This is a genomic window from Marinimicrobium locisalis, assembly GCF_039822625.1.
GTDB lineage: Bacteria > Pseudomonadota > Gammaproteobacteria > Pseudomonadales > Cellvibrionaceae > Marinimicrobium > Marinimicrobium locisalis.
On record NZ_JBDLLG010000016.1, the window covers coordinates 1 to 57,671 of the forward strand.

A 57,671-nucleotide genomic window follows, 5' to 3' on the forward strand; every position below is an offset into this window, starting at 1 on the left:
TTCCCTATCTTGGCACATCGCGATGCCGGTTAAAGAGGGGAGGAGACCATCTCATCGCCCTACGTCGCTTACAGTAGGGCGACGCGGCATACACCGCGCCCGCCGCAACCAATCTATGAAACGTTGGGATCTGCGTCGGCCAGAGCCGTATCCTGCAGGCTGTCCCGCTTCATTTCCTCGTAGTACTTATCGGTGATTTTGTACTTGAACATCAGCCCGCCCATGATGGCGTGGAACACGCCGGGGATGACGGACAACATCAGTGCAATACCGGTCAGGGTGAACGGGCTCTGCTCAACGTTGGCTTCATAGTTGAAGTAGGTCAGCAGCAGGCCGACGATAAAACCGGCCGCGCCCATGCCCGCTTTCTGGAAAAAGCTGATACCGCCGAATGCCAGGCCGGAGACGCGCTTGCCGGTCTTGGCCTGTCCGTAGTCCACGGACTCGGCAATGGCACTCCAGAAGACGGGCGCGTGCAAGTCCACCACGAAGGAAATCAGGAAATAAAGAACAAATGCCAACCAGACATCACCGGGCTGAACGGCAAAGAACATGATCACGCTCAGAACGCCAACGGCGAGCTGAGTCCAGCGGAAGAGCTGAATCTTACAGAAGCGCTTCGTGATCCAGGTCGAGGCGATCATCGCCAGAAGCGCCCCGGTCACCCCGGTGGTCATAAAAGCGGACAGCATTGTGGCGTCGGCGCCCAAGTAATACTTGGCGTAGTACGCGGCGACGGAGCTTCGGACGACGTATCCGAGCGTTCCGGTGAAACAGACGGCGCATAGAATCAACCATTGGTCATTTTTAATCAGAATTTTGAACTGCTCGCCCAGGGTTTTATCTTGCACCTGGTGTTTCACCCGCTCGGTGGTGGTGAAAAAGCAGAACAGCAGCAACGCCGTGCCCAGAATCCCCATCAGCCCCATAGACGCCTGGTAACCGACCGCCAGATCGCCATCGCCCCAGTTCTCGGCCATGATGGGCACAATGATGGTGACCAGAAAGGCCGCCACCTTGGCGAAAAACAATCGGTAGCCGTTGGCCGACAATCGCTCTTTCGGGTCCGGCGTCAGTACACCGATTAGGGAGATATAGGGAATGGTCACGGAGGTGAACATCACCGTTACCAGGATGTAAGTGGCGTAGGCCCAGACCAGCTTGGCGTTGTAGCTCCAGTCCGGTGTGGAAAACATCAGGAAGATGGACAGGCCGAAGGGAATCGACATGAACAGGAAGTAAGGACGGTAGCGCCCCCAACGGGTGTTAACCTTATCGGTAATCAAGCCCATCAGCGGGTCGGTCACCGCATCCACCAGCCGGGCCACCAAAAATAGGATACCCATATGGCTGGGCTTTAGACCAAAAATGTCGGTATAGAAATACGAGACGATCAGGAACATCGAGGAGATCACGAGGTTCACGGCGGTATCGCCGCTACCAAAGCCCACTTTCTCCAGAAGCGTCAGTTTATTCGTTTTCATAATCGGGCAGCCTTTTGGGTGATTTTATAGTGGAGTGGCCCAGATAGAAAAAACCGGCGAGTGCCCGAAGACACTCGCCGGCTGTTCAGCCTTACACGCCTTGCTTCAAGTGGTAGTAAGCGGCGTTTTGACGCAGTTCGTCTTTGAATTTGCGAACCTTGGTGTCCTCGTCGATCACCACGGCCTCGACACCCGCCATTTCAGCGAAGTCGATGATCTGCTCGGTGGTGACACCCTGACTGTAAACGCTGTGGTGCGCACCACCGGCGTGAATCCAGGCGGCGCCGGCAATACCCAGGTTCGGACGCGGCTCCCACAAGGCGGAGGCCACCGGCAGGTTCGGCAGGTCGGCCGGAGGCGCAACGGTATCGAGCTCGTTCACCACGATGCGGAACCGGGTACCCAGGTCCACGGTGGTGATGTTCATGGCCGGTCCGGGCTTACCGGTAAACTTCAGACGGGCGATGTCTTTGCGAATGCCGATGGTATGCAAAGCCACCTCCAGACGCGGTTTTTCCGCCGCAATGCTCGGGCAGATTTCCAGCATGTGGGCGCCGAGCACCTGATCGCGAGTGCCCAGATTGTAGGTGTAGTCTTCCATAAAGGAAGTGCCACCCTCTTTGCCCTGGCTGATCACTTTCACGATGCGGGTCATGGCCGCGGTTTTCCAGTCGCCTTCACCACCGTAACCGTAGCCCTTGGCCATCAGGCGCTGAGTGGCTAAACCGGGCAGGCCGGTCAGGCCCGTGAGATTTTCAAAGTTGTTGGTGAAGGCTTTGAAGCCGCCCTTTTCCAGGAAGCGCTGCATGCCAAGTTCCAGACGGGCTTCATTCTTGATCATCGCCATCTGGTGCTCGTCTTTCAGCACCTCATCGGCCACTTCGTAGGTTTTCAGGTATTCGTCCACCAGAGCGTTGGCATCATCCTCGCTCACCGCATCCACGATTTCAGCCAGATCGCCCAAACCAAAAGCATGCACTTCATAGCCGAAGTGAATCTGAGCGGCAACTTTGTCACCTTCGGTAACCGCCACTTGACGCATGTTGTCGCCAAAGCGAGCCACTTTCAGGCCCTGTGACTCGTTCCAGCCCATGGCCACGCGCAGCCAGTCGTCGATTTCCTGCTGAACGCGATCCTGCTTCCAGTGCCCGACCACAACGCGACGCTCCTGACGCAGGCGGGTACCGATATAGCCGAACTCGCGGTCACCGTGGGCGCTCTGGTGCAGGTTCATGTAGTCCATGTTGATGTCGGCCCAGGGCAACTCGGCATTGAACTGGGTGTGCAGGTGCATGTAGGGCTTGTTCAAGGCTTTCAGGCCGGCGATCCACATTTTCGCCGGAGAGAAGGTGTGCATCCACAGAATCAGACCAACACAGTTGCTGTCGTTGTTGGCCCGCAAGCAAACATCCAGAATTTCATCCGGGGTTTTCACCGTCGGTTGGGCGACGATTTTGGCGGAGATTTTGTCCGAGCCGGTCAGGCCGTCGGCAATCTCCTGGCTGTTGGCCGCTACTTGTTCCAGGACTTTGGGGCCGTAAAGATGCTGAGAGCCGGTGACGAACCAAATTTCTTTATTACCGTAAGTTTTCATGTCTGTATCCCGCAAAATATCAAGTTAAATCAGTTCTGCCCGTAGTAAGCGTTTTTGCCATGCTTACGCAGGTAGTGTTTGTCCGCTATGGCTTGCTTGAGCGGTTGCACGTTGGGCTTCAAGGTGCGGGTCAAGTAGGCCATTTTTGCCATTTCTTCCAGTACCACCGCGTGGTAAACCGATTGCGCCGCGTTTTTGCCCCAGGTAAAGGGGGCATGGCCGGCAATGATTACCATGGGCGTTTCCACCGGGTTTCTGTCTTTAAAGCAATCGGTAATCTGAACGCCGGTTTCCTCTTCGTAATCCCGCTCAATTTGCGCGTCGCTCATCACTGCGGTGCAGGGCACATCGCCGTAAGCGTAATCCGCGTGGGTGGTGCCCAGGCAGGGAATCGGCTCCTGAGCTTGGGCCCAGGCCGTGGCGTAGGTGGAATGGGTGTGGGTCACGCCGCCGATGTCTGCAAAGTGACGATACAGGTGGGTATGGGTCTTGGTGTCCGAGGAGGGGCGCAGCTTACCCTCCACTACATTGTTGTCCAGGTCGACGACCACAATGTCGTCCACCTTCATGTCTTCATAGGCCACACCGCTGGGTTTGATGGCGACGACGCCCTTCTCGCGGTCGATCTGGGATACGTTGCCCCAGGTGTAGACCACCAGGTTGCGGTGGTGCAACTGCATGTTGGCTTCGTACACCTGCTCTTTGAGTTCACGGTAACTCATGCGCGATCTCCTTCTACAAAGGCTCCCAGAGCCTGATACTTCTGATACAGCTCGTCGTACTGCTTGGCATTGCCGGCATCCGGGGTGTAGGTTTTGCAAACCGGCGAGGCCATGACCTTTTGCGCTTCTTCCACAGAGCCGTGAACACCAGCGATGGTGGAGGCGAAAATTGCCGCGCCCAGGGCACAGCTCTGTTCACTTTCCAGTACGTCGATCTGGCAGTTCCAAACGTCCGCACAGACCTGCATGACAAAGTCGGACTTTTTAGAAATACCGCCGATCACCACCACGGCACTGATATCCACACCCTCGTTTTTGAAACGCTCAATAATAGCGCGGGCACCAAAGGCAGTGGCTTCCACCAGTGAGCGGAATACCTGTGGTGCTTGGCTGCCCATTTTCAGGCCACTGATGGCCATGCTCAGGGTCTGGTCGGCATCCGGCGTGCGGCGGCCGTTGACCCAATCCAGGGCGGTAATGCCATTGGCACCCACGGGCACTTGATCGGCTTCCGCGCCCAGAGCGGCCAACGTCTTATCTTCAATCTCTTCCACCAGTGCCTGGCGGGTGGACTCATCCAGCTTGTCGGTGGTAGCCAGCAGGTTGTTAACCGGCCAGTTGATCAGGTTGCGGAACCAAGCGTAGAGGTCGCCGAAGGCCGACTGACCGGCTTCCAGACCCACCATGCCCGGAATGACCGAACCGTCCACCTGGCCGCAGATACCGCGAATGCACTTCTCGCCAATGTCTTCATAGCTGGCCACGGTGATGTCGCAGGTGGAGGTGCCCATCACTTTGGTGAGTACCCCCGGTTTTACGTTCGCGGCTACGGCACCCATATGGCAGTCAAAAGCCCCGAAGCCCACGGGAATGCCCGCGGGCAGGCCCAGTTTATCGGCCCACTCGTCGCTCAACGGACCCACGCTTTCGGCGGAGGTAAAGGTGTCGGCGGGCAGGCGATCTCGCAGACCGTCCAGTACCGGATCCAGGCCGGTGAAGAAATCGTTGGGCGGGTAGCCGCCCCAGCTTTCGTGCCACATAACTTTGTGGCCGGCGGCGCAACGGCCAGCGCGGAATTTGCTCGGGTGGGTAGTGCCGGTCAACACGGCGGGCATCCAGTCACAGTGCTCGACCCAGCTGTAGGCGGCCTGGTGAACGGAGGCATCTTCACGCATGACGTGCATCGCCTTGGCCCAGAACCACTCGGAGGAATAAATACCCCCTTCATATTTAAGGTAGTTGACCTCAGCGGCCTCGGCGGCAGCGGTAATCTGTTGGGCTTCTTTAATCGCGGTGTGGTCTTTCCACAGCACGAACATCGCGTTAGGGTTCTCGGCAAATTCGGGTTTCAGTGCCAGCGCGGTGCCTTCGCTGTCCACCGGCACCGGAGTGGAACCGGTGGTATCAAAACTGATGCCGACCACCTGCCGGGCCGCCCCCTCGGGCGCTTCCTTCCACAGACCCTGGACGGCCTGCTCCAGGCCCTCGAGGTAATCAAGCGGATGCTGACGGAACTGATCTTTGGCCGGATCGGAGTAGAGGCCTTGGTTCCAGCGCTTGTAGGGAACCACGGTGGTGGCGACTTCCTCGCCGTTTGCGGTGTCGACCAACAGGGCTCGAACCGAGTCAGACCCGTAATCCAGGCCCAGTGCGTAAGACGTCATACATTCACCTTATTCTTGAGGCCTGCGAGCAGGCGCATCGTTGCCGATATTTATTGTATTATAATATGCGTAACCGCCTGGTTGTCAACGAGTTTCGGCGGTTGGGAGTGGAAACGGCGGGGGCCGCTCGATTGCGAATCAGTGGGAGTGCGCGGGTACCTTGGCGCCGCGACAGCCGACCAGAAAATCGAAATCACAGCCCTCGTCGGCTTGCAGCACATGTTCCAAATAGAGCTGCATGTAACCCCCGACCCGAGCGATGGGTAGCTTTTGGCGCACAAGCTCGAGACGACGGGCCAACTCTTCTTCGGACAACTCCACCCGCAGCTCACCGCCTTCGGCGTCCAGCACGATCCAGTCGCCATCCTCGACCGCCGCCAACGGGCCCAGTTCGCGGGCTTCCGGGGTGACGTGCAGCACGACGGTGCCAAAAGCTGTGCCGCTCATACGGGCGTCGGAAATACGCACCATATCGGTCACGCCCTGCTTTAGCAGTTTGGGCGGCAAGCCCATGTTGCCGACCTCCGCCATACCGGGGTAACCCTTGGGGCCGCAGTTTTTCAACACCATAACGGAGTTACGGTCTACATCGAGGTCCGGGTCCATAATGCGCGCCTTGTAATGCTCGAAATCTTCAAACACCACCGCCCGTCCTCGGTGCTTCATCAGCTCCGGGGAGGCGGAGGAGGGTTTGAGCACAGCCCCCCGGGGAGCCAGATTGCCGCGCACAATGCAGATCCCCCCACTGGCGCAAAGCGGATTATCCAGCGGGCGAATCACCTCATCATTAAAGCACTCGGCGCTGCGATTGTTGTCCCAGAGCGTTTTACCGGTCACCGTCATAGCGCCCTTCTCCAGCAGTTCCGCCTCGCCCAGGCGGCGCAGCACCGGTGGCAAACCGCCAGCGTAGTAAAACTCTTCCATCAGATACCGCCCCGAGGGCAGCAGATCGACAATGGTGGGCACCGGTTGGCCATAGGTTTGCCAGTCATCCAGCGACAGCGGTACCCCCACCCGCTGAGCGAGCGCCTTCATGTGAATGGTCGTGTTGGTCGAGCCGCCCACCGCCGCGATGGTGCGAATGGCATTGATAAAGGAGGCGCGAGTCATAATGTCGGACGGTTTGAGGTCCTCCTTAATCATTTCCACGATCCGCATACCGCTGACGTAGGCGTTGGCATAACGGCGCGAGTCCACCGCCGGGATGGCGGCACTGCCGGGCAGCGACATGCCCATGGCCTCGGCCACACAGGCCATGGTGGAGGCCGTACCCATGGTATTGCAGGTGCCGGTCGAGCGAGACATGCCCGCTTCGGCGTCCATAAATTCGTCCAGCGTAATACGCCCGGCCTTGTAATCCTCGTGCAGGTTCCAAACCAGCGTGCCCGAACCCACGTCCTGCCCGCGATGCTTGCCATTGAGCATGGGGCCGCCGGTCACCACCAGTGCCGGCAAATCACAGCTGGCCGCGCCCATCATCAACGCCGGCGTGGTTTTGTCGCAGCCGGTCATGAGCACAACGCCATCAATGGGGTTCCCGCGAATGGATTCCTCCACATCCATGGCCGCCAGGTTACGGGTCAGCATGGCCGTGGGGCGCAGGTTGGACTCACCATTGGAGAAAACCGGAAATTCGACCGGCACACCACCGGCCTCGAGAATGCCACGGCGAACCCGGTCGGCGAGGTCGCGAAAATGGGCATTACAGGGGGTGAGCTCGGACCAGGTGTTACAGATTCCAATCACAGGTTTGCCCTGGAAGTGGTGCTCGGGGATGCCCTGGTTCTTCATCCAGCTACGGTACATAAAACCGTTTTTGTCGCGCTCACCAAACCACTGGGTGGAACGGAGGGGTCGCTTGCCTTGTTTATTATCGGTCATGGCAGACAGCTCGAGTTCTAGGCCCTTATTAGTATTATAATATATTCGCCGCCACAAAGAACTTCAAGCAATTCGGCGCCTATCAGGCGCCGAAAATCGTGTAAAAAACATTTTTATTGGCAAAATCAGCCGATCGAGCATCGAAACTTCACGAACCGGCGCTCAAAAATCGCCTTATGGTCATCAAAATCATAAGATGATTAAAGACCTCCCATAGAGAATCTTTTGAAAGCAAATGGGCGAACAGTCGTTCAAAAGAGGGCAAAATACGCCAAACGGTGGTTTTACAACCGCTGCCGAACGGCCTCAAATAAACAGACCCCGGTGGCGACCGACACATTCAAGCTACTGACGGTGCCCGCCATGGGAATTTTGATCAAGTAGTCGCAGGTCTCGCGGGTGAGCCGGCGAAGCCCTTCGCCTTCCGCCCCCATCACCAGCCCGAGGGGGCCCTTCAGGTCACTCTGGTACAAGGTGGCCTCGGCCTCACCGGCCGCCCCCACCAGCCATACGCCCTGTTCCTGAAGCTTTTTCAGGGTGCGGGCGAGATTGGTTACCGGCACAAAAGGGAGCACCTCCGCCGCGCCGCAGGCCACCTTGCGAGCCACGGGACTAAGGCCGGCGGATTTGTCCTTGGGCGCGATCACCGCGTCCACCCCCGCCGCCTCGGCACTGCGCAGGCAAGCGCCCAGGTTATGGGGGTCGGTGACGCCATCGAGCACCAACAGAAACGGAGGATGGTCCAGCCCCTCGATGTGACGAAGTAAAAAAGCCTCATCATGCACGGGGCCCGGGCGGCAAACCGCTACCACCCCCTGGTGACTTTCCCCCTGTACCATGGCATCGAGTTTGGCACGGGCCATGGACTGCACAGAAATGCCTTGCCCTTGGGCCAGCTTTAGCACCTTTCCCAAGCGCTGGTCGGCGCGCCCCTGCAAGCAGTACAGTTCCAGCACTCGCTCTGGCGAGCTTTTTAGCAGCGCCTGCACCGAGTGCAGGCCAAAGACCCATTCTTTCTTACTCACCCACTAATCCTGTTCCTGTTGGCGGACGGCGTTGACCGGCCCCAAGTTCTCAAACCAGCCTTTATCTCTTCTTTTTAAATTTAGCCAACGCTTTTTTGACACCAGCTGCCGCCGCCGCAAATACAGAGCGGCTCTGAGGCGCCACATCCTTTTCCTGCGGTCGAACTGTTCCAGCTTTCGGCGACTGCGAAGTTTTCGAGCCTTGTGTTTGATCATAACGCTTAGCGCCTGCCTCCTGTTGATCTCCACGGCCTCTACCGCGGCCTCGGCCTCGACCTTTACGGGCTTGGCCCGGCTTGCCGCCGCCTTTTTTGTCCTGATTTTTGGCCTGAGCTTTACCTTGCCCCTTGCCCTGCCCTTTGGCGTCGGCGGGTGGCTTGGCGTTGGCCTTGCCCTTCCCGCGCCGGGTGGCCGTTACGGATTCCAGCTCAAAATCAATTTTGCGGCTGTCCAAGTCCACCTGCACCACCCGCACGCGCAACTCATCTCCGAGCCCGAACACCTTCCGGGTGCGGTCGCCCACCAGCCGGTGCTGCGCGGGGTCGAAGCGGTAGTAGTCGTGGGGCAGCGCGGTGATGTGTACCAGGCCTTCGACGTAGAGGTCCTTGAGCTCCACAAACAGCCCAAAACCCACGGCGGAAGCCACCACGCCATCGAATACTTCGCCCACATGGTCCTGCAAGTACTCACACTTGAGCCAGCTGACCACATCCCGGGTGGCGTCGTCGGCGCGCCGCTCGGTCATGGAGCAGTGCTCGCCAAGGGCGACCATATCGCTGGTCTCGTAGGGGTAGATTTCCTTCACGGACAACGGCTTGGCCCCCTCCACACGGGCCACGTGGCTTGAGGTCCGCTCGCTGCGGACGACCGAGCGAATGGCCCGGTGAACCAGCAGATCCGGGTAGCGGCGAATGGGCGAGGTGAAGTGAGTGTAGGCATCAAAGCCAAGGCCGAAGTGGCCCTCGTTCTCCACCTGGTAAACGGCTTGCTTCAAGGTACGCAGCATGACCATTTGAATCAGGTGGCTGTCCGAGCGGTCTTGCACCTGTTGCATGAGCGCCTGGAAATCCGCCGAGGTCGGCTCCGACCCACCGCCCAGGCCGAGCCCGAGCTCACCCAGAAACTCCCGCAGGTTGGCCAGTTTTTCTTCCGTGGGCCCCTGGTGCACCCGATACAGACAGGTGAGGTTGTGCTTTTCCAGGAAGCGGGCGGTACAGACGTTGGCGCAAAGCATGCACTCTTCAATCATCTTGTGAGCGTCATTGCGCTTAACCGGCACAATGCGGTCAATTTTCCGGTCTTCATTGAAGACGATCTGAGTTTCGGTGGTTTCAAAGTCGATCGCGCCGCGATCGTCCCGCGCCTGGCGCAGCACTTTGTAGAGCTTGTGCAGGTTGTGTATCTGCGGAAGGACGCCGGAGAACTCCTTGCGCAAGGGGTGTTCGTCGTCCCCTTCGGCCTGGAGAATATCCCAAACTTGGTTGTAGGTCAGGCGCGCGTGGGAGTGCATGACCCCTTCGTAAAACTTGTAGCCGGTGACGGTGCCTTCCGCGCTCAGGTTCATTTCGCAGACCATGCACAGCCGATCGACCTTGGGGTTCAGTGAACACAGCCCGTTGGACAGGGCCTCCGGCAGCATGGGTACCACGTAGTCGGGGAAGTACACGGAATTACCGCGCTTGCTCGCCTCGGTGTCCAGCGCGCTGTGGCAAGACACGTAATGGGAGACATCGGCAATGGCCACAAACAAGCGCCAGCCGCCACCTCGGCGTTTCTCGCACAGTACCGCGTCGTCGAAATCTCGAGCATCGGCACCGTCAATGGTCACGAAGGGCCGATCCCGCAAATCGATACGGTGGACCTTATCCTCCTCCCGGACGGTGTCCGACAGGGCATTGGCTTCCTGGGTCACTGCATCGGGCCAACTGCTGGGAATGTCGTGTGACTGGATCGCCAGCTCAATTTCCATTCCCGGCGCCATGTGATCGCCCAGCACCTGAATCACCCGGCCTGTCGGTGGGCGCTTTTTCTCGGGCTGCTGGGTAATTTCCACCACCACGATCTGGCCCGGTTTCGCGTCACCTTCCGCACCGGGTGGCAGCATCACATCCTGGGTAATTCGAGCGTTTTCGGGGGAGACGAATTGAACCCCGTCTTCCCTAAAGAAGCGACCCGCGATCTGTTGGGTGTTGCGGGCCAGAACCTCAACGATGGCGGCTTCGTCCTTACCGCGATAGGAACCTGTGACCCGAACCAGCACTTCATCACCATCAAACACCCGGCGCATCTGACGGTTGTGCAAATAGAGGTCATTACCGCCCTTGGCGGGAATAACGAAGCCGTAGCCGTCCCGGTGGCCCTGAACACGGCCGCGGATGACATCAATTTTGTCCAGGCGGGCGAAGGCGCCGCGCCGGTTGCTGACCAGTTGGCCATCGCGCGCCATGGCGATCAGGCGCCGGCGCACGGCCTCCACTTGGTCTTCATCCTGAATGTTCAGCATATCGCAGACTTCAGGGTGGGTGACAGGGCCCGGGGCGCTTTCGAGCAAGTCTAGGATAAACTCTCGGCTCGGAACCGGATTGTCGTATTTTTGCGCCTCGCGCTCGGCGTGGGGGTCCTGTTGGGGATGTTTCTCTTTACTCAAAACGTATCTGTCCTGTAACGGAAAATGTGAGCCCCTGGTAAGGGCTTCGTGTTCGCCTACCGCGAATATTAAGGGACATCGGAATAAGAGGGGTAGGCGTTGAAGGGGCCCATTTAGGGGCCGTTAGTTGATCTTTCGAGGCCATTATAGGCCAGTTAAACCAATAAACCCATGGATGGCCCGGAATTCCCTTAAAAAATTCTAAAAATCCGACAACCGAACCGTTGACAAGGTTCCCATCTGACATTATAGTGCGCGGCCTCAGCTGACGACAGCCGAGAAAAGCCAAGACGCCCAGGTGGTGAAATTGGTAGACGACGTACAGGAAGTACTAGTGTCGCGGGAGGCAGGAAGCCGGGAGCGACCACGCGGAGCGTGTCGGGAATTCGGCACAGACTGCGTTAAAAACTCAGCGACAACAGCTGACCGCTATATGCCCAGGTGGTGAAATTGGTAGACACGCTAGCTTCAGGTGCTAGTGGCCGCAAGGCCGTGGAGGTTCAAGTCCTCTCCTGGGCACCATATTTAAGAAGGCAGAGCCTAACGGCTCTGCTTTTTTTATGCCCACTCGAGGACCAAGGTCCTTTACCGCTTCGCGCCCTCCCATCCTTAGTGAAGGTTGTAATACAGCGTCGGGGCCCACTCGGGGCTGTCTCCTTGGCTGTCGTAAAAGGTGGCTTCCAGAGCCCCCAGAGGGCGAATCAGCAAGCCTCGTGTAGTGCCGTCAAGCAGGCGCTGGATCACCGGACGGGATAGTGTAATGCGGGTTTTTCCTCCTTGCTCCAGAGCCGGGGCCACATCAAAAACCATTTGGCCGTTGACCAACGCCTCAAGCGGCTGCCCCTGAGTAAAGCTATCGAAAGTGATGGCTTTTTGGTCCCACCGCTCCGGGCCACCTATGACCTCAAACACCCGAATTTTGCCGAACTCTACGCCCAGGTCTTGCCCGTAGGCGGCGACATAGTTTCCTCCCTGTTGCACCGATTGGGTGGTGAGTTCCAGCACGGCGGCCCCCTTGGCTTGCGCGTTTTCCCAGTCAGGGAAGTTCCAACGAAACAGCAGCCACTGGTCATGACTAACGGTAAGAACGGGCGTGGGCTTTCCATCCTCCTTCGTGTGCCAGCCATCGAAGTTCACCGCCGGGTAGGCGCGGTTGAGCACCACATCCTGATCGACGGGCGAGCGATGCGCATAGTGCTCCAACGGCGCGATGGGCGGATGATAGACCAATGGCTCCCCCACATCAGGCTTGGCACCTTCCACCGGCACCACCTCCGCGCGATAGTAATCCACATCCACGTGGTATTGCCCCGGCCCCCAGTCGGTGGCACTGAGCTGGACGTTGAGCTCATCCCCCGGCTTCGCATCCAACTCGTTCGTGGTCATGCTGATGGTGTGCCACTCGGTGGTGTTCGGGATGTCGTATTCGCGCAGGTGTTGGTGGTAGTCGGTTGTGCGTTGGGTGTTAATCATAAAATTTACCCGCCGCGGTGCGTGACTGACGCGAATACGAGCCTCAATTCGCAACTCATAGTCGGGCCGAGCCAGCTGCTCCATGTCCAAGTGCGGCGCCACATTGCGCTTGATGATGGACCACCAGACGTTATGGGCATCCTCCGTGGCATCAATTTGCATCCGGGCGTAGCCGTCTCGAGGAACGAAGGCCACGCTGGCCTTGCCATCACCGGTGAAGGCCTGCCAGTCCGGGTGAATGGCCTGACCGTCAAACTCGTCCAAAAACTGCGCCTGGGCAAGGGGGGCCGCGCAAAGAAATAGCCCTAGGGATAGCACATAGCGGGCGGTCACAAAAAACAATTTCATTTGGCTTCCTCAGGCGCTCATAGTGGCTCGGCGGGGCAATGGCGAGCGATAAAGTCGGCGTGCGAGGGCATGTACTCTACCGAACGGTGGATCACTTGGCGGATGTTCTCCAGGCGGTGGGCGATTTCTTCCTTCGGCAGGGTATCCACCAACGGGTGGTAGGCGCGGGGACGTAGCCCCTGGCCGTGCATGACCTCAAGCCAGCTCAAGTCGTTGAACAGCTCCTCGTTGAAGCGGAAAATGCGGCCGTTTTTCTGGTACTGGTCGATTTTCTGCTGCAAGGTCTCTGGAATAGCCATGGTGCGACAATAATTCCAGAACTCGGAATCGTCCCGCTGAGTAATATTGTAGTGCGCGATCAGAAAATCCCGGATACGGTCGTATTCGAAATTGACTTGCCGATTGTACTCATCAATGTCTTCCCGGTCGAAGTATCGGTTGGGGAACAGGCTCATCAATTTGGCGATGCCCGACTGCACCAAGTGGATACTGGTGGACTCCAGCGGCTCCATAAACCCGCTCGCCAGCCCCAGAGCCACGCAGTTTTTGTTCCAGAAACGCTTGCGTTTGCCGGTCGTAAACCGCAACAGCTTCGGCTCTGCCAGGGGCTCGCCGTCCAGGTTGTTCAGCAGCACGTCGGTGGCTTCATCGTCGCTGATGTACTGGCTGCAGTATACGTGGCCATTGCCGGTGCGATGTTGCAGGGGGATGCGCCACTGCCAGCCGGCTCGGTGCGCCGTGGAGCGGGTGTAGGGCGTGGGCTCGGCGACTTTGGTACAGGGCACCGCCACGGCCCGGTCACAGGGCAGCCAGTGGCTCCAGTCTTCGTAGCCGGTTTTCAGGGCCCGTTCAATCAACAGGCCTTTGAAGCCGGAGCAGTCAATAAACAGGTCGGCGTCCACGGTGTCGCCATCTTCCAGAGTGACCGATTCGATAAAACCGTCATCCGAGTTCAACTGTACGTCCACGATTTTACCTTCACGCCGGCGCACGCCGCGCTCCATGGCGTAATCTCGCAAAAACATGGCATAGCGCGTGGCGTCAAAGTGAAACGCGTAGGCAATATCCGATAAGGGCGAGTTGCCCGCATCCACGGGCCGCATAAAGCGCCCCTGCTCGGCCGCCAGGCAGTTGAGTGTGTACTGGTCAATATCCGACGCTTCGCCGGCCTGGTGCATTTTTAGCCAGTAGTGGTAGAAGGAAATCCCCTCCATATCCTTACCGACCCCGCCGAAGGCATGGAGGTACTTTTCGCCAATATGGCCCCAGTTGACGAACTGGATACCAAGCTTGAAGGTCCCTTGGGTTTTGCGGATAAACTCGTTCTCATCCAACCCGAGCATTTGGTTGAACAGCTGGATTTGTGGGATGGTCGCCTCACCCACGCCCACGGTGCCAATGGCATCGGACTCAATTAACTGAATGTCGCAATACTGGTTTTTCAGCACGCGGGCCAAGGCGGCGGCAGCCATCCAACCCGCGGTGCCCCCGCCGACGATCAATACTTTTCGAATACGGTTATCCGTCATCACAGCCTTTTAACCTCGTTGCCTAAACCCTTGTCAGGGCTCTTTGTCAGAGCTCCTTCTCGGAGCTTTTTAAAACCGCCGTCAGTGTCGGCATACCCTCGGCCACCTTCACCAGCGTCCGATAAATTGTGTCGTGTTTTTGTTGCAAGCGCTCCGCGTCCATTTCCGCCAGGGCGACGTCATAGCCCTGCGGGTGCCAGCCCAGGCCCAACGCCAAAGCAACCCAGGCTTCGTCGCCAAGCACCTCATCGTCGCGCCGCCAGAGGCGACCGAAGTGGCGAAATACCGACAGGCGCCACTGTAGCGACTCGGGCAGAGCTGCCTGGTCGCACTCAATGTTCGCGGCGTGCATCCAGTGCAATTCATTCAGAATGTCATAAAGCCCTTGCCGGCGACGGTTGTACTCGGCCCTCAGCGAGGGGCGGCCGGCCGTATCCGGCAACAGTTCCAACCACAGCAGAAGGCAGCGGGAGGCCCAAAACCATTCGGACAGCACCAGCTCACCGGGTTGCGCATCGGCACGTCCCAACGCCAGGCAGTTATTAACCCAACCATGGGAGCGAGCGCCGGTTTCGAGAGTCTGGAGGGCGTACGTGATACCGTTGGTACTCAATTCCCGCTCAAGGGTCCTCAAGCCCGCCTCGTCCCGCACCCAGCAATCCACCACGACACCGTCCTGCAAGCCAGCGCGACGACGCCAGCCCCAAGGCTCGCGCACCATTTGCGCGCGGGGCTGCCAGGGGGTTTCCGGTGGTTCGCGGTAAGTCAGCCGGTAGGGCCAGGGGGCAGACTCGCTCCGCTCGAAGGGCGTACCGAGCGTTGCGCCCATTAACCGCGCCGGGGCGCCCGTGGCGTCCACAAAGAAGTCGCCGGTGACTTGTCTGCCGTCATCCAGACTCAGGTATTCGATACCGCGTTTACCGTCCCCATGGGCTTGCAGCGTTTTGCACGGCACATACTCTACCCCAAGGGACCGAGCGTATTCGCCGAGGCACTGTGCCAATGCCGAGCGCTCCAGGTGCAAACCATAGCGCAGGGTGGACTTTGCCGAGCGTGGGTCGTCCACCGGGAAATCAAATCGGCCTCTAAGCGCCGCTTGGGTGGCCAAAAAATGATTGGAAAAAGCCCGCTGCTCCGCTCCGTCAAACCGTTTGAAAAACTCCTGCTCGAACGGCGCGGGCGAAGGGCGAATGCCGTGGGTGCCGTAGGGCAGAAAAAAGTGTCCATCGTCGGTTCGGTATTCCGTCCCCAAAGAGTAGAGCCCCTGACAGGCCCGAACCAGTTCGGCTTCCGAGTAGCCCACCATGGACAGCCAACGGCCAAGGGCGGGATCAGCCACTTCGACGCCCTCACTTTCAGGTTCGTCTCCGCTCTCGGGACACACCCAGATCACTTGGCAGGCGTAGGGCCCCAAAAAACGGGCCAGGGTGACAGCGGCACCAGCGGCGACAAGGCCGTGGCCCGCGACCACAATTCGTTGAAGCGCAGAGGACGGCTTACCCATGGCGTTCTCCGTACAGGCTCATTGCGGCGGCAGGCTCTCGGGTCAATCCACCACGGCGGATGATCTCCCGGTGGGAGGGGGCCCCTTGGGCCAGCTGGTGCAGGCGCGTCGCCATGGCTTCGAGCGTTTGAACGACGGACGCTTGCGGCGCCGCCAAGGCCCGCGGGTCTACGCCGGTGGGTAGCTCTCCCTGGCCGAGATACACCGCTAACCAGCTCGGCTGCGCGAACAGCCCCTGTTCATAATGTTCGATGGTGGCGGACTCTTGAAACAGTTCGATTTTTTGTTTCAAACTCTCTGGAATGTCCATCGACGCGCAGTGCCGCCAGAAAGCGGAGTCGGTGCGCCGGTTTAGGTGGTAGTGCAGGATCAGGAAATCCCGCACCCGCCGATACTCCAACCCCATCCAGCGGTTAAACGCGTCCCGACTCATCGTTTGATCGTCTCCCGCCGGGAAAAACTCCAGGCATTTAACAATCGCCATTTGGATCAAGTAGATACTGGTGGACTCCAACGGCTCCAGAAAGCCACTGGACAAACCAATGGCGAGGCAGTTTTTCTCCCAACTGTGAGCCCGGCACCCCGCTTCAAAACGAATCAGGTTCGGGTCCGAGAGGGGCTCGCTGTTGAGCGAGTGGCGCAGCTGGTCACAGGCTTCATCGTCGCTGAGGCAATCACTGGCGTACACTTGACCGTTACCGGTGCGATGCTGCAACGGAATACGCCACTGCCAACCGGTGGCCGTGGCCGTCGAACGGGTATACGAAGGCAGTACGGACAGGGGGTCACTGGCCATTGCCACCGCCCGATCACAGGGTAACCAGTGCTTCCAGCTTTCAAATGGAACCCCAAGCGTTTGGCCCAGAAGGAGTGAACGAAAGCCGGAGCAGTCAATAAACAGGTCGCCCTCAACCCGCTGCCCCGACTCGAGTACCACCGCCTCAATTCGCCCATCCTCGGGGGTTTGGTCCACCTGACTCACCTTGCCTTCGCGCCGCGTTACATGCCGCTTTTCCGCGTAGCGACGTAAAAACATCGCGTAGCGCGAGGCATCCAGGTGAAACGCATAGCCGTAGCCCAAATCGGGATCGGGGGGTGGCGGAGCGAAGCGGTCAGCTTGCGCCAACTGAGCCGCCAGGGAAAACGCGTCCAGGTTCCGGTCGGGCAGCGCCTTGCGGGCGGCGAGCCAATGGTGATGAAAATCGATACCTCCCAGGTCCGAGCCAAAGGCACTGAAAGGGTGCATGTATCGGCTCGAGGCATCACCCCAGCCGACAAACTCAATCGCCAGCTTGTAAGTCGCCTGCGTCGCCTCAATAAATTCCCGCTCGTCAATGCCCAGCAGCTGGTTGAAGTAGCGGATATGAGGAATGGTCGCCTCCCCCACGCCGACGGTGCCGATTTGCTCGGATTCCACCAGCGTGACCGAGCAACCCGAGGGAAGCAGGCGCGAAAAAGCGGCCGCCGTCATCCACCCAGCGGTGCCACCTCCGACAATGACGATGCGCTTATCGAACGGGGTCGCCATGGGCGCCTCTGCGTGTGTGAGGGCTGCGCTTTTTATTGATTACAGCGTTATTGATCATGAGCTTTATTGTCCTACGGCCGTTCTACAAGATTAGAACACTAAAGCGCGCATAAAAAAAAGGCGCAACCCGAAGGTTGCGCCTTTCTTGGCTCCAGATCAATCCGCCTTAGTAGACGTATTTCACTGTGAAGGCCAGGCGACGGTCACTAACGAACCAGGAGCGACCGGTCTCGCGACCGTGTTCGTCCAGTGTCATCAGCGTTTTCGTCTCAGTGTTGAGCAAGTTAGTGGCCTGCAACCCGAGAGTGACCTCGTCGGTCAGGTTGTAGGACACGGAACCGTCCAGGAAGCCTGCATCGTCGTTCCAAATCGGCTGGCCACTGATCACATCACGCGTGGTCACCAGGTACTTGGAGCGCCAGTTGTAGGCCAGACGGGCCGCCCAGTCGTTTTTCTCGTACATCAACACCAGGTTGGCGGTGTGCTCGGACTGCCCACGCAGCGGCAAGCCTTCGAGCAGACTCAGGTCAACCACTTCCAGACCGGGCTGCGGCGTTTCTTGCGGATCCTCACCTTCGGCTTCGGTGGCGATGCCGCTACCGGAGAAGTTCGGTACGCCCTCGGAGTCAATAAAGGTGTAGTTCGCCTGTACACCGAAGCCGTCCCAGGGCTCAGGCAGCATATCGTAGAATTGCTGGTAGGCAATCTCGAAACCCTGCATCTTGCCTTCTTCACCGTTACGGGTGGTGGTGAAGTCCACTGTCTGGCTCACCTGGCTTTCCGGGTTGGTGAAGGTTCTGGGCAGCGCCCCTTCAATAAAGAAGTTGCTCAAGTCTTTGTAGAACAAGCTCGCCGTCAGGGAGCCGACCGGCGCAAAGTACCATTCCAGGGACACATCGTACTGAATGGACTCCATCGGCTGCAGAGCCGGATTACCGCCATTGCCTGTCCAAATCACGTCGTTGACGTCGACAATATTGGTGCCGCCGTCGACCGGACCGGGCTCAACCACTTCGCTGGTGTCGGTTTCCCGGGTCACCACCAGCTGGCGATTACCGAGTACGGCCTGGTTACGCACTTCCGACATATCCGGCAGCGCAATGGCCTTGGCCACCGCGAAGCGAGAAATCAGGTCATCGGTTAGCTCGACCTTCAAGTTCAAGCTCGGCAGAACGCCGTCCCAACTCGCGGAACTCTCTTGCTCTTGATCCACGTTGTTACCAAATGCCTTCTCCGTGTCCGACAGCCAGTTGTTGGCATCCCGCGAGTAAGACATCAGTTGGTTCACTTCGTCCAACCAATCCTGCTCGCTCGGGAACAGCGCCGGATCAAACGGGCCTACTTCCTCTTCCGCCCACTTGCGGATCGCGCCGCTGTCCGACAAATCTTCGGGGGCCCCAGCGGGAGGTTCTTGACCAATCAAATCGGGGTATTGGATGGAGCCCTTAGCATCGCGAGTCAGCTCAACGTAACGCAGACCCACGTTACCGGAGAACCGGTAGGCCGTGGCATCAGAACCGAAGTCCAAACGAACATAAGCCGCTTTGTTGGTTTCGGTAGTGTCGTAAATTTCCGCTTCCGAAAAGTAAGTGCCATTGACCGCTTCAGGGCGCTCGTCCGCCGGATCCCAAATACCTTCCGCCCCGGGGTTGTTCTGCGGCACGGTACGACCGGCAATCACTTCCTTCAGGAAGTCTTCGGTCGGGAAGATGAAACCGTCACCGGGGATATTTACCACATCGCCACGGTGAAAGTCTGACCAGTCAACGTACTCGTAGGCATCCCGCAACTCTTCGGTTTCAGACAGCCACATGGCGCCATCACCTCCGTTGGGGCCCCATTCCGCACCGATACTGCCCCAGTTGTAGGGGGTGGTACGAACAATCTGGTTGCGGTCAGCAAAGCGCACACCGGCTTTCACGGAACGGAAGAAATCCATATCGTCCATGTAGTGAGTCATGTCAAAACGCACGGCTTTTGACTCACCCTCTGAACGCTCGTAATGGTCCATCGCCGAACGCCACCAGTAGGAGTCCAGGTCCTGGAAGTAGTTACTATCTCCAGCGGGATCATTGGAGAAGCCCGGGAAGTCTTCACTGTAGTACTCGGGATTGGCGTCCCGACGACCGTCCCAAGGCTCAATTACCGTCAAGCGAGGCGTGTCGTTGCCCGACATATCGAAATTCTGCAGGGCGTAGAAACCGTTGGCAACCTGAAGGTCGTCATCTTCGGTGGTTGCTTCCACCAACTGGAAGTCACCTTCGAATTCCCAGGCATCGCTCGGGACCCACTTCACGTTGAGACTTAGGTCATCAACAATGGTATGGGTATCTTTGTAGCGGGTATCCGCCTGATACTTCTGACCGAAGTAGTCATTCTGAGTGACATAATCTTCCGGCACATCGCCTTCGCCGTCCCAACCGCGGGGCACTCGGCCTTCGCCGCCGCGCCAGCCGCCGCCATCGGTAATGTAGCCGGATTCGAAGATGCCCATATCATCGAAGGCAAACTCGGTGCCCGGGTAGGGGCGCGCACGACGGGTTGTGCTTACCGAGCCGTCGTCATTCTCTTCGCCGTAACCACCTTGATATTTGATGGCATTCTCTTTCCAGCTCAGACGGGCGTCAGAGCGGATAAATTCGGCGGTGGCTTCCCATTCTTCGTTGGGGCTGGACCACTGGAAAGCAGTTGCCAGGCCCTTGCGGACGCGGTCATCTTCTTTGGTAAAGAAGTTGGAGCCGTTGGTCATCCACACCTGGTTGTCGGCGTCGGCTACGCTGGAGGGCGCGCCCAGAGTGTCGGCGTTGTATTTAACAAAGGCGTCACTCTGAATACCGTTGGATTCGCCGATCAGCTCGGAGTAAGAGGCGTTAATTAACCAACCGAACTCACCCAGGTCGTCGGTCAGCCAGCGGTTGCTGTATAGCGCGGAAACGGTCGGAGACCCTTCTTCAGCCAAATCGCCATAGGAAACATCGCCGGTGAAGGCGATCATCTGGCCGTCTTGATCGAATGGCTTGCGGGTACGCAGGCTTACGGTACCACCAATACCGCCTTCAATCATGTCGGCCGTTTGGTTCTTATAGAGGTCCACGCCGGCCATCAACTCGGGCGGCACGTCCTGGAAGTTCAGGCCCCGACCAGAGTTGGCGGTGAAGGAGTCGCGGCCGTTGAATTCGCTTCGCGTGGCACTCATGCCACGGATAACCGCGCCGCTGCCCTCAACCCCGAAGTGGTCCGGGTCTTCGGGCGCCTGGAAGCGCTCGATGGACACACCTGGCATACGCTGCATGGCTTCGAGCACACTGCGGTCCGGCAGGGAACCAATGTCCTCGGCGGAAATCGCATCCACAAAGGTGTCTGCATTACGCTTGATGTCCTGGGCATTCTCCAGGTTCTGGCGCACGCCGCTTACGACGATTTCTTCCAGAAGCGGTTGTTGTTCAGACGCATCCTGCGCAAGGGAAGGGGATCCCATTGCCATAACACACATGGCAAGCATCGACTTTTTAAAAGTGACACCTTTCTTAACGTTGTCGCGATAAACCATAGCGCTTTACCCCGTTGTTATTATGTAACACAGCATCGACCGGTAGCTTCCCAAACGTCTCACGCAGGGAGACTACCTGTTAACACTCACCTAATTATTGGTATTACCTGACCAGGGGCCAGGATAGTACCTGAATACCATTACGGCAGACATTTATCAGCGTAGACCATAACTGCCACTAGTGACGGCTCGACCCCCGTAATAGTCATTCAGACCACTAATTTGATAGTGCATCATGTTCAACTAATAGTCAAATAGTAAATTAGACGAAAATATGGCGTCTTGCATAACATCTATTCCACAATTTATTGTAGACCAACTTGGCGGCACGCAAGAGCAGCCGGCACTCACACGGATATATCATACAAATATCGCCCAAGGCTCGACCTTTATGGTCAGCATCGCTATAATCGCCGCTTCCATTAGCGCGCCGGGTTCTGAGAGAATCACGGCTGTTTTCGGAAGATCGCCAACTTTTACAACTCAAACAGTGGGATGTGCGCCGTGGCCACCAATAAATCGCCCTCCAAGCGACCACACAGTCGGGTCGAGCCGCTGAACCAGCCCGAAGACGTGCTTCCGGGGCTGTCCATCGACAACGTGATATTCGGCCTGGATCATGGCCAACTCAAGATCCTTCTGGTCAAACACAAAGTTGGCCCCGGCAAGGGGCACTGGGCACTGCCGGGCGGCTTTATCCACCGCGAAGAGAACCTGCGCGACGCCGCCGCCCGCCTGCTGGAAGAGCTGACCGGCATGCGCGACCTCTTCCTGGAGCAGCTGAAAAGCTTCGGCCGGGTGGACCGCTTCCCCAACGAGCGAGTGGTAACCATTGCCTACTACGCGCTGATCAGCGCCGAGGACTACACCGTCGTGGCCGGGCACAACACTACCGAAGCCGTCTGGTTCGATGCTCAGGACTTGCCTGACCTGATTTACGACCACTCCGAAATTGTAGATCATGGGCTGCACTTTCTCCGCCACAAAGTCTGCCACGAGCCCATCGGCTTCAACCTTCTGCCGGAGAAGTTCACTCTGCTGCAACTGCAGGAGCTCTATGAGGCCATCCTGGATGTGAAGCTGGACAAGCCTAACTTCCGCCGCAAAATGATGAAAATGAACCTGCTCGCCCCCTGCAACGAAAAGCAGAAAGGCGTACCGCACCGGGCGGCCAACCTCTACCGGTTCGACTCCGCCGCCTATGAGCGCCTAACCGAGAAGGGCTTTTCCTTCGAGTTCTGAGCCTGAACGCTGTCCAGGCCGGCGCTCAACTGTCGTCGGTCAGCCTCCCGAAGACTCCCTCAACCCATTATCTGACGCGCAATACCGTCTGATGTAGTCCTGATGAGCGGGCAAGGCGGCGGCCGTCTTGCCAACGGCCTCTCTGAGCAGACCCATGTTGTGAATAAGCGTACTCTCGGGCACGCGATCCACCAAGGCATCATAAGTCCGAGGGCCAACCCCCTGCCCCAGCATAACCGCCAACCAACTATGAGGGGTGAACAAGTCTTCCGGCGAGGGAATAACCCTTCCACTACCCCGGAAAATCTCCAGCTTTTCGGCCAAAGTATCGGGGATCTCCATATTACCCACGTAGCGCCAGAACGCCGTATCGTCTCGCTCGGTGGCGCTGTAGTGCAACACGATAAAGTCCCGAACCCGCTCGTAGTCAGAGGTCATCACCCGATTGTAATGGGCAATCTCCGCGGGGTTACAGCCGCGGCCCGGCCACAAATTGATCAGCCGCTGAATGCCCATTTGTGTCAGATGGATACTGGTGGACTCCAACGGCTCGATAAAACCACCGGCCAGGCCGATGGCGACGCAGTTTTTCTTCCAGAAGGCGCGGCGGTGACCGGTGCGAAAGCGCAGCGGTCGGGGGTCAGCCAGAGCCTCTCCCTCGGCTCCCTCGACGAGCCGCCGGTGCACTTCACCCTCATCGACAAAAGCGCTTGAGTACACGTAACCGTTGCCCGTTCGCGCCTGAAGGGGGATGCGCCAGCGCCAGCCGGCCCGATCCGCCGTGGCGCGGGTGAACGGATCCGGCGCCCCCGAACCTGTCGTGGGCAATGCGATCGCCCGATCGCAGGGCAGGTAGTGGCTCCAGTCCACGAAGTCGCTGCCCATGGCGCCCTCGATCAGCAGCGATCTGAAGCCACTGCAGTCGATAAACAGGTCGCCCGCGAGCACTTCGCCGCAGCGCAGAGTGACCGATTGAATCGTGCCATGATCCGGGTGCTGCTCGACACGCTCTACCAGGCCCTCGACACGGCGAACACCCCTCTGCTCGGCGTAGCGGCGGAGCATCCGGCCGTACCGCATGGCGTCAAAGTGGTAGGCGTGACGCATGGTAGACAAAATGGCGTCCCCACCGCCTTGCGGTGGCGAGAACCGACCAAGGCGGGCGGCCACCGCACAGAGGTTGTACTGGCTGATCTCCCCTGGAAGGTCAGCGGGCGCCTCACCCTCGTCAGACAAGGCTTTCAGGCGAAGCCACAACTGATGAAAGGCAAACTCCGGTGTGTCGCGCCCATAAAACCCGAACGGGTGGAAATAGCGATCGCCGAGCTTGAACCAGTCCACAAACTCAATCCCGAGCTTAAAGGTCCCCTGGCACTCGCGTAGAAAGTCGTTCTCGTCCAAACCGAGAAACTCATTGAATTCGATCAGCGGCGGGATGGTAGCCTCACCGACGCCGATGACCCCCACTTCCTCGGATTCCACCAGCGTGATGGACGTATCGGGCGGTGCCATGCGGGCAATGGCCGCCGCGCACATCCAGCCGGAGGTGCCACCGCCGACGATAACAACGCTGTTCACCCCGGCCCCGAGCTGGGTCGAACCGGTGTCCGACGGAGCGCTCATCGCCGCCCGCCCGGCGCCTTGCGGAAACCGCTCGCCACCACTTCATTGACTAGGTCGCGATGCGTCGGCACCGCGCTCAGGGCGTTTTTACTCTGTTGACGAATGCTTTCGAATTCCTGCTTGGCGCCGTCATAAAAGCGCAAAGCGCCGGCGCGAGCCGATATGTCGGTTTTAAACCCCATGCCGTAGAGGATGTACTGCCAGCTGTTTTCATCAAAGATGTCATGGCTGGCGTCAATATCGAGAAACGAAGGGGGCCGGTGCCGCCACTGCTCCAGCTTGTCCTTCAGGTAATCAGAAGCTGATGAAGGATCCCGGTTGTCCCGCCAGAAATCGGTGTCCGTTCGCCCGCTCACGAAATAATGAAGCTTGATAAAGTCGATGACATGCTCGAAGCGTTTGGTCATGGCGTCGTTGAACTGCTTGGCCGAGCGCTCGGTATCACCCGACCAGGGGAAAAGGTTACAGAGCATAAGGGCGGCAACTTCGGCGAAGCTGATGCCGGTCGCCTCCAGCGGCTCAATAAACCCGACCGACAGGCCAATGCCCACACAGTTCTTGTGCCACTGAATCTTTCGAAACCCCGCCTCGAACGACAGCTGCCGAGGCTTCAATTCCTCCGCAGCGGGCCCTATATAACGCTTTAACGCTTCCAGCGCCGCCTCGTCACTGCAGTGATCGGAGGAATAGACATAGCCCACGCCGCGGCGGTTATGCAGGCCGATATCCCAGGTCCACCCCGCGTCCTGGGCAGTGGCATAGGTACAGGAGGGAATCGGCTCATCGGGCCGATCGTAAGGCACCTGCATGGCCACGGCCCGGTCACAGAAGAGCTGATGCTTGTACGAGGTAAACTCCGACCCCAGAGCTTTTCCGATCAACCGCGACCGGAAACCGGTGCAGTCGATGTAGAGGTCGGCCTTGAGCTCGCCATGCGCTCGGCCCTGCACAGAAGCGATAGCGCCGTTTTCGTCGAGTTTGACATCATCGATGGTGTCGACCAGCCGTTTCACTCCCATCTCCACCGCCCGGCGACGCACGACCTGAGCCAGCTTCCCGGCATCGAAGTGATAGGCGTAGTTTAAAGGCGCATTGTAGTTGGGGTGGGTAATGAGTTTCGGTGCAAGCTTCGCGTCCACGACCCGCTCCTGCACCGTACACGCCTCCGCCCAAGGCACATCCCCGGCAACGCCGAGTAACCAATAGGGCAAAAGGTCCATGTCTGTGTGCTGAGAGCAGACCTGAAAAGGATGAAAATAGGTGTCATCCGGCGCGTCTGCCGGGTTCTGTTTCCAATTATTGAACCGGATGCCCTGCTTGAACGTGGCATCCGCCTCCCGGATCAGCTCGCTTTCATCAAGCCCAATCCGGCCCATTGTCTTGCGGATAATGGGGAAGGTACCCTCGCCCACGCCGAGGATACCGATCTCCTCGGATTCGACCAGCGTAATGGACACCCCTCCCGGGGTATCCGCCGCCAGCATACGCGCCATGTAGGCGGCGGTGATCCAGCCCGCGGTTCCTCCGCCGACAATCAGGACGCTCTTGCTCATCTTGGCACCTCTTACTCAATACAGGTCAGGCAAGTCTGTTCAAGAGCGTCCCTCATGGCCCACTTAGAAGTCAACGCCCAAGTGCAAGCTGATGCGCCGGTCCGTCACAAAGACCGCGCGATCAACAAACCGCCCGTCCAGGATTTCCATCTCGGTTCGTTGGTCCTCGTCGGTGATATTTTGCACATTCAGCTTGACATTGACCGAATCGGTTAACTGATAAGAGATGCTGCCATCGAGCCGTCCGGACGCCGCCGCGTAGACGGGCAACGCCATCCGAACCTCTTCACCAGTTAGCGGATCAGTGTAGGGGTCGTTGTTGTTGGTCGTGCCCGAATCGTTCGTGGTCGTCAGGTAGCGATCACGCCAGTTCCAGGCCAGGCGCGCACTGAACTTATCCCAATCGTACAGCAGGGTCGTTGAGTAGGACCACTCCGACAACCCGATGACCGGCACATTGAGTTCGTTGCCGTGGACGTCCAGGGCAAACGCGTCCGGCGAATCATTGTCGATGTAAGTCACGTTCGCATCGACACCAAACCCGCTCAACCAGCCCGGCAGCGTATCGAAATAGGTCCGCCCGCCGAGTTCAAAGCCGCTGATAATCGTGTCCTCTTCGGCATTAACGCTGGAGCGACTGGCGACGGTTCCCGGTAGGAAAGTATTACCGCCTCCGTCGACCGGTGTCGTTTGCGGGTAGTTCTCTTCGGCGAAGAAGTCACTCGCGGGCGCCGAGAAGTTGTTGAAGGTGATGTAGTTGTCGATGGTCTTGTGAAACAACGACAGGTGCACCGACGCTCCCTTGCGTGGATACCACTCGAGCGAAATGTCGTGGTTCAACGAGATTTCCGGCTCCAGGTATGGATTACCCGTCGTGTTCTCATAGCCAGCGAAGATTGCGGGAATCTCCACCTCCTCGTCAGGGTATTCCGCCGCCAACTCGTCGTTGAAGGGGTTCGCCGTTGTGGCCACGCTTGCCTGCCCCTGCGCCCGGATGTCGGGGTATCGTGGCGGGGTGAGCGTCCGGGTCAAGGCGTAGCGTAACACCCAGTCGTCGGCCGGCTCGAACTTGAGGTTGAGCGACGGTAGAAAATAATCTTTCTCGAAGCTTCCTTCACGAGCGGTCTCATAAGCAACGCCTTCCTGAGTCAGCGGGGGTTGCTGCCCGTCGTTCGCCTCTTGCCATGCCGCCACATTCTCAATGCCGCCCATCGCCTCAACGGACGCTTCGGCATCAGCCAGGCTCGCATAGTAGCGCGTGCCACCATTGAAGGTGAAGTTCCCTTGGCTTTCGATGTCGTAGTTGACCCAGCGCACCCCGACATTACCGCTGAAGTTCAGAAACCAGGCATCGTCGAAGTTCTCGAAGCCCAGCATGGCGTAGGCGGACTGGGTCTTGTGGTTGGTATCATAGAAGGACGGCAACTGGTCGAAATTACGGTTGCGTAGCGTGTCCTCGTCGCTGTAAAGATAGGTAGTCGCCGCCGGATCATTGCACTGGTAATGAAGGTCAGGTCCACATGCCAGATAGGTGTCGTAAACGCGGTTGAACTGGTCAGACGCGTTGACCTGGTCGGAGCCCACCCAGACGCTACCGGGCGCCGGCTCATCCCCTTTAAAGAAATCCGAGAACTCTTCAAGGTAGAAATCGCCCTCTGGAGCCGTGCCAACGACAGGCCGCGGCACGCCATTCCAGCCACGGCCTGTCGCAGACCACCAGGTTCCGACGAAGCTATCGGATTCTTCGCGATCTGCAACGCGCCCGCCGACAGCGAGCTTCTTGAAGAAGCCGTCACCGATGTCGAAATTGGCATCCAACTGGACCGCATGGGCCTCACCTTCATTCGACATGTCCAGCCAGTTGATGCGGGAAAGCTCGGTGTCCGCCGGATCCGTCGAAAGGGGAGTTCCGAAGCTGGCCTCCGGCCGGTCGCCGGACATGTCCATATTGGTCCGGACGATCGACTGATTAACGGTGCTCCCGAGGCTGTACTTGCCCGAACGCGACTCGGCTTTCACATACTGGTAACTACCGCTCAAATCCCAACCGTCTTCCTCATACTTGAAACCGGTACTATGGTCGGCCGTCCGGCTGAAGGAAGGCGTGAAGCTTGAGTTCGGAGACACACTGAGGCCACCCGGGCCACCGTCCGGTGGAGGCTCATTATTAATATTCTCGCTGGTGATTGCACCCCGGACAAATACGCCGTTATTAAACTCGGCACCGTCAAAAACGCCCACGGGATTTCCTGGCTCCATCGCCAGGATCTGGCTGTCACGGTCACTCTCGCGCTCCGAGATAAACGTGGTGTGGAAGACCTCCAGGTTATCGTTCGGCTGCCACTGCAGAGCACCGTAGTAGCCATTGCGAACCCGTTCGAATTGGTCCTGGGTGTAGCGCACGCCGCTGGGCACGTAGGCCCGCTCGTTTTCGCCATCACCATCCAGATCGTGTCGAGTCGCGTAATAAGGCGGAATGATAATATTGCTGTCGTGGGAGGCAATCTTCGAGTAAGCCACATCGAGTAGAACGCCCACTTCACCGATACCCGTATCGAAGCGGTTCGATACCATGCCCGAGGCGGCCGGCGTGAGCTCTTCGGAGAAGTCTCCATAACTACCGGAGAGGGCCGCATTGGCTTCAAAGCCGTCGAAATCAAACGGCATGTGCGTCTGCAGGTTGACGGTGCCGGACACCCCACCCTCGATCAGATCCGCGCGGCTCGCCTTGTAGACAGTCACCGCCGACAGAAGCTCCGGCCCGACGTCCGCCCAGCTGATACCGGACCCGCCGTTGGCGGAGAACACTTCCCGCCCGTTAATCAGCGTCTTCGTCTTGTTCAGGCCACGCACCTGGATGCCCGAGCCTTCGAAGGCAAAGCCATCCGGAGAGCCCTCGCTACCGGCGCGGATCCGGTTCATGGTCACCCCCGGCGAGCGCTCCAGAATCTCAAGAAGCGAGGTGCTGGGCACCTTGCCCGCCTCATCCAGAACAATCAAATCGGCAACGGTGTCCGAGGCCCGCTTGAGTTCAATGGCATTTTCCAGGGCGGTGCGCTGGCCAGTCACTGTGATTTCCTCAAGAGCCCTGCCACCGCTGCTTTGAGCCGGTGGGGCCGCCGGGCTTGCCTCTTCGGCACTCTGCGCCCATACCGGCGAGGTGCAGGTCATTATGGTCACCGCTAGCACAGAACGCCGGAAAGCGGGAGAAGGACGACTGGGGCTGAATTGGGTTCTACGAAGATAAAAAAGGTTCGATTTCATTGTTTCCTTCAGCCGCCTTGTCAACGGCCGCTCCTTTCGCTGTCTACCATTACCCCCTTGCGATACAACCTGAATGAGGGGTGGCGTCTTAATTATTAGTGGACTCCCGGGAAATGCCCGGAACTAGATACCGCAACCTTTAAATGGTTACACGGACTATTTGACCATGTCAACATACTTGCATACAAGAATACAACGCCATGGATATTTGACCTTATTAGGCTTCACCCTTCATTCTCTTTTCACCCCCTTGTAATCCCCCGGCGACTCATTTAATCTTATTGTTCGTTTGACTAGAAGATAAGCCGAGCGGTCAACCGCCTCTATTTCCATTGGTGATTTCTGTATGTCGATTACTCGAGTTCTGACCGGCGCCGTACTGGGTAGCCTACTCACAGGCCTGGCCGTCGGCGCGCTGGCGCTGGAAGGCCCTGACTACATCCATCACGCTCCCGCCGACAGTGCGCTCAGCCTGGTGGGCAAAGAGCACTTATCCAACCTTTATGTAGACCCGCAGGATGACCCCGGCGTTATTCGCGCGGTGCGCGACCTTAGAAGCGATATCGAACGGGTGACCGGCCAACAGCCGCAGATCGTGCGCACCGCCGGCGGCCTGGGCTCGCAGGGCGTTATTATTGGGGTGCTGGGCCAAAGCCGGCTACTCGACCAATTGGTGGAGGACGGGAAACTCGACCCCTCCGCCATTGAGGGTGAGTGGGACGCTTACCATATGGAAGTGGTGAAAAACCCCACCGAGGGCCTCGACAAAGCGCTGGTGATCGCTGGCAGCAACAAGCGCGGCGCCATTTACGGCACTTATGACCTGTCCGAGGAAATCGGCGTTTCCCCCTGGTATTGGTGGGCAGACGTACCGGCCGACCAGCACGAGCACCTTTATATTAGTGGCGACCTGAAGCTGCAAGACAAACCCAAGGTGAAATACCGGGGCATTTTTCTGAACGACGAAGCACCGGCGCTGACCGGCTGGGTTCAGGAAAACTACGGCGACTACAACCACGAATTCTACGAGCGTGTATTCGAGCTGATTCTTCGCCTGAAGGGCAACTTCCTCTGGCCCGCCATGTGGAACAACGCCTTCGCCGATGACGACCCTCAGAATATGATCCTCGCCGATGAGTACGGCATCGTCATGAGCACCTCCCACCACGAGCCCATGATGCGAGCCGATAAAGAGTGGAACCGCTATGGCGAAGGGGCCTGGGAGTACTCCACCAACCCGGAAAACCTCTACGATTTCTGGCTCGAAGGGGCCAAGCGCAACAAGCCCTACGAAAGCATCTACACCCTGGGCATGCGCGGGCAGGAAGACACCCCCATGAGCGAGGGGCAGAACATCGAGCTACTGGAGAAAGTCGTTCACGACCAGCGCGAAATCCTCGATACCGTCTTCGATAAACCCACCGACGAAGTGCCGCAAGTCTGGGCCCTCTATAAAGAGGTGCAGGGCTTTTACGAAAGCGGCATGCGCGTACCCGACGACGTCACCCTGCTCTGGGCCGATGACAACTGGGGCAACATTCGCCGACTGCCCACCCCCGAAGAACGGGACCGCGCCGGCGGTGCGGGCGTGTACTACCACTTTGATTACGTGGGCGGCCCCCGTTCCTACCGCTGGATTAACACCGTTCCGGTGGCCAAAATCTGGGAGCAAATGAACCTGGCCTACCACTACGAGGCCAACCGCATCTGGATCGTGAACGTGGGCGACCTGAAGCCCATGGAATACCCCATCGAATTTTTCCTGCGCATGGCCTGGGACCCGGAGTACTGGAACCGCGAGCGTATGGCCGAATTTGGTCCGCGCTGGGCGGAGCGCGAGTTCGGCCCCGAGCACGCCGACGCCATTGCCCAACTGATGACCGACTACACCCGCCACAATGGTCGGCGCAAGCCGGAGCAGCAGAGCGCGGACACTTACAGCCTGCTTAACTATCGCGAGGCCGACCGTATTGAGGCGGAGATGGAAGGCATGATCCGCCGGGCCAACGCCCTCTATGCCCAAATGCCGGAGGCCAAGCAGGACGCTTTCGATCAATTGGTCCGCCATCCGGTACGGGCCAGCGGCAATATCACTCAGATGTATATTGCCCAAGCCCGCAACCAGCTCTACGCCGAGCAAGGCCGCTCCTACGCCAACGACATCGGCGCCTTGGCACGCGAGCGTTTTCAGAAGGACGCCATGCTGGAGGAGCACTACCACACCGAGATCAGCGACGGTAAGTGGAACCACTTTATGTCCCAACCGCGCATCGGCTACACCCACTGGAACAACCCGCCGGAGAACACCGCGCCGCTGATTTACGACTACAAGCCACACAGCAAGCCCGACATGGGCGTGGCCGTGGAAAGCATGGCGAACGCCTGGCCCACGCCCGGCGCCTATGCATTGCCGAGGTTCAGCCCCTATGGCCGCGAAAGCCGCCAAATTACCGTCTACACCAAAGGCGAGGCGCCCTTCGACTTCTCCGCCGAAGCCAGCGACGAGTGGATTCGCTTGAGCCAGACCGAGGGCACAGTGGACGGCGAGGCGCTCGTGGATGTCAGCATCGACTGGGACAAGGCTCCCACGGGCGAGCATTCCGGCCACGTCTTTATCAAAGGCACCGGCTGGGGCGGCGCCCGCGTTCAGGTGAACACCTTCAAGCCCGCCAAAAAGGTGGCTCGGCAAGTCGAAGGGTTTGTGGAAGCGAACGGTTACGTCAGCATTGAAGCCGCGCACTTTGACCGCAAAGAGGACAAGAGTGGCCACCACTGGGCGGTCATCCCCCAGCACGGGCGCACTTTGTCCTCCATCAGCAGTTTCCCCATCTCGGACAAGACCTTTGAGGATCCGACCCAGGGGCCTTATGTTGAATATGACATTTACTTTTTCTCCACCGGTGAGTTCCAGGTACACTCCCTGTTCGCGCCCAGCCTGAACATCGTGCCGGGCCGCGGGCTACGCTACGGCATTGCCTTTGACGGCGAGGAGCCGCAGGTTATCGACATCCTCGAAGACCAGAGCAAGGGGGCTTGGGAAACGGCCGTCACCGATGGCGTGCGCCGGTCCATCACCACTCATACCATTGAGGAGCCGGGGCGGCACACCCTGCGAATCTACCGGGTGGACCCGGCCGTCACCCTGCAAAAAATCATGGTGGATACCGGCAACCTGAAGCCCAGCTACCTGGGGCCGCCGGAAAGCCAGCGTCGCTAAGCGGCGAATGCAACAACGGAAAGTGGAATGACTATGAAAATTACAGACGCCAAGGTCATCGTCACCTGCCCTGGCCGCAACTTCGTGACCGTGAAAATCACGACCGATGACGGCCTCTACGGCATTGGCGATGCGACCCTGAACGGGCGAGAGAAGTCCGTCGTCTCCTATCTGGAGGACTACGTCCTGCCAGCGCTGATCGGCCGGGACGCCCGCCGCATTGAAGACATCTGGCAGTTCGTCTACCGCGGCCCTTACTGGCGCCGGGGCCCCATCGGCATGACCGCCCAGGCCGGGGTGGACGTCGCCCTGTGGGACATCAAGGCCAAGGCCGCCAACATGCCCCTGTACCAACTATTGGGCGGGCGCAGCCGCGACCGCATCATGACCTACACCCACGCCAACGGCGAAGACCTGGAGGCCACCCTCAAGGCGGTGGAGAAAGCCAAAAACCAGGGCTACCAGGCCATCCGCGTTCAGTGCGGCATTCCCGGCATCGACAAGGTTTACGGGGTACCCAAGGGCGGCAAGGCCTACGAGCCGGCCGATGCCGACCTGCCTTCGGAAGAGAGCTGGTCCACCCACAAGTATCTGAACTTTATCCCTTCGGTGTTTGAAGCTATACGCGAAGAGTTCGGCCCGGACCTGCACCTACTGCACGATGTGCACCACCGGCTGACGCCCATCGAGGCGGCCCGGTTGGGCAAGGAGCTGGAGCCGTACCACCTGTTCTGGATGGAAGACGCCGTGCCGGCGGAAAATCAGGAAGTGTTCCGTCTGATTCGCCAGCACACCACCACGCCGCTGGCGGTGGGCGAAGTGTTCAACAGCATTCACGATTGCCGGGAGCTGATCCAGAACCAGCTGATCGACTACATCCGCACCAGCGTGGTCCATGCCGGGGGCATTACCCAGATGCGCCGCATTGCGGACTTTGCCAGCCTCTGGGGCGTGCGTACTGGCTCCCACGGCGCCACCGACCTCTCCCCCGTGTGCATGGGGGCCGCGCTGCATTTTGATTATTGGGTGCCCAACTTCGGCATTCAGGAGCACATGCCTCACAGCGAGCTTATGGAGTCCGTGTTCACCCGGGACTACCGGTTCGATGAAGGCTTTTTCACCCCTGGCGAGGCGCCCGGCCACGGGGTGGATATCAACGAAGAAGAAGCGGCGAAACACCCGTACAAACGAGCCAGCCTGCCGGTGAACCGGCTCGAAGACGGAACCCTATGGCACTGGTGACCGTGCCCCACCCCTTTAAACGTTTGACTGGAAGAAGCGAGAGTTAACGTGACAGACAGCAATCCCAAGACCCAGCAGAAATTCACCAGTGCCCCGCTGGTGACCCACATGTACACCGCCGACCCGTCGGCCCACAACTTCGGGGGGAAAATCTATATTTACCCCTCTCACGATGTGGAAGGCGGCGTGGCCTTTAACGACGATGGCGCGCACTTCCAGATGAAGGACTACCACGTCTTCTCCATGGACGAGCCCTTCGGCGAGGTCACCGACCATGGCCTGGCCCTGAGCGTGGACGATGTGCCCTGGGCCGAGCGCCAAATGTGGGCGCCGGACTGCACCGAAAAAGACGGCAAGTACTACTTCTACTTCCCCGCCAAAACCGCCGAAGGCGTTTTCAAGCTGGGCGTGGCCGTGGGCGATCAGCCCGAAGGCCCGTTCACCGCGCAGCCCGAAGCCATAAAAGGCAGCTTCAGCATCGACCCGGCCGTGTACAAAGACGGGGACGACTACTACCTGTACTGGGGCGGCATTTGGGGCGGCCAGCTGCAGCGCTGGACCAACGGTGAATTCAGCCAGGAAGACCAGTACCCCGCCGACGACGAGCCGGCCCTGTGCGCCAAAGTCGCCAAGTTGCGCGATGACATGCTGGAATTTGCGGAAGAACCCCGCGATATCGAGCTGTTGGATGAAAACGGCGAGTTACTGAAAACCGGGGACAACCAGCGCCGCTACTTCGAAGGCCCCTGGGTGCACAAGCACAAAGGTACCTACTACTTCTCCTACTCCACCGGCGATACCCACTGCATTGCCTACGCCACCGGTGATAACCCTTACGGGCCCTTCACCTACCGCGGCATTATGCTGGAGCCGGTACTGGGCTGGACCAACCACCACTCAGTGGTTGAGAAAGACGGAAAGTACTACCTGTTCTATCACGACTGCGAGTTGTCCGAAGGTGTAACCCACCTGCGCAACATCAAGATGGCCGAACTGATCCACAACGACGACGGCACCATCCAGACGGTCAGCGCTTTCGAAGAGTAACGAAGGCTGAGAAATGGCGGAGGCGGCCCCTAAGACGCCTCCGCCACTCCCCGATAAAGAACCCCGCCCCCTTGCAATCGTCTAAAATTTCCTTTACTTTCCCTGTAACCGATTACAACAAAAGACGATAAACGCTGACGAAGGTAACGGCTCCAATCAGACTATTGAGGCAAACTCCGCCCAAGGGTTCTGATTTGTCTGCTATATCCTAGATTTACCCCTTTCCCCATGAGTTTTTTAAGGAGCTAATAGTCACCAATAACGTAACCGGTTACAAACAGGCGGCTAATGCCCGCCACTAAAGCAACAATGAACTATCAGGAGAATGACTCATGAAACAGACTCGTCTGTTCAAGCGCCAGCTACTCGCCAGCAGTATTTCCGCCTGTACATTGGCGCTGGCCGCCACCACCGCCTCGGCTCAAACGCAGAGCGACGACACGCCGATACTCGAAGAAGTCGTGGTTGTCGGTATTCGTAGCGCCCAGGAAACCGCCCTAAACGTCAAACGCGATGCCGCCTCCATTGTGGACGCCATTTCCGCCGAGGATATTGGCAAACTCCCGGACGTGACCATCGCCGACTCTTTGCAACGCATCACCGGGGTCCAGATCCGTCGTTCCGCTGGCGAGGGGGCCGCCCTTAACGTACGCGGCATGCCCCAGGTTCTGACCATGCTCAACGGCGAGTCCTATCTGGGCGCCAACTCACTGACCACCGTTCAGCCCAATTTTACCGACATTCCTTCCCAGCTGTTCTCCGGCGCGGAAGTGACTAAATCGCAAACCGCCTCCCAGCACGCTGGCGGCATTACCGGCGTGGTGGACCTGAAAACCTACCGGCCCTTCTCGTTCGACCAGGGGCTGACCGTTTCCGGCGCCGCTCAGGCCAGCCAAGGGGTGGACAGCGGTGAAACCGACCCCTCCGTGAACGGCTTAATCAACTGGCAGAATGACCGCATGGGCTTTCTGGCGGCGGTGTCTCACCAGTCCGCCAACCTTGCCAACTACTATTCGGGTATGGCCGGCGGTGGGAGCAGTGCCGGCTGGACGGGCTTTGCCGGGGAAGACTGGTCCTACGGCTGGGTCACCCCGGACGCCTCTTTGGGAGACCTCGGCAGCCAGGTTGTGGATGGCGGTGTCGACGTCAATCAAGACGGCGACCTGGGCGATGCCTACTGGTCCTACCAGGGTCATGTGGCCTACAACCGTTTCGAAGAGCGCGAACGCAATGGTATCAATCTCGCATTCCAGGCCGATCTGGGCCACGGTTTCGAGCTGGTGACCGAAGCCTTTTATACCGACATGGAAGGCTTCGACCGAGTCATGGGCATGGCCCACTCAGACAAGTGGCAACGGTGGGGCTGGTTTGATCCCACCCAATATACCGCCAAAGATGCCATTGCCAACGAGCGCGACCTACACACCGTGCAGGAATACACCGGCAACGGCCGCCGTTTAAAATCCTACGCTTCCGTGGCCGCCAACGAAGCCAACTCCACCAACGTCAACGTGGAGCTCAACTACGACAACGGTGGCGCCTTTACCGGTAGCGCTCGTCTGATCAGCGGCAGCGCCGAGCAGTCGCAGTTGAACAGCTATATGGACATCGACGTGGCGGACGGCAGCCAGTGGGGCGTGGGCTGTCAGCATTACCCTTCCGCCACCGAGGGCACTCAGGGCGACTGTGGCGCTGGTCAGTTGAAAACCAACCCCACTGGATATCAGGGGTATCCGGTACTGACCGTGAACTACACCGGCTCCGACCCGGCATGGAGCGGCTTTGACAACAACGCCAATATCGATATTCAAGGTGAGCCCCTCGCCGGTGCACCCGAGCGTTCGCTCGCCAGTTACCTGGCGTCCGTCGATAACTACGGGCTGGGCGCCCTGAGTTCGGAGAACAACTACGATCGTGAAGGCGATCTGAATGTCGTTCGCTTTGACGGTAACTACGCCTTCGACGAAGGCTTCCTTACTTCGGTCGACTTCGGTATCCGGCACAGTACCCGCGAAGTGGAAAACGCCGAGTTCGACCTCCTTTCTCCAATGGGCCCCGACAATTGTAACGTGAAGTGGAAAGCCACGGATGTAGACCTCAACGGCGGCGGCATCGACGGTGCCTGCACCTGGGCCGACGATGAGGGCAACGCCTACACGGCTGGTGTTCCGACCCCCCTTTCGAGCCTGAGCCCGACGCAAATTACTGACTTCGGCAGCGTCTCCGGTCTGCCCGCCATCTGGACCGTGGACCCGGCCAGCATGGACAACGTGGAGGCTTACCACAACGGCCTGTACCCCGGCACCGCTCGCGCCACCAACCCGGGGCGCTCCTACGAAGTAGAGCTGGAGGAGTTAAGCTACTTCGTTCAGGCAAACTTCGCCACCGGCATCATGAGCGGTAACTTCGGCCTGCGGCAGGTCGACACCGACCTGACCGTGCTGCGCAACAAAGTCGGGGCAGCACGGCCCTATGGCGCCGCCGCTCAAGATGACGGCGACATCACGACCCAGCGCGACATGGAGGAGCTGCTACCGTCCCTGAACCTGCGCTTTGACCTGACCGACGAGTGGGTAATGCGCGCCGCGGTCTCTCGCACCATGGCGCCACTGGACCTGGCTCAGTGGGGCGGCGGTCTGTCGCCCAGCTATGCCATTGACTCCGAGGAAGGCAGCCCCACCGAAGGCCAGTTTATCGTCATCGGTGCCAATGCCGACGGTAACCCCGAGCTGGATATGTGGAACGCCACCAACTTCGACCTGTCCGCCGAATACTACCTCGGCAATGCCAGCGCTCTGTCCGCCGGGTGGTTCTATGTGGAAGTGGACAGCTTCATCGAGTCCGGCACTGTGGAAATGGCCCTGCCGGACCAGGATGGCGTGGTGCGTCGCACCGTTGATGTGAGCACCAGCGTTCAAGGTGACGGCGGCGTACTGAAAGGTACCGAACTGGCTGCCAAATTGGCCTTTGGCGACTTTACCGACGGCGCTCTGAGCGACTTCGGTACCGACGTCAACTACACCTACTCACCCAGTAACTCCGGCAACACTGGTTTAAATGGTGAAACACTGCCGTTCCAGGATAACTCCGAGCATGTGTTTAACCTGATCGGTTGGTATGAGGCCGGTCCCTGGCAAGCGCGTATTGCCTACAACTACCGGAGCGAACGCGTGGTGGCCTTCAACCAAACCTGGGGCGAAGGCACACTGTGGCAGCAACCCACCGCTTACGTGGACGCCTCCTTCAGCTACGACATCAACGATGTCGCCAGCGTATTCTTCAACGCCTCGAACATCACCAACGAGCAGGAAGAGTACTACCTGGAGTGGGAAGACCAGTTCGCCTGGCAGAACGAGTACGAAGCCCGCTACACCGTCGGCGTTCGTGCGACCTTCTAAAAGGCACCAAAGCAAGGCGGCCAGCTCTCTTGCCTCTCCGGCCGGCCGCTACGCGGGCCCCACGCACCTTTTGTGTGGGACTCTCCAAGCTTGGCGTACCCGCGCCCCTCGGGTACGTCCTTTTTTTATTTCTTCTTAGCCTGCGGATTCGGCAAATCGGTAATGGTCCCCGAGGCAATCTCCGCCGCCAGGCCCACGGTCTCGTGCAGGGTCGGATGCGCATGCACCGTCAGCGCCAAGTCTTCCGCCGAGGCCCCGAACTCCAGTGCCAGCCCTAATTCACCAAGCAACTCACCGGCATTCAGGCCTACTATGCCCGCGCCCAACAGCTGATCATTCTCTTTCCGATAAATCAGCTTGGTCTTACCCTCACTGCGACCGGCACCCAAGGCACGACCACTGGCGGACCAGGGCATAACCGCAGTGCGGTACTCCACACCTTTCTCTTTCGCTTCCTTCTCGGTCATCCCCACCCAAGCGACTTCCGGGTCGGTATAGGCAATAGAGGGAATGCAGCGCGGCTCAATATGCTTGTGCCCGGCAATGATTTCCGCCGCCGCGTGGCCTTCGTGGCTTGCCTTGTGGGCCAGCATGGGCTGTCCAATAATGTCGCCAATGGCATAGATGTGCGGCACGCTGGTCTGCAGGTTCTCGTTGGCGGGAATAAAGCCGCGCTCATCCACCTCGATGCCGGCCTTGTCCGCGCCGATTTTCTTGCCATTGGGCGCGCGGCCCACGGCCACCAGAATCGCGTCGTAACTTTGATCTTTGTCCGGCGCGTTCTTGCCTTCAAAGCTCACTTTCAGCGCGGTCTTGTTGGCCTTCACTTCGGTGACCTTGGTGGACAACATCACATTGAAGTTGTCTTTGTTGTACTTGCTGTAGACCTGCATCAGGTCCTTATCCGCCGCCGGGATCAGTTGGTCGGCGAACTCCACCACACTGACTTCGCTACCCAGGGCCTTAAACACGGTCGCCATTTCCAGGCCGATAATGCCGCCGCCGACCACCAGCAGCTTTTTCGGAATTTCATGCAGCTCCAGCGCATCGGTGGAATCCCAAACGCGCGGGTCGTCATGAGGAATAAACGGCAGCTTCACCGCCTGGGAACCGGCGGCCACAATGGCGTGCTCGAACTCCACTTCGGTGGTCTTGCCGTCATGAGTGACCGCCAGTTTGTGATCACTTACAAACTCACCCACACCCTGCAGCACGTTCACCTTGCGCTGCTTGGCCATCCCGGCCACGCCCTGGGTCAGCTTGCCCACCACGCCTTCTTTAAACTTGCGAATGCCGTCCAGGTCGATCTTCGGCTTGCCGAAGCTCACGCCGATCTGTTCACCGTGAGCGCCTTCATTAATTACCTGGGCCACGTGCAGCATCGCCTTGGAAGGAATACAGCCCACGTTCAGACAGACCCCACCCAAAGAGGGGTAGCGTTCCACCAGCGTCACGTCCATGCCCAGATCCGCCGCGCGGAATGCGGCTGAATAGCCACCGACGCCGCCACCCAAGACCAAAACTTCTGTTTTCTGTGTGTCTGCCACCTGCTTGTCTCCTCTGTGTAGCTGCAATCAGCCGCTGGGCGGCCAATCGATAAGAGCGAAATATCGACAAAACGGAAATGTCGGTAAAACGAAAGCCCCGATACTAATGACTCCGGACGGAAAAGCCAATAAACTGGCCCGAAACCCGGAATAAAACCCGACATAAAACCTCAAAAACCGCCAAAAACAGGGCAGTGAATGAGCGATCAACGCGGACAATTCTCCTCCAAAATCGGTTTTTTGATGGCCGCCACCGGCTCGGCGGTGGGGCTGGGCAATATCTGGGGCTTCCCCACCCAGGCCGCGAGCAACGGCGGCGGCGCCTTTCTGCTGGCTTACTTGGTGCTGGCCTTCCTGCTCGCCTACCCGGCCCTAGTGGCCGAGCTGGTCATTGGCCGCCACGCCCGGGCCAACATCGTCACCGCGTTGGATACGCTCGGCGAAAACCGCGCCACCAAGGGCCTGGGCCGAGCGGTGGGCTACTACGGCGTGCTGGTCGCCAGCCTGATTCTCAGCTTCTACGCCATCGTCGCCGGCTGGATGCTGGCGGAATTTGGCAAACCCTTGGCCCAGCTACTCGGCTGGCAAGGCGCCGCCGACTGGCTTGCCAGCGACGCCCTGGGGCGTAACCTGCTCGTCTGCGGCCTGTTTACCGCCGCCACCGTCGCCATTATCGCCAAGGGCGTGGAAAACGGCATTGAAGCCTGGTCTACCCGGCTCATGCCACTATTGTTCCTGATTCTGCTAGGGCTGATCCTCTACGTCTTTACCCAACCCGGCGCCGGCGAGGGCCTTAAAAACTATCTCATTCCCGACTTCACCCAACTGACCGACCCGGGCCTGCTATTGAGCGCCATGGGCCAGGCATTCTTCTCCCTTTCCCTGGGTGTGGGCACCATGCTGATTTACGGCTCCTACCTGCGCAAAACCGACAGCCTGCCGCGCCTGGGCGCCGCCGTCACCCTGCTCGATACCGGCATCGCCTTCACCGCCGGGCTGCTGATCCTGCCCACCATGTACGTGGCCCAGGCCCAGGGCATCGCCATCTACAGCGAGGGCGGCGACCTGCTCGCCGGCCCCGGTCTGATCTTTCAGGTCCTGCCCGCCCTGTTCAGTACCATGGGCGGGGCCGGCATCTGGCTCAGCATCGCCTTCTTCGCCCTGATGAGCATCGCCGCCCTCACCTCCTCCATCTCCATGCTGGAAGCACCGGTGTCCGTCGTCACCGAACGCACCCGGCTCAAGCGCACCGGCGCCGCCTGGACCATTGGCCTGCTCATCTTCGCGGTGAGCACCATCATCCTGCTCAACATGAGCACCCTGTTCGATGCCGCCGTCTCCCTCACCACCGAATACAGCCAGCCGCTACTGGGCATCGCCCTGTGCGTGTTCGTCGGCTGGATCATGCGGCGCAACCAACTGCTGAACGAACTTAAAGCCGGCCACCGGGACATCGAACACAGCCTGTTCTGGAAAATCTGGCCCTTCTACGTGCGCCTGGTGTGCCCGGTGCTGATTCTATTAGCCTTTATACAGTCCCTGCGATGAACCCCGACCTGAACCCACAAGACCTACTCGACGCCGTCAACCAGACCATGCCCTTTGGGAAATACAAAGGGCGCAAGCTGCTGGAGCTGCCGGAACCGTACCTGGTATGGTTTCATGGGCAGGGGTTTCCCAATAGCAAGCTGGGAAGGCAGCTGGCGTTGATGTATGAGATTAAGGTGAATGGGTTGGAGGGGATGTTGCAGGAGTTGGTGGGGCAGAGCAACCTGTATACCTGATTCCCGGATATCTAAAACAGCTGGAAAAGCTTAGGAGGTTCAATGTTTACCGAAAAGGACATCAAGGATTTTATAGCGATAAGGAACCAAGAACCACATAACCAGCGACTAGAATTTCAGGTAGTTAGTCCAGGCCAAACTGATTCTGCCTCGTAGAAAAGGGAGTGATACCGCTCTTCAATGAAGGCGGTTAAACCTTCTTGCCGCCAGTTTTCATGTGAGCTTGGTACGCTTCGTTAAACTCGCCCACCGGAACCCCTATCGCTTGGCATATCTCCGCCACCTCAACATAATCCAGCCGCCGCTCGCCGGTCTCGTACTTGGATACATAGCTTTGCGGGCGACCTAGCGCCTTGCTTAGCTCAACCTGCGTCAACCCTGCCCTCTCCTTTCTCAGCGCCTTTAACAACTCTCTCAGCACCTGCCTGTTGTAGTCTCGGGATCGATTCGTCATCTGGATATTTCTGCCGCTTGAGAAATATCCCAAACTAGTATATCTTTTCAATTATCCCATTTTGGGATAATTAGGAATGATCATACCAAGGAGCAAGCCAAATGTCGCTTAAAAACACGTTTAAAGTACGGATTTGCTTAGATGAAATGACACCAAACTTCCCTCTCGGGGAGTTCATGCGGTTAACCTTCGACCTAGGCGTTTCCCGACTCCAGGCCTTACGGGAGCTGGATCAACTCCAGGAGGAGTTGGATATGGAAGCAGACGCTTTGAGAAGAAAACCGGAGAACCGGTCGGGGCCGCCGATTCAGCATGAGTACTGGTGCTTCTATTGCGCCCAGGTCCGAGCCCACTACCGGATGCTTATTAACAGCGGTTCCAGCCTACATTAGCTAGAGAGCTGAAGGCCTGCTCCCAGCTGCTCCATTCGCAACAACGAGAAACCATCGCTGTTCTTGAGCCAAAGTATTTGCTATAAACAGAAATTGGACCATAACGGAATTCAAAGGACGTTGGCGCCCATTTTAACAATGACTGCCAACGGATTAATAGGATATTTTTATGAACACTACCTCCAGCGAAGTCAAAAGTATCGTCAACCAGAACGCTCAGACTCTTGATGTCCTTCCCGCAGAAGAACTCGTAGAAATTCATCGCAGGTATACCTCCGGCACAACAACCAATGATCCGACGGCGACAATAAAAGCGTCCACTTCATTAGGCTTGGTCGCGCTGGACCTTCCAAAAGCGCAGCGCATCATCCGGGAGCTTGGTTTGACGGGGAGGGTCAAGGTTGTCACCCATCGCTCCAAACAGTACGTAATATTTAAAGGAAACCCCCGCAGCCGCTCTATCCTGACTGGTACACGGTACTCTGCTTCGAACCCTAAAGTCGTGGATATGGCCATTGGACGCCGAGGCGTGAATAAGGCCATAGCATCTGGCGCCAGAATATCGATATTTTTCACAGTTCCGGTCAACATACTCACCCACATCATCAGCGACGATCAGACAAAGGCTGAGTTTTTGAGCGCAATCGCGACTGATATCGCCAAAGCCTCTCTCGTCGCGGCCATTGCCTCAGTAGCAGGCTCTGCAACAGCGGCCGTCACAACCATTGCGGCAGGCCCCATTGTCGTCGTTATAGCCGCCGGGATCAGTGCCACCATCGGTCTTGATGCGCTCGATAGACGTTTTGGTATTACCGAAACTCTAGCGAACGAACTACAAGAGGCCTATGACGATACGGTGGGTGAGATTAACCGGCAAGCCGCCGAGGTCAATCGCCGACTGAAATGGCAAATTCTTAATGGAAGACCAGTAGGCCAAGGGATTTTCTACTAATTATGGATAAGAGGCTCGCCCATCTAGTTCTGCTAGTGTTTGATGCGCTGTCTTTCTGGGCTTTTTCCCATGTGATCAATAGATGGCACGACGTCTCCCAGAGTATAGCTTCCTCCGAGACCAGTATCGAGCTACAGAGCCCGTTTGGGCTTTATATGGCTACGCTCATAATCCCAATCATCCACTCACAGTGTTTGGTCAAGATTAAAAACAAGAGTATTGAAAAAGCCAGAAACTATGTAATCTCAGGATTGTTTATCTCATTATTGTTGGCAGGCTTCGTCTTTGACCACCTAATCGAAAAGGAAGTAACTAATGCAGGTTACAAATACTGCTCCTCAGAGAGCGAAACACTCACATTCTCCCAGTTCAAGGTTTACGCCAAAGGTCGGCTCTGCCAATAAAGTGTTCGTGTTACTTGCAGGGCTCGTCAGCCCACTCCTGTGTGCGAACGCCGACTCCAGCCCTGAGCTGACCCTAAGCTGCTCTGTCCATTCGGACAACTTCGGAACGGAATCGGGGCTTCTCGTATCCAAAGAAATTGCTATTATCGGCTCCGTTTTGAAACGCGCCGGCCGAAGCTTGGTGTATGAGACGGAAAACGTCGAATTTTGGGCGTTAGCTCATATGACGCAGAAGCTGAATGGGAACCATTTTATCAACAATTTTGAAGTCGCCATTCGGGATAAAGAGTCCAACCGCTTCTATAACGCTCTCAGTGACTCCGTGTTCTCGGCGGACCAAGCTCCCGACTCGGCCAGAATCAGGCTCGTACATTACCATCCAGGTACTTTTCATGAACAGGGCTATATGATGTTTGAATGCCAAAGCCGTGACAAATAGATAGGATAATTTCCCGAGTCCTTCAGGGAACCTCTAAAAATCACTTTTCCGGGGACCTATAAAGCAGTGGCGGCTCGTTGAGTTTCGGCCGGTTATCGACAGAATGGGACCAATAATGATTTTTGCGCCAACCTCGCTCTGACCTTTGTTCTTATATGTCCTGGAATATCAACGACAACTGAGCTAAGACCTACCCCATTAATGACAACCATCCTTGTTGTTAACAGACTGGCATGTTGTTAACAACAATATCTGTTGTTGTTCAGGCGTGAACATCAATGGCTTTTGTTGTTAACATTTGCTACAAAATGATCATCAAAGTGCCTTGCTGACAAGGAACGCCGCTTCCATGAGCCTCGACCTCAGCCATGCCGCCCACTACCACCTGGGGGAGTTCCCTCCCGGGAAGCTGAACTATGCCCGCCTGATGCCGGGACTGCTGGCGGCTACCGACGCGCTGGCGCGGTATGACCAGATGCTGGCCGGGATGCACAACAGCGAGCTTTTCCTGGCCCCCTTATAGAGCGACATTAACTTTTCCAGTCCAGCGACAACTCTCTGCAGATCGTGGAGGGGCCTCTATTAAGCGCCTCTGTCATCTGTTTTCGTGTAAATCCAGCATTCAAATAGCTCTCAATCTGGTATCGGTCAGCTGCTTATAGCTCCTTGCGCGATTCTGCGGGGAGGCAAACTCCAGATCTGCAAAATAATCTAAGCGCCCAGCGCGTAGAGAGTCGAGGTGGCGCACGGGATTGTAATAGTAATTATTATCGTTTATATTCGCAAATGATGGTGTCCGGCTCAATCAAGAAGTAGTGTCGGCAAGGCCGGCAAGGAAAATGACTATGAAAAAAACCGCTTTAAGTTGCGCCATGGCGGTAGCCGTTGGTGGCGCCCATGCACAGAACGCCCCCGCTTTGGAGGAAGTACTCATCACTGGCAGCCGCATTCAAAGCGATATAGTCGATCCGGCAGGCCAGAAGACCGTGCTTGATGCGCAAGATCTCCAGCTTCAGCAGGCTGGTGCCAACAACCTCGCCGCCGTTCTGGCGCACTCTGTGCCGGGCATGGCGCCTTCCAGCCAAACGTTGACAAATTACTCGCAAACCTTGCGTGGCCGAAAGGCTTTGGTACTCGTGGATGGCGTACCGATGAACACCAATCGCAACGCTTCTAGGGACTTGTTCAACGTTGCCCCAGAACAGATAGCGCGCGTGGAAGTGTTGCGGGGCGGCAACGCCATCTACGGTAGCGGCGCCACAGGTGGCGTTATTGCGATTACCACACGCCGAGGCCAGGAGGCATTCGAGGCGTCTACAGAGGCAGGCCTGAGTTCCTCGACAGAGCACTTCGGCGGGAGTGCCCTTGGCTACAAGCTCACTCAGTTTCTGTCGGGCGAAGAGCACGGCATGGACTATGCGTTTACCGCAAGTCACGAAAGCGTGGGTGCTTATTTTGATGCAGATGGTAAGCGTATTGCCCCCGAGCCTAGCCAGGGGGATATGTTTGACGCCGAAATTAACAGCTATAGCGTAAAGCTGGGGTACGACTTTGGCCAACAGCGTATCCAGTTCGGCGCCAGTGAGCTTGATGCGGAGCAAGACACGGATTTTGGTTCCGATACATCCGTAACAGCCTTTCCTCCAGGCACTGTCCGTGCCCGCGCCGTGGAAGGTCTGGAGCTGGAAAAACAAAACCAAGTGGAGAACCGGCTTTTAAATTTGAACTATTCTCATGAAGATGTGCTCGGCAGCGAGGTGCATGCCCAGCTTTATCGCCGGGACTACGCCACGCGTTTTTACCCCTTCGACGCTCGACACATCGACAGTTGGGGCAATCAAATTGCCCAGAGCCATTTGGAAAGTGATGTCTCGGGAGCCCGACTCACCGTGAATACCCCCCTCGGATTTTCAGAAGAGGGGGAAACAGAAGTGGTCTGGGGAGCGGACCTTACGCGCGAGACAACGGAGATGCCTGTCACCCTCTACGAAGGCGAAGCCTTTGATGCCAGCAATGGCCTGGAATTTGTAGAACTTGGCGACGCCACCTTTATGCCACCTATCGACCATGATAGTGATGCCCTGTTCGCTCAGCTACGTCACCGCTTTAACACGGTAATAGCCGGAGAGGCTGGCGTGCGCTACGAAGATGTGACGGCTTCATTCAGCGACTTTGTGCCGCTGTCTCAAATCAACAGCACAACACCCGAGTCGGTCAGTGGTGGCAGTGCAAGCTATGGCGACTGGTTCTTCAATGCCGGGCTGGTTGCAACCCTCACGGATGAACATGAAGTTTATGTATCCTACAACCAAGGCTTTGAGCTACCCGATATCGGCTTGCGCGTGCGTTACGCCGCGCCGTCGTTCGACCTTGGAACCTCCAACCTACAGCCGGTCACCACAGACAACTACGAGCTAGGTTGGCGTGGCCAGTGGGAGCGACTGACCGCTTCCGCGGCATTGTTCCGTAGTACATCGGAATTGGGTCGGGTCACTACTGAGAACTTCGGCTTAACGCTGTCCCGTAACGAGGAGGAGATAACCGGCCTGGAGGCCACCCTTGACTACACGGTGAGTGATGCTTGGCGGCTGGGCGGGACCTTTACCAAAATGGAGGGTGAAGAGCGAGCCGGTGATGCGGAGAACTTTCAGCCGCTAAACGGTTTTCGGATTCCGCCCTTAAAACTTACGGCGTATGCGGTCTACCAACCGGACGATTCCCAGCTTTACCGCGTGCAAGTGCTGCATTCAGGCAGTGAGGATTATCGACTGGACGGCGATGCGAGTTTCGGCCGCCGGAAGGTCGATGCCTATACCGCCGTGGACTTGACTGCTCAGTGGGTGCTCGCCCAGGGGAAAATAAAGCTGGGTATCGAGAACCTATTCAACGAGGATTACTACCCACTTTACGGGCAACTCATGCGAAGCAGTAGTAATACCAGCCATATCCCGGCGAGGGGCCGACATTTATCGCTTGCCTACACATATACCTGGTAAAGGTGAGCTAATAAAACTTCCCACTCAAGCGGCGCTTTGTGTTGAAGCGCCCGCTTCAGGCAGCGCTAGACACTGTCATAAGCCTTTCGCTACACTTCGGGGAAATGCACAGGCAAAGGAAAGATCATGCGTCTCCCTCTGATTACGCTCGCCGCCACCGCGCTGTTGGCCTGCTCCGCACCCCATCACCCCCACTCCGACCACGAACACGGCGCAGCGGCCGCGGTCGTTGGCTCTTCAGGGCCGGTTGTGCCCTGGACGCACCTGGATTTTGGCAATGACCCCGAGGCTTTTCAGTTCGCCATTGTCACCGACCGCACCGGGGGCATGCGCCCCGGCGTCTTCTCCCAGGCGGTGGACAAGCTTAATCTGCTGCAGCCGGAGTTTGTGGTCAGTGTCGGAGACTTGATAGAAGGCTACACCGACGACCGGGCGCAGCTGGCCAGCGAGTGGAACGAGCTTGACGCCATGGTGCAGCGCCTTGATATGCCGTTTTTCTACCTGGCCGGTAACCACGACTACACCAATAATGTCATGGCCGAGGTCTGGCAGGAACGTTACGGCGATAGCTACTATCACTTTACTTACCGCGACACGCTCTTCGTAATGCTCAATTCCAATGATGGGGGCGAGACGCATACCTTCTCCAAGGCGCAAGTCGACTGGCTGGAAAAGACCCTTGAAGAGAACCCCGAGCCACGCTGGACCCTGATTTTCACCCATTCACCGCTTTGGGATCGCGAGAACCAAGACCGCTGGGCGGAAATAGAAGCGCTTTTGGAAGATCGCCAGTACACGGTATTTGCCGGCCACCACCATCGCTACGTAAAAGACCAGCGCCACGGGCAGAAGTACTTTACCCTGGCCACCACCGGCGGCATCAGCAGTATGCGCGGTAGCCGCTTTGGTGAGTTTGATCATGTGGTGTGGGTCACCATGAGCGACGACGGGCCGATCATTGCCAATTTGATGTTGGACGGAATCTGGGACGAAAACGTCCGTACCGCCGAGATGCGCGACCTTCAGAATAATATGATCGACCGTGGGCGACTCGCGGCGCCGGCGTTGTTGCATCGTGGCAACTTCGAAAACGGCACCGCCGAACTCAGACTGACCAATGACGCCGACATACCCTACAACCTGACCGCACATCTGAGCGCCCGGGCCGGTTTCACTTTTACCGGCCAGTCACCTCAAACCATTACCGTGCCGCCCAACGAGGTGCGCACCTTGCCCATCGAGGTGGCGAGCCTTGAACCGCTCGCGGGTGACCATAACGCCATTGATGTGGAGTGGGAGCTGCAGTATGAACACGACGATTCGCCCGTTCACTACGAGGGCTCGCGCACCATCGCGATCAGCCGCGAGCGCCCTATCAATTACATCGACAATATAGAGCTAGACGGCCACTTGACCGAATGGCAAACGGAGACGTTCTTTGCTGCCGCTGATAACCAATATTTTCAAGCGGATAATTGGAGCGGTTTAAGTGACGCGGACTTCTCCTGGTCCGTGGCCGAAAGCGACGACTCCGTGGTATTGGCACTCGAGGTGACCGATGACACCATTGTACGGAGCAAGAGCACCAATGTCTGGGACGGCGACGCTATACTGATCACCCTGGACGCGCGCCCCCAAAACCGCCGCTTGTTAAAGAAAACCTATAACAACCGCGTACCCGGTGAGCGCTATATGGTGCTTCAGCCCCCCGCTCAGTCACTGGAGAGCGATCTGAAAGGCAACCCCAAAGTGCCCGAGACCATACAACAAAGGGTTCAGTTGACAGGTACGGGCTATACGGCGGAAATCCTCATCCCCTCCGAGCTGCTAGACGAAGACCACGGCAGCCGCTGGGACGGCTTGCGATTGAATGTGTTGCTGCGCGATATTGACCCGAACGAGCCCGGCATGGTGGGAAGAGAGTGGCTCACCGCCTGGGATCATGAGAGTTCCATTGCGGGGGCTGGGAGCTTTTACCGCGAATAGGGGTGGGATTATCGAATCGCGCCTGCACGACAATGTTCTCGGGGAACTGTACTGGATGAAAGCCTTTTTTCTATTACTGTTCTTTCTCACTGTTTTTTGTGGAAACGCTTCCGCAAGGCCGGCTATTGATACGACGGAGGTCCCAGAGTACGACTACACTCAGACGCACTATATTATCTTCTATGGCGAAGGCGACTACGTCGTCCTCGCCAACCCATTCGAATTCCCCGCGCCCGTTATGGGCGCCTTGGTCTATGAAGTCATTCTTCGTTATGCCTCACAGCTCCAACCCATTGAGGCCCCACTTTCAGACCCCACCCATGTTCTGGACCTGATCATGATGGACGACTACGGCGAGCGGCGGATTGGACAACGCCTGTACTTGGGTGATACGTGGCTGTCCGACGGCAAGCGTATTGCGCACCTTAGCAGCGAAGACTATCAGTGGCTTACGGGCCTATTAAACGAACGCTATGCCCATACTAAGCACAACAGTTCGGAGCAACTGTCACACCTACGACGCCCGAACGAGGACGAGCTTCCAGACAGTTGGCTGGGCGAATTTGAATCCATAACGACTGCCGCAGACCGGATGGGGTTGAACCGTCAGCATTTTGGGAAGAGCTCAAGCGATCAAATATCACCTAGCCCTGCGCCAGATAGCACTTTGTCCGAATCAGGCTCGGAGCGCACCGAAACGAACAGGCAAAAAACCAACCCTGGTGCACAAAGCGCGTCTTCCACGCCGGGAGAAGCGCACACCAACGCCGAGCCCCCGAATGTGACATCGATCACAACGCGGACACACAATATTGCCCAAAAAAGCGCTCCGGCAAGTGGCGAAGGCAGTACGCTTAGCGAGGCTCATCCTGAGAATGATCAGGAGAGCCGTTGGCCCCTGCTGGCATCTCTCATGCTGGCAGGCATCGCTTTAATGTGGGTACTGAAGCGGAAGCGCCTTGTCTCGAAACGTCAGTAATGGTCCTTCTGGCCATTTCCAACGGGCGTATACCTTTTTGCGAAATATGTGATCCTGACGACAGAATATTACCGGTGACTCTGTAAACTCCCTTCCTCCCACACTGTTAAACAGTTTGTGGTTGGCCCCAAGCGGAGAGAGCGCGCCTGAGAAACTGATCATTGGCGCTGGTATGGACCGCCCCCTCGACGACCGCTGCTGCTTATATTGTTCAATCCATGCACAAGAAAGCTGGGCGCCCATTGACGGCGGTGCCCAAGGGACTAACTCATCTCAATAAATCAAATTATTTTGATTCATTACGGAGAATGCAATGCATAATCAAAAGCCGCGGTGTCTTACCCATCGCTTGATCAGGAGCCTGTTGCTGACGGGCTCAATCGCTGTGCTATCCGCCTGTGGCGGGTCTGGCGGCTCCGACGATGAAGGCCCCGGGGCCTCGTCCAGTGGTAATAGTTCTGCGTCTACCGAGCCTAGCCCCTCACCGAGCAGTTCCAGCGCCGCGCTCAGCAGCTCAATCCCAGCCGCGAGTAGCTCCAGCGCTTCCGCCGGTGGCCCCTCGCCCTCAAGCAGCAGTTCCAGTGCGTCAGAGGACAGCCCCACCCCGCCGGGCGGCAGTTCCAGTGCTTCTGTAGGTAACCCGCCCGCTACCAGCTCCAGTGCGTCGGTCGGAAACTCCAGCGCTTCTATTAGTAGCTCAAGCGACGCCACAAGCAGTGCCAGTGCATCCACGAGCAGCGCCAGCGCTTCAGTCAGTAGCTCCAGCGTATCGGTGAGTAGTTCCAGTGCTTCGGTGAGCAGTGCCACCTCTTCCACCAGCAGCTCCTTTTCCTCAGAAGAGGCAAACCAAGAAGCCGTTGATATTGTTGACCCGAACAACTACGACGGCAGCATTCCTTTGGACCAACAGGCCAAGGGCACGCCGGGCACAAGCTTGCAGACCGAAGGTAACCCCTTTGAGGACTCATACTTTTACCTGAGCCCCGATATCAAGACCATGATGGACTACTCGTTGGCGATCGTGGAGGCAGAAGGCAATACCAAGCTGGCCGATAAGATCAAGTACGTACAGCGCCAGCCAAGTGCTGTCTGGATGGATTCCATTGCCACCATCTATGGTGATCCGGAAGCGGGCCGTCGCTCCCTTGAGGGGCATTTGGATGCGGCCGTCGCTCAGCAACAGTACTTTGCCGAAAGAGACGGAGAAAAATCGCCGATGACGATCGTGGTCATCATCTATAACCTGCCCGATCGCGACTGTGCCGCATTTGCCTCTAGTGGCCAACTGTACGAAGTCGGCAAGCCAGGCGTCGAACATCCAGTGCTGGAGGGTATTCGAAGATATCGGGAAGAGTACCTGGGGGTTATTATCGACACCTTCAACAAAAAGCACGAATACAAAGACTTGCGGATCGTGGCAATGCTGGAGCCGGACTCCTACCCCAATATGATCACCAACACCAAACGGAACCCGGATGGCCCGTCATTGGTTTGGCCCGATCTCACCACCGCCGACGGCACAACGTACTGTGACACCTTGCTGGAAGAGTACCGTCCGGCGGGCCTTGAAGAAGGCTTGGGGGTCTACGGGCACGGTTTGCAAATTGCCATTGAAGAGCTGCATAAGCCCGGCAACGTGTACACCTATCTGGATATCGGCCACGCCGGCTGGTTGGGGTGGGATGACTCCGCAAACGAGCAAAGTAACCTCAAGCGCGGCGTGGCTGGCTTCTTGAAGTTAATTGAAGGCGCAAGCACCGACGGCATCAGCGGTTTTGAGAAGGTGCGCGGTTTCGCTTCGAACACCTCGGGCTATACGCCGGTGGAAGAACCCGCCATCTCCAACGATGAAGCTGACCGTTCCGCCCTTCAAGACTTCTACGAGTGGAACAAGGCCGTCGATGAGATGACCTATATTGATTCCTTCAACGCGCGCGTTCGCTCAGAGAAGCCGGGCTTCAACCCTGGGTTTATCATTGATACCGCTCGCAACGGTTGGGGCTTCCCCGGGCGTCCGGAACCGGGCAGCACGACCAAAGGCACCGATAGCAGTCAGCGTGTGGACCAGCGCGTTCATCGCGGCCACTGGTGTAACGTGGATAAAGCCGGCGTGGGGGAAATGCCCAAAGCCAGCCCCGACAGCTCCCGCCCTCACCTGGATGCGTTCTTCTGGATGAAGCCACCGGGTGAGTCCGACGGTATTTCTTTCGATGTGGCTGATTACCCGGTGGGGTCCGAAGCCTACAACAACCTGGATGAGATTGACCGCGCGATTGTAGATGCGGCCAGCGACCCGATATACGACGGCAAGCAGCTGGATACCATGTGTATTCCCGGTGAGCCTCGTGATGGCGGCCTTGCCACTCAACCCATACCCGAGCTGGCACCTCACGCCGGCGGCTGGTTCCACAAGCAGTATCTCATGCTGATCGACAATGCCTATCCACCCCTGGGTGAGAGCGATTACTAAACATCGCATTAGGCGTTGACCCATGAGGTCAACTCGCTACACTAAGATCCCCGCCCTTTGGTGGGGATTTTTGTTTTACGCTCCTTGAGAGTGGCACCAGAGGCGAACCACCACGAACGTAGAAGCCGGCAAACCCTTATGGCACCCATTGCAGACACTCCAAAACCCCCGTACTACGCAGTAATCTTTACCTCCCGTCGAGCGGAAGGAGATCACGGCTACGAGGAAATGGCCGCTAGAATGGTTGAGCTGGCATCGGCTCAACCGGGATTCCTCGGAATAGAGTCAGCTCGGGAAAAGATCGGAATTACCGTTTCATACTGGGCGGATCTTGATTCCATCAGGGCTTGGAAGGAAAATGCCGAACACCAGGAAGCCCAACGAATGGGCCGAGAGCAATGGTACGAGAGTTTTAGAGTTCGGATTACGAAAGTGGAAAGGGAGTATGGGTTATAACTCTCAAGCCCACGCCCCAACGACAACGAGGTTATATATGGAACGTTCCCCAGAAACCAAGCAGGAAATGGAGCCGGAAGAGTTGGCTCAGCACCTTCGCCGCCCCAGCGGGGCCAAAGGCCGGGAGGTCGGCCAAGCCATGAACAACGTCAACGCAGGGGTTAACCGCGCATGCCTGGAGCTTCTGGCTATTGGCGGCTCGGATCGGGTGCTGGAAATCGGCCCTGCAAATGGCGCCTTCGTGCCCGAGATACTTGAGGGCCATGACGAGGTAGTCTATACCGGTCTTGACTGGGCAAGCGATATGGTAGCCGAGGCCGAGCGAAACAATGCAGCTTTCGTCGCGGCGCAGCGGGCGAACTTTATACAGGGCAGCTCGGAGAGTATGCCGTTCGCGGACGATGCCTTCGATAAGGTGCTCGCGGTGAACACGCTCTATTTCTGGGACAAGCCCGATGACCACATTGCCCAGGTTGCCCGCGTTATGCGCCCCGGTGGCACATTTTGCCTGGCGTTCGGGGACCGCTCATTTATGGGAACTCTCGCGTTTACCGCCTACGGGTTTTCACTCTACGACCGAGAGGGCGCCTCGGAGTTATTGACTCGCAACGGTTTCCGAATTGTAAACGCTCAAGCGTTCAGAGAAACAAGCACGAGCAATACCGGTGAACAGGTGGAGAAGTTTGGGCACATTCTTTTATGCACGATTTAAGGATGCCGGATCAACACTTCCATTTCACCACTCTTAGCTCTTTTGGTTAAGACAATGAGATCGGTTCCCTCACCAAAGGAGTCAGACTGCGACCAGTCAAGCCGAAGCACCCAATCCTGGAAGCCGTCGTTATTGGCGTCGACCTCTGAAAGTAGGACGTAATCGACTTCTGTGGTCTCCACATTTAGTGTAAACACCCTATCCTCAGTGTTCACGACTTTTACTCCCTGCATCTCCGCCAAAGGCCGGTTACCGCTGGCCTCTAACGACGTACCGCCCCGATTGGGAACGGCAGATGCCGGGATCTGATTGACCAGTTTTGGGTTAAAGTCATCGGGAAGGTAGTCTTTTTCAGCCACAGAGCCCATATGGAAATACTTAGCACCCATACAGTTAATATAGAGCTTCTTGAAAAGGGGAAACTGGCTCTGTACAACATCAGCCTCAGCAGTGTCTTCCACGTCTTTACAGCCGCCAAACTCAATAAGCTCACCATCCTGTCCATCCAACTCATAAGCCAGAGTAAGGGCAGAATAGGAGGATGACATATCTTCCAGGCCTATGAATTCTTCCTGATTAAACCACTTACCTTCGGACTTGTTCGCCATTGCGACACATCCGGTCAGCGCATATATTGGGGCAATTAGAAAGACCGCGTACTTTATCCCTACCTTCATTTATTAGCCTCTCTTGGATTAAAGAAAAACGCCTACCACCCCTGGGGGTAGGGGTGGTAGGCGGACCACAAGCTTCAGTGGTTAAAAGGAATAGCTTGCCTTGAGGATATAGCTGCGCCCTTGAACAAACGAAGAGCGGAACAACTTCAGATCGTTATCCACCTGAAGACGCGTGACGACCTCCTCGTTATTCAGGTTTTTGGCCTCGAGTGACAACCGAAAGCGATCAGTTACATCGTACTTGAAGCTCGCGTCCAGGAAGCCTTGAGAGTCGTTCCAAACGGGCAGCGTCGTAATCTCATCCCGTGCGGTCAGCAGGAACTCGGAGTTCCAGTTGTACGCAAGGCGCACTTCCGCAGGGCCTCTCTGGTAGAACGCGACCAGGTTCGCCACTTGGTCTGAGAGACGTTCAAGCGGCAGATCATTGAACGCGCTATTCCGCTCCGCCGCCTCCGGGTCAATGCCCGAGAAGTTTTGGTTGGGAATACCCTCGGAATCGATGTAGGTGTAGTTCGCCTGAATACCCAGTCCATTAAAGGGCGAAGGCAGCGAATCATAGGTTTGTTGATACGCGATCTCGAAACCTTTGATCTCGCCTTCACTGCCATTCTCCGGCCCGGAGATTCTGACCGTTTGGGTCGCCCCGGTTTCCGGATTCGTGATCTGCTCGATCCGGCTACCTGACACGATATAGTTGCTCAGATCTTTGTGGAACACCGTGGTGGTCAGTGAGCCCACATCCGAGAAGAACCACTCCAGCGACATATCGAACTGATCGGACTCGGTCGGCTCCAAGAACGGGTTGCCCGAACTGGCCGAGAAGCCGGAGAAATCCACGCTGCCTGGGCGAATCAGGTTTACCTGTTCCAAGTTTTCGCCATTCGCTTCGGGAATGCCATCGGGAGTCGGCTCACCCGCCGCGTTGACGTTATCCGGGTATTCGGCGCTGATGTACGGGAACGGCTCGATGACCTGGTTGCCGTTTTCGTCCAGGATCGCGTTGCCATCTTCATCCACCTGCGGTCCCCACAGGCGAGTGCGGCTGACAGTAGTGCCACCTTCGCTGGTGTCCTGCTGAATGGTGATGTAGTTCCGGCGCTGGCCGATATCGGGCTTGGAAATCGCCTTCGATGCGGAGAACCGCAACAGCAGGTCGTCGGTCAGTTCGTACTTCAGGTTCAGACTCGGCAGCCAATGATCCGTTGTCTGGGCGGATGTACGTGGGCTGGTGCCGTTATTCGCGAAAGCGCGAATGTCGCCCGGCAGGAAGTTGTTAATTTCACCCAGGAAGCGCGGGTCAACGCCGTCGCCGCCGATATCAATGCCCGCTTCCAGGTCGTTAAAGACGTATTGGCCGTACTCTTCCGCCAAATCGTCAGAGAAGACGTCCGTGCCTTCCGGCACCGGGTACTCTGAACTGAAGCCCGGGAACTGAGTCGCCCCGGTGGTCAGAGTTTCGATTTCAACGTGCCGCAGGCCGATGTTACCCGCTAAGCGGCGGTCCAGGATTTCGCTGGCAAAGTCCACACGCACGTACGCCGCAACACTCTCCTCTTCAGTACCAAAGATCTCGTCGGGACGGAACAGTCCGTTGACAATGTCGTAAGCGCCGGCTTCGTTACAAACGCCATCGACGACCGCAGACTGATTCGGATCAATACGCTCGTCCAGCAAACGGCTGGTGTCACAACGGGTTTCCACCAATGGCTGGATAATGTCCTGGAAGGCTTCACGATCTTTGATGGCCGCCGGGTGGAGCATCTGGTTGCCGCCCTGTATGGCAAAGCCTCCGCCCGCCTCAAAGTCACTCCAGTCGACGATTTGGTCGGTACCGGGCAATCCGCTCGCAACCACTTCCGGGTCATCCAACCAACCGATGGGCGAGTTAAAGGAGGCCCGAATCGGCGCCCAATTGAAGCGGGTAGCGCCCACGGACTGGGTTTTCTTGGCATACCGAGCGCCAAACTTGACCGAGGTCAGGAAGGGCGTGTTGTCCAGATAGCGCGTGCTGTCCAAGCGGAAAGCGTCCAACTCACCCTCAGAGCGCTCCGCGAAGTCCAGTAGCGCCTGCGCCACGAACGAGGAGTTCTGCTGGAAGTAGTCCGGGCTGGTGATGTCGACGCCGTCAGGCTGCTGGGCCTGCGAGGGTTGAATTTCTTCCGCGGTCGCGAAGGACCAGGGGTTCTCCAACCGCAGGTTGATGCTGGAACCCATTGCGTCCAGTGCCATGTCGGCATTGGCACGGGATGCGTAGACCAGCTGATGATCATCAATTGTCGTTTCCGCGTTCACGTGCTGGTAGTCAGCACTCACTTCCCAGACATCGTTTGGTGTCCAAGTAAGGTTAAACGAGGCGTCTTCCGTCAAGCGGTTTTCATCCCGATAGCGGGTGTTGGAGCTGTACTGAGGCCCAAACTCATTGACTTGGCTCGTGGCCCACTCCGCATTCTGCGGAATCCGTCCGGTCGTATCGTCGGCCCGCCAGCCTTCGGACGTACTGGAAATACTGCCACTTTGGAAGATGCCCTCCTCGGTGAACTGCCATTGCGCGGGGCTGAAGTCCTCGCCCGAGCCGGTAACGTCGGCCACGGGCCGCGCATTAATGTCGTTAATTTGGACGTCATTACGGATCGCGTATTCCGTCCAGGACAGGGAGGCGTCGGAACGGATGAATTCCGCGGTCGCTTCCAAGGTTTGGTCGGGACTTTTCCACTGCAAGGACGCGGCAATGCCGTTACGGTCCCGGCGGTCAAACTTCTGGCTGACGTTGCCCCCGAGGGGCACGATGACACCTTCATCGCCCACGGCCATCCCTTCCGGGGCACCCGCGAAACTGCCGTCGTACACATAACGGCTCGACTCCGGCACATAGTTGAAGCCCGGGTGGCCCGGCGCGTCTCCGTCGATCGGGCGCAGCTCGTAGCGTGCGGACTGCGTACCGTGGGAGACCTGCTCCAGGGTGGAGTCGGCCACGCTGAGAAGCACCCCGAACTCACCAACGTCGGTCTCCATCCGATCACTGAACAGCGCGGAGATAGTGGGCGTCCAGTCCTCGTCCAGACTGTTAACCTGGCCGTCCACGGTGATGCCGAAGTGCCGCCCTTTGCTGTCAAAAGGTTTGCGGGTGTTCAGGGAGACGGTGCCACCAATTCCACCTTCCACCATGTCGGCGGTCTGGTTTTTGTACACCAACACGTTGCCAATCAGCTCAGGAGGCACGTCTGAAAACGACAGGCCGCTGCCAGAGCTGGCACTGAAGGTATCTCGGCCATTGAATTCCGAGCGCACCTGAGACAGCCCGCGGATGATCAAGCCGGAGCCCTCGGTACCGAAGTGGTCCGGGTCTTCCGGGGACGCAAAACGCCCGATCTGCACACCGGGAACCCGCTGGATGGACTCCAGGATACTACGGTCCGGCAATGCACCAATGTCCGACGCGGACACTGCATCTACGAAGGTATCGGCGTCACGCTTGATGGTTTGGGCGTTTTGAAGGCTTTGCCGCAGGCCCTTGACCACTATCTCTTCCAACAGCTCGCCGCCGCCGACATCGGAGGCCGCTTGCTGGGAAGATCCCGTTTGCGCCGCTGCCGGCAGACTGGCCGCCAGCATGCAGCTGAACAGGATCGACCGGTGAAACGTAGGTCTTGGAGTTAAAATATGGGTGGAGTGCACTATCATCCCCTCTCGCTGTTTTATTTGTTCAATGAGTTGTTCAATTTAACGGCTGAGCTGAACGGCCCCTTGTAGATTGTTCAGCAACACGCAGCACCCTCCTACTGTCGCAAGAACGGCACCGGTATGTCGTCCAGGCGCGTGTCTCTACGTAAATCCGGACGTTCGAGCATCCGTTTTCAGAGAAAAGGCCGATAGTCGAACGCCGTTATC

38 protein-coding genes and 1 tRNA gene are annotated in these 57,671 nt (G+C 57.7%); 19 read left to right on the forward strand and 20 right to left on the reverse strand.

Going from position 1 to position 57,671, the window contains the following annotated elements; translation table 11 throughout:
- Nucleotides 1-113: 113 nt before the first annotated feature.
- The 7 genes from AAE514_RS11220 to rnr all read right to left on the reverse strand — a co-directional run bounded on the left by AAE514_RS11220 (nucleotide 114) and on the right by rnr (nucleotide 11,017).
- Nucleotides 114-1,484 (reverse strand): MFS transporter, encoded by a 1,371-nt coding sequence (locus tag AAE514_RS11220; RefSeq protein WP_347331634.1) that lies wholly within the window; start codon nucleotides 1,482-1,484, stop codon nucleotides 114-116.
- A gap of 91 nt (nucleotides 1,485-1,575) precedes the next feature.
- Nucleotides 1,576-3,078, reverse strand: a complete 1,503-nt coding sequence (gene araA / locus AAE514_RS11225) for an L-arabinose isomerase (protein ID WP_347331635.1) — start codon at nucleotides 3,076-3,078, stop codon at nucleotides 1,576-1,578.
- Nucleotides 3,079-3,107: 29 nt separating this feature from the next.
- Nucleotides 3,108-3,800 carry an L-ribulose-5-phosphate 4-epimerase AraD gene (araD, locus tag AAE514_RS11230; RefSeq protein WP_347331636.1) on the reverse strand — a complete coding sequence of 231 codons (693 nt, stop codon included), beginning with the start codon at nucleotides 3,798-3,800 and terminating at the stop codon, nucleotides 3,108-3,110.
- Complete coding sequence (locus tag AAE514_RS11235) at nucleotides 3,797-5,464, reverse strand: ribulokinase (RefSeq protein WP_347331637.1); 1,668 nt, start codon at nucleotides 5,462-5,464, stop codon at nucleotides 3,797-3,799. Before AAE514_RS11235 ends, araD begins: the two co-directional genes overlap by 4 nt.
- Nucleotides 5,465-5,602: 138 nt before the next feature.
- Nucleotides 5,603-7,345: an IlvD/Edd family dehydratase gene (locus tag AAE514_RS11240; protein WP_347331638.1), complete on the reverse strand. Its 1,743-nt coding sequence runs from the start codon at nucleotides 7,343-7,345 to the stop codon at nucleotides 5,603-5,605.
- Nucleotides 7,346-7,629: 284 nt separating this feature from the next.
- Complete coding sequence (gene rlmB, locus AAE514_RS11245; protein ID WP_347331639.1) at nucleotides 7,630-8,370, reverse strand: 23S rRNA (guanosine(2251)-2'-O)-methyltransferase RlmB; 741 nt, start codon at nucleotides 8,368-8,370, stop codon at nucleotides 7,630-7,632.
- A gap of 61 nt (nucleotides 8,371-8,431) precedes the next feature.
- Nucleotides 8,432-11,017: a ribonuclease R gene (gene rnr / locus AAE514_RS11250; RefSeq protein WP_347331640.1), complete on the reverse strand. Its 2,586-nt coding sequence runs from the start codon at nucleotides 11,015-11,017 to the stop codon at nucleotides 8,432-8,434.
- A gap of 435 nt (nucleotides 11,018-11,452) precedes the next feature.
- Between rnr and AAE514_RS11255 the strand changes: the two genes are divergently transcribed.
- Nucleotides 11,453-11,539, forward strand: a tRNA-Leu gene (locus tag AAE514_RS11255).
- An 87-nt stretch (nucleotides 11,540-11,626) separates the two neighbouring features.
- Here the strand turns inward: AAE514_RS11255 and AAE514_RS11260 are convergent.
- The 5 genes from AAE514_RS11260 to AAE514_RS11280 form a co-directional block, all read right to left on the reverse strand.
- Nucleotides 11,627-12,838 carry a hypothetical protein gene (locus AAE514_RS11260; RefSeq protein WP_347331641.1) on the reverse strand — a complete coding sequence of 404 codons (1,212 nt, stop codon included), beginning with the start codon at nucleotides 12,836-12,838 and terminating at the stop codon, nucleotides 11,627-11,629.
- Between the two features lie 17 nt (nucleotides 12,839-12,855).
- Nucleotides 12,856-14,367, reverse strand: coding sequence for a tryptophan halogenase family protein (locus tag AAE514_RS11265; RefSeq protein ID WP_347331716.1), 1,512 nt, complete (start codon nucleotides 14,365-14,367; stop codon nucleotides 12,856-12,858).
- Between the two features lie 46 nt (nucleotides 14,368-14,413).
- Entirely contained in the window at nucleotides 14,414-15,871 is a 1,458-nt protein-coding gene (locus AAE514_RS11270) for a tryptophan 7-halogenase (RefSeq protein WP_347331642.1), read from the reverse strand.
- Entirely contained in the window at nucleotides 15,864-17,399 is a 1,536-nt protein-coding gene (locus tag AAE514_RS11275; RefSeq protein ID WP_347331643.1) for a tryptophan halogenase family protein, read from the reverse strand. The genes AAE514_RS11270 and AAE514_RS11275 overlap by 8 nt, the downstream gene beginning before the upstream one ends.
- Nucleotides 17,400-17,565: 166 nt before the next feature.
- Nucleotides 17,566-20,883: a TonB-dependent receptor gene (locus tag AAE514_RS11280; protein WP_347331644.1), complete on the reverse strand. Its 3,318-nt coding sequence runs from the start codon at nucleotides 20,881-20,883 to the stop codon at nucleotides 17,566-17,568.
- 570 nt (nucleotides 20,884-21,453) lie between these two features.
- Here AAE514_RS11280 and AAE514_RS11285 point away from each other — a divergent pair.
- Complete coding sequence (locus tag AAE514_RS11285) at nucleotides 21,454-22,191, forward strand: NUDIX hydrolase (protein WP_430623897.1); 738 nt, start codon at nucleotides 21,454-21,456, stop codon at nucleotides 22,189-22,191.
- A gap of 39 nt (nucleotides 22,192-22,230) precedes the next feature.
- On the opposite strand, the gene AAE514_RS11290 is transcribed toward AAE514_RS11285, so the two are convergent.
- From AAE514_RS11290 to AAE514_RS11300, 3 genes are all read right to left on the reverse strand, one after another.
- Nucleotides 22,231-23,814, reverse strand: a complete 1,584-nt coding sequence (locus tag AAE514_RS11290) for a tryptophan halogenase family protein (RefSeq protein WP_347331646.1) — start codon at nucleotides 23,812-23,814, stop codon at nucleotides 22,231-22,233.
- Nucleotides 23,811-25,367: a tryptophan halogenase family protein gene (locus AAE514_RS11295; RefSeq protein ID WP_347331647.1), complete on the reverse strand. Its 1,557-nt coding sequence runs from the start codon at nucleotides 25,365-25,367 to the stop codon at nucleotides 23,811-23,813. The genes AAE514_RS11290 and AAE514_RS11295 overlap by 4 nt, the downstream gene beginning before the upstream one ends.
- A gap of 63 nt (nucleotides 25,368-25,430) precedes the next feature.
- On the reverse strand, nucleotides 25,431-28,538 hold the full coding sequence (locus AAE514_RS11300; protein ID WP_347331648.1) for a TonB-dependent receptor: 3,108 nt from the start codon (nucleotides 28,536-28,538) through the stop codon (nucleotides 25,431-25,433).
- 439 nt (nucleotides 28,539-28,977) lie between these two features.
- On the opposite strand from AAE514_RS11300, the gene AAE514_RS11305 reads away from it, so the two are divergent.
- The 4 genes from AAE514_RS11305 (at nucleotide 28,978) to AAE514_RS11320 (ending at nucleotide 37,535) form a co-directional block, all read left to right on the forward strand.
- Nucleotides 28,978-31,848 (forward strand): glycosyl hydrolase 115 family protein, encoded by a 2,871-nt coding sequence (locus AAE514_RS11305; protein ID WP_347331649.1) that lies wholly within the window; start codon nucleotides 28,978-28,980, stop codon nucleotides 31,846-31,848.
- Between the two features lie 33 nt (nucleotides 31,849-31,881).
- Nucleotides 31,882-33,090, forward strand: a complete 1,209-nt coding sequence (manD, locus tag AAE514_RS11310) for a D-mannonate dehydratase ManD (protein ID WP_347331650.1) — start codon at nucleotides 31,882-31,884, stop codon at nucleotides 33,088-33,090.
- A 108-nt stretch (nucleotides 33,091-33,198) separates the two neighbouring features.
- On the forward strand, nucleotides 33,199-34,137 hold the full coding sequence (locus tag AAE514_RS11315) for a glycoside hydrolase family 43 protein (RefSeq protein ID WP_347331717.1): 939 nt from the start codon (nucleotides 33,199-33,201) through the stop codon (nucleotides 34,135-34,137).
- A 332-nt stretch (nucleotides 34,138-34,469) separates the two neighbouring features.
- On the forward strand, nucleotides 34,470-37,535 hold the full coding sequence (locus AAE514_RS11320) for a TonB-dependent receptor (protein ID WP_347331651.1): 3,066 nt from the start codon (nucleotides 34,470-34,472) through the stop codon (nucleotides 37,533-37,535).
- A gap of 125 nt (nucleotides 37,536-37,660) precedes the next feature.
- On the opposite strand, the gene lpdA is transcribed toward AAE514_RS11320, so the two are convergent.
- A complete protein-coding gene (lpdA, locus tag AAE514_RS11325; RefSeq protein WP_347331652.1) occupies nucleotides 37,661-39,082 on the reverse strand; it encodes a dihydrolipoyl dehydrogenase in 1,422 nt (473 codons plus the stop codon).
- Nucleotides 39,083-39,280: 198 nt separating this feature from the next.
- Here lpdA and AAE514_RS11330 point away from each other — a divergent pair, with 198 nt between their 5' ends.
- Nucleotides 39,281-40,630, forward strand: coding sequence for a sodium-dependent transporter (locus tag AAE514_RS11330; protein ID WP_347331653.1), 1,350 nt, complete (start codon nucleotides 39,281-39,283; stop codon nucleotides 40,628-40,630).
- Entirely contained in the window at nucleotides 40,627-40,866 is a 240-nt protein-coding gene (locus AAE514_RS11335; protein ID WP_347331654.1) for a DUF3820 family protein, read from the forward strand. The genes AAE514_RS11330 and AAE514_RS11335 overlap by 4 nt, the downstream gene beginning before the upstream one ends.
- 190 nt (nucleotides 40,867-41,056) lie before the next feature.
- Here the strand turns inward: AAE514_RS11335 and AAE514_RS11340 are convergent, their stop codons facing one another.
- Nucleotides 41,057-41,320 (reverse strand): helix-turn-helix domain-containing protein, encoded by a 264-nt coding sequence (locus AAE514_RS11340; RefSeq protein ID WP_347331655.1) that lies wholly within the window; start codon nucleotides 41,318-41,320, stop codon nucleotides 41,057-41,059.
- Nucleotides 41,321-41,496: 176 nt separating this feature from the next.
- Here AAE514_RS11340 and AAE514_RS11345 point away from each other — a divergent pair, with 176 nt between their 5' ends.
- The 8 genes from AAE514_RS11345 (at nucleotide 41,497) to AAE514_RS11375 (ending at nucleotide 49,468) form a co-directional block, all read left to right on the forward strand.
- A complete protein-coding gene (locus tag AAE514_RS11345; protein ID WP_347331656.1) occupies nucleotides 41,497-41,712 on the forward strand; it encodes a hypothetical protein in 216 nt (71 codons plus the stop codon).
- Between the two features lie 169 nt (nucleotides 41,713-41,881).
- A complete protein-coding gene (locus tag AAE514_RS11350) occupies nucleotides 41,882-42,664 on the forward strand; it encodes a hypothetical protein (RefSeq protein WP_347331657.1) in 783 nt (260 codons plus the stop codon).
- A gap of 155 nt (nucleotides 42,665-42,819) precedes the next feature.
- The gene (locus tag AAE514_RS18680; RefSeq protein ID WP_488212734.1) at nucleotides 42,820-43,068 is read left to right on the forward strand and encodes a hypothetical protein; all 249 of its coding nucleotides are present in this window, start codon (nucleotides 42,820-42,822) and stop codon (nucleotides 43,066-43,068) included.
- Nucleotides 42,980-43,507, forward strand: coding sequence for a hypothetical protein (locus tag AAE514_RS11355; RefSeq protein WP_347331658.1), 528 nt, complete (start codon nucleotides 42,980-42,982; stop codon nucleotides 43,505-43,507). The genes AAE514_RS18680 and AAE514_RS11355 overlap by 89 nt, the downstream gene beginning before the upstream one ends.
- A 325-nt stretch (nucleotides 43,508-43,832) precedes the next feature.
- Nucleotides 43,833-44,030 (forward strand): hypothetical protein, encoded by a 198-nt coding sequence (locus AAE514_RS11360; RefSeq protein ID WP_347331659.1) that lies wholly within the window; start codon nucleotides 43,833-43,835, stop codon nucleotides 44,028-44,030.
- Between the two features lie 322 nt (nucleotides 44,031-44,352).
- Complete coding sequence (locus AAE514_RS11365) at nucleotides 44,353-46,503, forward strand: TonB-dependent receptor (protein WP_347331660.1); 2,151 nt, start codon at nucleotides 44,353-44,355, stop codon at nucleotides 46,501-46,503.
- A 126-nt stretch (nucleotides 46,504-46,629) separates the two neighbouring features.
- On the forward strand, nucleotides 46,630-48,489 hold the full coding sequence (locus tag AAE514_RS11370; protein ID WP_347331661.1) for a metallophosphoesterase: 1,860 nt from the start codon (nucleotides 46,630-46,632) through the stop codon (nucleotides 48,487-48,489).
- 55 nt (nucleotides 48,490-48,544) lie between these two features.
- Nucleotides 48,545-49,468 (forward strand): hypothetical protein, encoded by a 924-nt coding sequence (locus AAE514_RS11375; protein WP_347331662.1) that lies wholly within the window; start codon nucleotides 48,545-48,547, stop codon nucleotides 49,466-49,468.
- 321 nt (nucleotides 49,469-49,789) lie between these two features.
- Here the strand turns inward: AAE514_RS11375 and AAE514_RS11380 are convergent, their stop codons facing one another.
- The gene (locus AAE514_RS11380; protein WP_347331663.1) at nucleotides 49,790-50,284 is read right to left on the reverse strand and encodes a hypothetical protein; all 495 of its coding nucleotides are present in this window, start codon (nucleotides 50,282-50,284) and stop codon (nucleotides 49,790-49,792) included.
- Between AAE514_RS11380 and AAE514_RS11385 the strand changes: the two genes are divergently transcribed.
- The 3 genes from AAE514_RS11385 (at nucleotide 50,262) to AAE514_RS11395 (ending at nucleotide 53,106) form a co-directional block, all read left to right on the forward strand.
- Nucleotides 50,262-51,938, forward strand: a complete 1,677-nt coding sequence (locus AAE514_RS11385; RefSeq protein ID WP_347331664.1) for a glycoside hydrolase family 6 protein — start codon at nucleotides 50,262-50,264, stop codon at nucleotides 51,936-51,938. The genes AAE514_RS11380 and AAE514_RS11385 overlap by 23 nt on opposite strands.
- Nucleotides 51,939-52,076: 138 nt before the next feature.
- Nucleotides 52,077-52,394, forward strand: a complete 318-nt coding sequence (locus tag AAE514_RS11390) for an antibiotic biosynthesis monooxygenase family protein (RefSeq protein ID WP_347331665.1) — start codon at nucleotides 52,077-52,079, stop codon at nucleotides 52,392-52,394.
- Between the two features lie 37 nt (nucleotides 52,395-52,431).
- Complete coding sequence (locus AAE514_RS11395) at nucleotides 52,432-53,106, forward strand: class I SAM-dependent methyltransferase (RefSeq protein ID WP_347331666.1); 675 nt, start codon at nucleotides 52,432-52,434, stop codon at nucleotides 53,104-53,106.
- On the opposite strand, the gene AAE514_RS11400 is transcribed toward AAE514_RS11395, so the two are convergent.
- Together AAE514_RS11400 and AAE514_RS11405 are read right to left on the reverse strand one after the other, a co-directional pair.
- Nucleotides 53,103-53,783 carry a hypothetical protein gene (locus tag AAE514_RS11400; protein ID WP_347331667.1) on the reverse strand — a complete coding sequence of 227 codons (681 nt, stop codon included), beginning with the start codon at nucleotides 53,781-53,783 and terminating at the stop codon, nucleotides 53,103-53,105. The two genes, AAE514_RS11395 and AAE514_RS11400, sit on opposite strands and share 4 nt — an antisense overlap.
- Nucleotides 53,784-53,864: 81 nt before the next feature.
- Nucleotides 53,865-57,395 carry a TonB-dependent receptor gene (locus AAE514_RS11405; protein ID WP_347331668.1) on the reverse strand — a complete coding sequence of 1,177 codons (3,531 nt, stop codon included), beginning with the start codon at nucleotides 57,393-57,395 and terminating at the stop codon, nucleotides 53,865-53,867.
- Nucleotides 57,396-57,671 lie beyond the last annotated feature (276 nt).

Coding starts and splice junctions, on each gene's coding strand:
- AAE514_RS11375 (WP_347331662.1), top strand. CDS start 48,545: ATGAAAGCCTTTTTTCTATTACTGTTCTTTCTCACTGTTTTTTGTGGA.
- AAE514_RS11390 (WP_347331665.1), top strand. CDS start 52,077: ATGGCACCCATTGCAGACACTCCAAAACCCCCGTACTACGCAGTAATC.
- AAE514_RS11335 (WP_347331654.1), top strand. CDS start 40,627: ATGAACCCCGACCTGAACCCACAAGACCTACTCGACGCCGTCAACCAG.
- AAE514_RS18680 (WP_488212734.1), top strand. CDS start 42,820: ATGGCTACGCTCATAATCCCAATCATCCACTCACAGTGTTTGGTCAAG.
- AAE514_RS11350 (WP_347331657.1), top strand. CDS start 41,882: ATGAACACTACCTCCAGCGAAGTCAAAAGTATCGTCAACCAGAACGCT.
- AAE514_RS11400 (WP_347331667.1), bottom strand. CDS start 53,783: ATGAAGGTAGGGATAAAGTACGCGGTCTTTCTAATTGCCCCAATATAT.
- AAE514_RS11345 (WP_347331656.1), top strand. CDS start 41,497: ATGCGGTTAACCTTCGACCTAGGCGTTTCCCGACTCCAGGCCTTACGG.
- AAE514_RS11340 (WP_347331655.1), bottom strand. CDS start 41,320: ATGACGAATCGATCCCGAGACTACAACAGGCAGGTGCTGAGAGAGTTG.
- AAE514_RS11300 (WP_347331648.1), bottom strand. CDS start 28,538: ATGACCTGCACCTCGCCGGTATGGGCGCAGAGTGCCGAAGAGGCAAGC.
- AAE514_RS11240 (WP_347331638.1), bottom strand. CDS start 7,345: ATGACCGATAATAAACAAGGCAAGCGACCCCTCCGTTCCACCCAGTGG.
- AAE514_RS11355 (WP_347331658.1), top strand. CDS start 42,980: ATGCAGGTTACAAATACTGCTCCTCAGAGAGCGAAACACTCACATTCT.
- AAE514_RS11260 (WP_347331641.1), bottom strand. CDS start 12,838: ATGAAATTGTTTTTTGTGACCGCCCGCTATGTGCTATCCCTAGGGCTA.
- AAE514_RS11275 (WP_347331643.1), bottom strand. CDS start 17,399: ATGGCGACCCCGTTCGATAAGCGCATCGTCATTGTCGGAGGTGGCACC.
- AAE514_RS11220 (WP_347331634.1), bottom strand. CDS start 1,484: ATGAAAACGAATAAACTGACGCTTCTGGAGAAAGTGGGCTTTGGTAGC.
- AAE514_RS11290 (WP_347331646.1), bottom strand. CDS start 23,814: ATGAGCGCTCCGTCGGACACCGGTTCGACCCAGCTCGGGGCCGGGGTG.
- AAE514_RS11320 (WP_347331651.1), top strand. CDS start 34,470: ATGAAACAGACTCGTCTGTTCAAGCGCCAGCTACTCGCCAGCAGTATT.
- AAE514_RS11405 (WP_347331668.1), bottom strand. CDS start 57,395: ATGCTGGCGGCCAGTCTGCCGGCAGCGGCGCAAACGGGATCTTCCCAG.
- araA (WP_347331635.1), bottom strand. CDS start 3,078: ATGAAAACTTACGGTAATAAAGAAATTTGGTTCGTCACCGGCTCTCAG.
- manD (WP_347331650.1), top strand. CDS start 31,882: ATGAAAATTACAGACGCCAAGGTCATCGTCACCTGCCCTGGCCGCAAC.
- AAE514_RS11270 (WP_347331642.1), bottom strand. CDS start 15,871: ATGGGTAAGCCGTCCTCTGCGCTTCAACGAATTGTGGTCGCGGGCCAC.
- AAE514_RS11235 (WP_347331637.1), bottom strand. CDS start 5,464: ATGACGTCTTACGCACTGGGCCTGGATTACGGGTCTGACTCGGTTCGA.
- AAE514_RS11365 (WP_347331660.1), top strand. CDS start 44,353: ATGAAAAAAACCGCTTTAAGTTGCGCCATGGCGGTAGCCGTTGGTGGC.
- AAE514_RS11295 (WP_347331647.1), bottom strand. CDS start 25,367: ATGAGCAAGAGCGTCCTGATTGTCGGCGGAGGAACCGCGGGCTGGATC.
- AAE514_RS11370 (WP_347331661.1), top strand. CDS start 46,630: ATGCGTCTCCCTCTGATTACGCTCGCCGCCACCGCGCTGTTGGCCTGC.
- AAE514_RS11395 (WP_347331666.1), top strand. CDS start 52,432: ATGGAACGTTCCCCAGAAACCAAGCAGGAAATGGAGCCGGAAGAGTTG.
- AAE514_RS11280 (WP_347331644.1), bottom strand. CDS start 20,883: ATGGCAATGGGATCCCCTTCCCTTGCGCAGGATGCGTCTGAACAACAA.
- AAE514_RS11315 (WP_347331717.1), top strand. CDS start 33,199: ATGTACACCGCCGACCCGTCGGCCCACAACTTCGGGGGGAAAATCTAT.
- AAE514_RS11265 (WP_347331716.1), bottom strand. CDS start 14,367: ATGACGGATAACCGTATTCGAAAAGTATTGATCGTCGGCGGGGGCACC.
- araD (WP_347331636.1), bottom strand. CDS start 3,800: ATGAGTTACCGTGAACTCAAAGAGCAGGTGTACGAAGCCAACATGCAG.
- AAE514_RS11305 (WP_347331649.1), top strand. CDS start 28,978: ATGTCGATTACTCGAGTTCTGACCGGCGCCGTACTGGGTAGCCTACTC.
- AAE514_RS11330 (WP_347331653.1), top strand. CDS start 39,281: ATGAGCGATCAACGCGGACAATTCTCCTCCAAAATCGGTTTTTTGATG.